Consider the following 57,671-nt stretch of genomic DNA (forward strand, 5'->3'; position numbering starts at 1 on the left):
AAACGCCACCAAGCGACGAATGACTTGGTGATCGATGAAATCACTGTCGAATTGCAAGAAACTTTCATATGTGTCTTTAATATCATTGCGCACAGACTTATCTATTTTAGGACGTGTCTGTTCATACGCTTCTTTTAATTGTACTTTGATACGTTTAAGCACATCATCTGTAATTATATAATCACTAGCTGATGTAATCGCTACTGTATCTTGATTCTCTTCAGAGCGTTGTGATTCGATATCAAATTGCCGGATAGAATCTACTTCTGTATCAAAAAGTTCGATACGCACTGGGTTGCCGATGAGCGGATAAATATCAATAATACCACCACGTAATGAGAACTCACCGATATGTGAGACGGCGGTTTCTCGACGATACCCCATATCGACTAATTTATTAAGAAAGTCATCAACGTCGATATCGTCTCCTACTGATAGTTTCACTTGGTGTGATTGCCAAATATCGACAGGCGTTTGTAATTTTTTCAAACCGTTTAACGGTATGATAAAGAACCCTCGCTGTCCTTCTGCTAAGCCAGTAAGGGTGCGTACACGTTCACTCATCAATTGCGGACTTTGAGTAGAGAATTCCTCAGTCATGATGTCTTGAAGCGGATACTTATAAATTTCATCGTCATTCACGTAGTGTTGAATGTCAGCTTCCAACTTGTCTGCTTGATACAAGTTGTTAGTTATGACTACCATCGGGCGATTAGAAGATAAATACTTTTCAGCCATCATAGTAGCTTTGGCTGCACCTGAAAGTCCTGTTACCAACACATTCTCTTGGCCGAATACGTCACTCAGTTCTTCATATCTTTTATCTTTATTTATATAATCTGTAATTATTGATTTCACGAGACCTCACCATTATATTCATTCATCACATGATCAAATCGAGAACTAGAAATATAATCTTCGACAGCATGTGCAGAATGTTCTATTACTTTGTTCATAGTTTCCATTTCTTGTTTCGAAAATTTTTGTAATACATAATCAGGAACAGACATTCCATTGGTTGGTCGGCCGATGCCGATACGGATACGTTTAAAGTTATCTGTACCCAAATGTTGAATAATTGATTTCATACCGTTATGTCCGCCGGCGCTTCCTTTTTGGCGCAAACGCACTTGGCCTTGCGGTAAATCTAAGTCATCATAAAGTACTAATAAATCTTCGGGGTCAACATTATAATAATCCATTAACGGTCCGACTGCTTCTCCTGACAAATTCATCATCGTCATAGGTTCGATTAAGAGTACTTTTTCTCCGCCTAATCTTTCGATGGTATAAGCGCCGCGGAATTTTTGTTTATCTAATTTAAATTGATTGGAATCTAATACATAATCTATAACTTCAAAGCCGATGTTATGCTTTGTTTGTTCAAATCGTTTACCAATATTGCCTAATCCGACAATACATTTCATGCTTATTTCCTCCATCTCTCGAAATATAGTCGCTTTAATGACCTTGATGCTGCGTCGTATGATTGAGACATCGAGATCTATGTAATATAGTTTCACACCCTATCTTAACACAAAAACCTCTCAGCTTAACGAGTTAAGCATAAGAGGTTCAATATGAGAGATATACCAGGGGAACGCTCATATCTCCATGATATTATACTCTGTGAATATTATTTTGACAGATTCAAGTTCAGTATTATATCTAAGATGTATTTTGTATGCAAAACAATGCTTCACAAGAATATTATATTGCATTTTTTGTTCACTTTCATTTGCTAAAAAATACAATTTTGCGTCATTGTTAGCGTTTCCATCTCATATTTTTGGCTTTTTTGTAATAAGAAACTGGATTTTTCGTAAAAAAATGACCGAGACATTAATTTGTCTCAGCCATCTTCTTTAGTAAAGAATGCAATCGAATAGATTATTCGTCTTCTTTTTTGTCGTCTCCAACTACTTCTGGTTCTGGAGTATCAGCGTCGCCTGATTCAACTTCTTCGATTTCTGCTTCGCTTGGTCCTTGTGTTGGAGGTGTTACAGTAACAACTGTAGATTCTGGGTCGTTTTCAATTTTGAAGTCGCCAGTAATGTTTAAATCTTCAACAGCTAAGCTGTCGCCGATTTCTAAGCCAGAAATTTCTGCTTCAAGATATTCTGGGATATTTTCTGGAGTTGCTGTAACTTCAAGGTTGAATAATGGTTGGTCAACAACGCCGCCTTCTTTAGCGCCTACTGCTTCACCAACTAAGTGTACAGGTACTTCAACAGTACGTTCTTCAGTCATGTTGATAGCTAAGAAGTCAATGTGAGTGATTTGGTTTTTAAGTGGATCGAATTGGTAGTCTGCAACCATTACTTTAATAGTTTTAGAACCTACGCCTAAGTCGATAACACCGTTACGTCCAACTTCACGGATAACTTTGATGAATTCTACTTCATCAACTTTAACTGATACGTTTTTTTGACCGTAACCATACATTACTGCTGGTACTTTACCTGAGTTTCTGATTGCTGTTAAATCAGAACGTCTTTGTTTACCTTGACGGATAATAGACTTTAATGAAGCCATTTCCTTTTTCCACCTTTCGTATTTGAGATTTAATAGCGTCGCTTGTTATAAGCATCAATTTATAAATCTCTCCGCACTTGCCCATCGATATGCTATCGCTTGCAAGTGTTTAATAGGTTCGCGTAATTAAAGTCGCGAACGGAGTTATTATACACATTTTTTCAAATTACGTCAACTACGTAAAAATACTTCAGGAGAAAAAGGTTTGAAAAATCGGCTCATCAAAAAACTGCCGCCCAACTGAGCGACAGCTTTGTTTAAAATATTAGTCGAATAATACGCTGACAGATTCTCTTTCATAAACACGTACAATAGCTTGTGCTAACAATCCTGCAACTGATAATTCAGTTGTATTTTCAGGTTTGCGATCATCATCTAAACGGATTGAATTTGTAACAATCAATTCTTTGATTGCTGAATTTTCGATACGGTCTTTAGCTGGACCAGAAAGTACAGGGTGCGTACAACATGCATAAACTTCTTTCGCTCCTTTATCTTTCAAGGCTTGTGCTGCTAAAGTAATCGTACCTGCTGTATCGATAATATCATCAATAATAATTGCAGTACGTCCGTCGATATCACCGACAATATTCATGACTTCGGCAACATTCGGTTTCGGACGGCGTTTATCGATAATTGCGATAGGTGTTTTTAAAATGTCTGCTAATTTACGAGCGCGTGTTACACCACCATGGTCAGGTGATACTACAACTGTTTCTTCAGGGTTGATATCTGGGTTTTGTTTGAAATATTCAGCTAAAATCGGCACACCCATCAAGTGGTCAATTGGAATATCAAAGAAACCTTGAATTTGTGGTGCGTGAAGATCTAAAGCGATCATACGGTCAGCACCTGCTACTTGAATCAAGTTAGCTACTAATTTAGCAGTAATCGGTTCACGGCTGCGGGCTTTTCTGTCTTGACGTGCATAACCATAATAAGGAACCACAATGTTAATTGTAGCCGCTGAAGCACGTTTACATGCATCAATCATGATAAGTAATTCCATTAAATGTACGTTAACTGGATAAGATGTAGGTTGGATAATAAATACATCACAACCACGGATACTTTCTTCAATGTTGATTTGAATTTCGCCGTCACTGAAACGTTTTACTGAACACTTCCCTAATTCAATACCGACATTATCAGCTACTTCACGTGCAAGCGGCTCATTTCCTTTCAACGAGAAAATCTTTAAAGATGAATTTTTATATTCATTAGCTAACATTTATAGTCCTCCATTTATTTGCATTCATGCGTTGTTCAAGTCGAACTGTTACATTACATCCTATTTAATTTTACTGAATTGATACGCTGACTTCAATACTTGCTACTCTTTATTTTTATTTAAATAACCAGGTTTCGTTGTTTGTCTAGAACGGGCTAAGGCTAAACTGTCATTCGGCACATTGTCTGTAATCGTTGAGCCTGCTGCAATCAGTACGTCATCACCAAGTGTCACAGGGGCTACTAAGTTAGTATTGCAGCCGATAAATGAGTCTTTTCCGATAATCGTTTTGAATTTATTTTTACCATCGTAGTTGACTGTAATGGAGCCGCAGCCGATATTTGTGCGTTCTCCGATTTCTGCATCTCCGATATAGCTGAGATGTGAAACTTTAGCGCCATCTTTAATATCTGCTTTCTTCACTTCCACAAAGTTGCCGACTTTCACTTCGTTGCCTAAATGTGCATTCGGTCTTAATTGTGCAAATGGACCGACTGTTGTATCATCACCGACTGTCGCATCATTTACGACAGATTGTTTAACTGTAGTGCGATTGCCAATCGTACTATTATTGATATCCGAGTATTGGCCGATGACTGTATCTTCTCCGATATGTGTACCTTGTCCAATATGTACCCCTGGTTCGATAACAGTATCCATCCCTATTATAACATCTGAAGCGATATAAGTAGATGCCGGATCAATGATAGTAACGCCATTGCGCATATGATATTCATTGATACGTTCGCGCATTGCTTGCGCTGCTTTGCTTAAAGCCACTCTATCATTCACACCCATAATTTCTTCAAAGTCATCTGTATGGTAAACTTCAGCTTTGCCGCCTTCAGCTAATATCAAAGTTAAAACTTCTGGCAAATAATATTCACCTTGTGCATTGTCATTTTTCACTGCATCTAACAAACGGAATAAAGTTTGATTGTCGAATGCAAAGATTCCTGAACTGGTTTCATCAATTTGCTGTTCTGCTGCTGTAGCATCTTTCTGTTCTACAATTTTAGATAAATGTCCTTCAGCGTCTCTGACAATTCTGCCATATCCAAATGGATTAGGCGCTGTAGCTGACAATACTGTCGCCTCTGCGTCGCTTTCTTCGTGATGCTTTACTAAAGCATTCAAGGTATCTGCTGTGATTAACGGTGTGTCACCGCATACTACTAACGTTGTGCCTTCTTTATCTTTCAATTCTTCAGCTGCCATTTTCACTGCATGTGCTGTGCCTAATTGTTCCTCTTGGAAACCATAAGCTGAACGTTCTCCTAATGTTTCTTTCACACTTTCTGCACCATGGCCGACTATCGTTACAATCTGATCTGTACCTGATTGTGCGACGCTGTCTACCACATGTTCAATCATCGCTTTATCTGCTACTTTGTGCAGCACTTTGTACAATTTCGATTTCATTCTTGTGCCTTTTCCAGCTGCTAATACCACCGCGTATCTCTGCATGACTGCTAACCCTCCAATAATTTTACACTTCTATATTATTATAATTTAACGTGGCTTGTACTTTCAAGACTGAGCCAGAAAGCAATTTTAATGGTTGCCTGCTCTCCAAAGCTTTCTTTTTTAAAAAAAGAATTAAGACAAAAAGGCTCCCGATCCTTTGACCGAGAGCCTCTTCATTTCGTGTATCAATATTATTAAGCTTCTTCTTCACTACTGTCGTCTTCAGAATCTGTTGACGGTTGTGCATTCTTATCCGGAATGACTTCATCAGTTTCTTCGTATACTTTAATCACTGCATCTTGAATTTCTTGTCTCATGTCTGAATTAATTGGATGCGCGATGTCACGGAATTCACCATCTGGTGTGCGTTTACTTGGCATTGCGACGAATAGACCTGAGTTGCCTTCAATTACTCGCAAATCATGGACTACGAATGCATCGTCAAGTGTAATAGACACAAGCGCTTTCATTCTTCCATCTGTTTGTATTTTTCTAAGTCTTACATCTGTCACTTTCATGTAGTGAGCCCCCCTAGTATCTCTCTCTTTTGTCTTTTTAGAAGCTTACAATATTTAATTAAAAATTATTTTCCTTTTATTTGAGCGATTGCTTCTATTTCAATTTTAACGTCTTTCGGCAAACGTGCCACTTCTACGCAGCTTCTCGCTGGTCTGTGTGCATTGAAAAATTGACCGTAGACTTCATTGATATATTGGAAATCATCCATATCTGCAATGAAAATTGTTGTTTTCACTACTGAATCGAAGTCAGCACCTGCTGCTTCTAAAACGTGGCCTATATTATTAAGCACTTGTTTTGTTTGCACTGCTATTTCATTGCTGACTAACTCGCCGAATTCGTTTAATGGAATTTGACCAGAAGTATAAACTAAATCGCCGATAACAACAGCTTGTGAATAAGGTCCTAATGCTTCTGGTGCTTTATTAGTGTGAATTGTGTTCATGTTGTTTATTCGCTCCTTTATGAGAATTTAGATAATACGTTGCCTTGCTCAACTTTGAAATCTTGATTGTATTCATCTACGTCAGAAAGTCTGACCAAGGAAGTATAATCTTCAATCAATCTTTGTTTAACTTCTTTAGATTCTACAAGTACTGATACCCCCTTGACATGCGCTTTAAACTCATTCATCAGATTCATCACACCGTTGATTGAACCACCGGCACGCATGAAATCATCGACGATTAATACATTTGAGTTTTCTTGCAGCGTACGTTTCGAAAGCACCATCGTTTCAATCTTGCGTGAGGAACCTGAAACGTAGTTGATCGATACTGTAGAACCTTCTGTTACTTTATTATCCTTACGAATAACCACTACAGGTAAATTTAATATATTTGCCACTGAATTAGCAAGAGATATACCTTTAGTCGCAATCGTTACGATTGCATCTAACTCCTCATCCATGTAAATTGTGGCTATCAAACGGCCGACTTTATTCAATAATTCCGGATTACCCATGAGATCAGATAAGAAAAGATAGCCTCCTGGCAGCAAGCGTTCTTTTTCTTGCAGCAGTCCGATCACCTCATTGATAACGGCTTCCGCTTCTTCCTTACTCATTGTCGGACGGTATGTCACGCCTCCGCTAGCTCCAGCAGTGGTAATAACTGTCCCAAGTTTCTCTTTTTGCAAGGTTTCGCGAACAATATGAATATCTTCGCTGATTGAAGATTTTGCTTGCTTAAATTTTTTCACGAAGTGTGTTAAAGGTATCAACTTATTAGGGTGGCTCATCAAGTAATGAGTCATATACACAATTCGCTCGCTTCGTTTGTAACGCACAAGAATCCTTCCTTTCTTATCCTAGTAATCTGACTAAATAAACCTCATTGCAGCATCCGTGCACTGCATTATATATATTCTGCGCTTGTTTATAGTGTTTGGCTAAGCTGTAGACGGTCGGACCGCTGCCGCTCATCAAGGCTGCATCTGCTCCGTTGTTCAGCATATTTTGTTTCAACTTGCGGATGTTCGGATGCATATCCATCGAAATCGATTCTAAACAATTTGAGAGCGTAGCACAAATCGTTTCATAATCACTTGTTTCAATCGCCTCGATACATCTTTGCGTATTGTCTTGCTGATTGCATAATTCTCCGACTTGCAGTTCCTGAAAAACGCATGCTGTAGAAATACCGACATTCGGTTTAGCGATGACTACCCACGCTTTAGGCGGCTTCTTTAAGAGCTGCACCTTCTCTCCATGGCCTGTGCAGAGCGCTGTCTTGCTGTAGATGCAAAAAGGAACATCTGAACCGACCTGTGCCCCTAATTCACTTAATTCATCCAGACTGAGGTGCAGATTAAATAAGCGATTCATTGCACGCATTGTCGCAGCGGCATCTGCTGAACCTCCACCAAGTCCCGCAGACACAGGAATTTCTTTTTCTAAAGTAATGGTCACGCCTTCTTGAATATCATAAGTCTGCTGCATCAATAATGCTGCCTGGGACGCCAAGTTCTTAGCATTTTCTGGCACGAAATTATAATCCACTTGCACCACTACACGCTGATCTTGCCGCTTCTCGACGGTAACACGATCATTCAAATCCACTGTGGTCATTACCATCTCAACTTCATGAAACGCATCATCTCGCTTGTAAAGCACATCTAATGTGAGATTAATTTTAGCTGGTGCCTTTTCGTATATCATATTACCGCCCTCCTTTATGTAAAAATCATTTGAGATTGGAATATCTGTGCAGAACGGTTGTCTCTCTTGAGAATCAATTCTTTGCACAGAAAACGATGTGCAAAATATGCATTATCGCTATTATAACACGAACATTGAATGTATTCATAATGGTTAATGTTGCACTATTGAAGAAAATTTGAATGATTTGCCAGGATGGCGGAAGTGAAGCGGGGGAGGTGTTGGCGGAGTGGAGAAGCGAGTGTATGTATAGGGGGGATTGATGGGCAAGGGCGGCGATTAAAGGCGAGAAATGGCGGTGCCGCGAGTTTTATTCCCTAACTGTATAGGCGCAGCGACTCTGCCTCGACACTTTCGACCCTATCTGTATAAGCGTGAGGTGCGTGTCTCGACACTTTGTCCTCCAACTGTATAAGCGACCGGACCAAGCCTCGACACTTTCGCCTCCAACTGTATAAGCGACCGGACCGAGCCTAGACACTTTCTCACACAATTTGCATAACCGACGCCGAACCACCATCCGTACTTCCCTTCTCTCCAAAAATCCGCAACAAAAAAGGAACCCTGCCCACAGGATTCCTTTTTTCAACGAAGCAATAACTGCTTCCAATATTCATTTCAATCTAATCTGACTAGTGTGCAACTGCTTCATGGTGATTATCGTCTACAAAAGAAACTTGTACGTTCTCAGTTAACACATCTGTGTATGTATAGGATACACGTTCAAAGTTGTGTTTGTCTTGGTCTAATTCGACAATGAAAACTGCGGGATAAGTTTCAGCTAAAACTCCGCAACGTTCGATTGTTTTTTTACGACCACCATTTGCTTTAAGTACAATACGGTTTCCTAAATGACCATCAAGTGCATTTTTGATGTCCCAAATTGATTTTGGCATATTGCTCCACCTCGCTACAAATTGTATTATAACACGTTTGCAGCGATTAAGTCAAATAAAATTTAAATTTTAACAATGTAAAAGCGCCATGTCAATATTTTAAAATTCTAATTCCGGGAATTTTTTCAAGTTATTGAACAAATTCGCAAATTCTTTGATAGATAACGTTTCACCGCGGCGTCTCGGATCAATACCGCCGTCTTCTAACCAGTCTTTGATTAAATCTTTTTTCTTTTTCCCATCAAAAAATAAACTTTGATAGTTGTTCGCAATAGTTTTACGACGTTGACTGAAAGCAGCTTTCGTCATCTTGAAGAAGCGGTCTTCGTCATCCACCGCTACTATCGGCTCCGAACGTTTCATCAATTTTACTACAATCGAATCTACATTCGGCGGCGGCATAAAGACAGTTTTCGGCACCGTCAGCACTTTCGATGTTTCTGTATAATACTGTGCAACAATCGATAAAGAACCATAAGCTTTAGTTCCGATTTCAGCATTCAACCGCTCTCCGACTTCTTTTTGCATCATGACCACATAGCCGTCAATCGGCAGCGTCTTCGACATAAGATTCAATAAAATCGGTGTTGTAATATAATATGGAAGATTTGCCACCACCATAATTTTGTCGCAGTCAGACAAATGCGTTTGGACAGCTTCTACGACATCAGCTTTCAAAATATCTTCATTAATAACTGTTACATTGTCATAATCCGACAATGTATCTTCCAATACCGGAATAAGACGTTGGTCAATTTCAAACGCGACCACCTTCTTCGCCTGCTTCGACAACTGTTCCGTCAACGAACCCATACCAGGGCCTACTTCAATAATGCCTGTCTTTTCATCAATATCGCTTGCGTCAATTATCTTTTGAATGATGTTCACATCAATTAAGAAATTCTGTCCCAGACTTTTTTTGAAATCAAATTGATATTTGTCCAGCAAAGCTCTCGTACGCGTCGGTGTTGCTATATCTTTCTTCTTCACTTAACCTTCACTTCCTTCATCTTCATTTAATGCAGCACGCACATCTGCCTCTGTATAACCGAAAGCATTCAACTTCTTGAGCAATTGTTTGCCGTTAGAATGCCCGATATGTAACTTGCGTCCCAATACCTCGCGTTTATGACGCGCATCAGGCCCGACAATCAAACCTAAATCAATCAAAACATCCTTGCTGATTGACTCCATACCTTCTTCAAAAGGAGAAGACACATGCATGAGCGCTTCCCTGATATCTTCAAACGCCGCATGCTCTACCCCGATTTTGCCACGCTTATTTTTAGCTTTCTCACGGTCAATATACGCATGCTTCACACCCGCCACATGTTCGCGAATTGTATTTCGGATTTTGTCACCCGGGAAATCCGGATCGGTCAGCACAATCACACCCCGCGTTGCCTGCGCATTACGGATAACCTCTAACGTTTCTTGATTAATCGCACTGCCATTCGTCTCAATCGTGTCACACTCCACCGCACGTTGCACACGCTCCGTATCATCTCGGCCTTCCACCACGATAAATTCATTGATTTTCATATTCTCGTCACCTTTCACAGTGTTAACTTTAATACTATACCATATCTTCTTTCTTGAAAAATAAAACCTTGGAAAGTTGGAGGACACTTTTTATGACACTTAGCCTTGCGATATTTACTAATAAGCATTGTTGTTATTAAGGTATTTTGCTTTGACTCTTGCAATGAATACTGCTATATTTAAATTAAACAAGGGACAACATGGTCTCAACATGTCATCCCTCTAGGCCCGTTAAAAAGACGGTGGCGATTGTTATTTTTGTCTATAACCATTCAACCAAAGTTGGATGGTTATTTTTTATGATACTTAATCCTTGCGGTGTTCGCTAATAAGGATTAAACCTATAATCGTTAATATGACCATAAGCACGCATCAAAAACATACTAAGATTAGCTATGAAGCATTCCATGACGATGGATTTCTTCATAGCTATTTTTTTATAGTTAGAGAGAGAAGTAGACTGTGCAGCCTCTTGGGTTTTAAATCCGTATTAAAAACGAGTCAGCTTTACTCTCACCTTTTGAAATTCGTTTGTAGTATGTTGGGTTCTTGAAACCGTGTATAGGAAAGAGAAATGAAAAAGGTTAAGTAAAGTTTTCAACTTCTCAAAATTAACATAGGAGGTTTTATCTATTAATTATTTAGGCGTTGATATCAGTAAAAACACCAGTGTGGTGGCACATTACCAAAATGACAAATTCCAAAAGGAATTTACCATTCAAAACAATGAAAACGGTTATAATTTTCTTTTAAAGTATCTGAACCAGATGGATAGTCTGCAAATTGTATTCGAATCAACGGGAATTTATTCAAGAAGCATGAAAAAATTTTGTCGTCTGCATCAATTCGACTATTTTGAGTTGAATCCTTTAGAAGCCAAGTTCAAAACCAGTTCTTTAAGATCGTGGAAAACCGATAAATCCGATGCGCATAAACTCGCTCGAATGGTTCATGATTTACCAGCAACTGAGAGTCCGCAGGCATACGAAGAAATATATTTTGAGTTGCGAGAACGTGTACGCTTTCATCTTCAAATCGAAAGCCAGCAAAACAAGCTCAAAACTGGAATTATCGAGCAGCTGCACCAGACATTTCCTGGTTTGGAAAAACTGTTCAGTAACCGTTATTCAATGATTGCACTTAATATCGCTGAATTGTTTACTCACCCGGATATAGTAGTCGAATTAGACAAAGAGCGCCTTGTAGAAGAAATATTTAATTCTACAGACAAAGCCATGTCCAGAGATAAAGCAGAAAAGCATGCGGTTCAATTAATAAATATTGCTCATGAAAGCTTTCCCAATGTCGACAGACATTCTTTTCTAGTTGAAAAAGCCCGTATATTAATAAAGGATTTAAAATCATCCATGCAAAAACTCAAGGAATTGGCTAAAGCTATGATCGAATTAGCTAAACAAATGGATTGTTTTGAAAGTATTTATTCAATACCTGGTATCGGTGAACTGACAGCGGCTATGATTGTCGGTGAGTTAGGAGATATTACACGGTTTTACTCGCATAAACAAATCAATGCTTTTGTAGGTATTGATGTCAAAAGATATCAATCAGGCAATACCCATTGCAGAGATACAATAAATAAACGAGGAAATAAAAAAGCAAGACAAATTTTCTATTCTATTATCATGAATATTTTAAAGGGAAAGCGCCATTACGATAATCATGTTGCAGATTATTATTATAAATTAAAAGAGCAGCCTTATGGTAAATCTCACAAGACTGCCGTAGTAGCTTGTATAAACAAGCTGTTAAAAACAATTCACTATTTAGTGAATAATCATAAATTATACGACTATCAAATGGCTCCACATTAGCCACTCGTATAATCATATATAGTTTAACACCTTATTCAAAAAAATAAAATTGAACGGTTTAGTTCAGTAATGCATTCTTTAAATATAAACACTTGACTAATCGTAGGAAAGAGGCTGGGACATAATAATGTCTCAGCCATTCTCTTTAAACTGGCAGTAGCTATCTGAATAGAAAATGCGCTTGTTCCAAGCTTTTTTCTATTCTAGTTAGCTTTGCCGGGGCAGAACGACGAAATAATTTTAACCAATGTTATTTCTGTTCTGCTCCCTTCTTTATTTTTCCAAATTAAACAAGCGTTCAGCGTTTTCTGTCGTTTGCTTAGCAACTTCTTCATAGCTGATACCGCGCAACTCTGCAATTTGTTCTGCAACCAGCGTAACACGCATCGGTTCATTACGTTTGCCGCGATAAGGATGTGGTGACAAGTAAGGTGCATCAGTTTCCACTAACAAGCGATCTAACGGCACGTGTTTCGCCACTTCTTTCGGTTGTTTCGCATTCTTGAAAGTAACAGGGCCGCCTAGTGAAATGTAGAAACCAAGCTTGTTGATGACAACATCCGCGATTTCAGGCGAACCGCTGAAACTATGCATAATACCGCCCACTTCTTCAGCATGTTCCTCCATCAAGATGTCCACACAATCTTGCGTCGCTTCACGGTTATGAATCACAATCGGCAAGTTGACACGTTTCGCCAATGCAATCTGCTTACGAAAGACTTCTTTTTGAACATCTTTAGGTGATTTATCCCAGTGATAATCCAAGCCCATTTCGCCAATACCGATAACTTTCGGATGCTTAGCCAAGTCTTCAATCCACTGTTCACGTTCCTCAGTATAATCAATCGCATCGACAGGATGCCAACCAATAATCGCATACAAGAAATCATATTGATCCACCAATTCCATTGCACGCTCAATCGTAGGCGTATCAAAGCCTACCACAAACATGCGGTCGACCCCCGCTTCACGCGCACGGTCAATCACTTCTTGCAAATCCTCATCATATTGTTCGTCGTTTAAATGTACATGTGTATCAATTAACATCGAAATAACTCCTTTCAATTCTCCTTTGAAAAAATTCCGGGAAAGGCGTTTGCCTCCATAAGAGTGCCACACTTCTTACTTACCCGTTTTCCAAGGAACAGATGACATAACAAGACGGCGACGTTTACAGCTGTTGCTGCAGCGCCGCCTCTAATTTATTTAAAGTGTTCTGTTTATTTAATCACTGCACCGTTCGGAATTGCATTCGGCAAGCTGACTAAAGTTAAGACGCCATCTTTTTCAGCAGACAGAATCATACCTTCTGACTTGCGTCCCATTAACTTAGCAGGTTTCAAGTTAGTGACCACTGCTACTTTCTTACCGATAATATCGTCTGGTTCGTAGAATTTAGCGATACCAGAAACGATTTGACGTTGTTCTTCGCCTAAATCGACTTGAATTTTCAAGAGTTTATCGGATTTCTTCACATTTTCAGCATCTGTAATCGTAGCTGCTTTAATTTCAACTTTATCAAAGTCTTTAATCGTAATTTGTGCTTTAGCTGGTGTTGCTTCTTTTTCTTCTTCAGCAGATTCTGCCGGTGCTTCCGCTTTCGGAGCTGAGCCTTGCATAGAATCTTTAATGAATGCTACTTCTTTCTCTGTATCTAAACGAGGGAAAATTGGTTGCGGCTTTTCAGTCACGGAAATCGGTGCTGTAAGTGCGCCGTATTGATTTAAGCTGTCGAATTCAAAGAGTTCTAGGCTATTAATGTTCAATTGCTCAAAGATTTGGCGTGGCGCATGAGTAATGAACGGACGTAACAATACTGTTGCGAAGCGGATATTTTCCACTAAGTGTGCCATCACATTACCAAGCATGGCTCTTTGACTGTCATCTTTAGCGAGTACCCAAGGTGTGGTTTCATCAATATATTTATTAGTACGGCTGATGAATTTCCAGACGGTTGAAAGCGCCACTGAGAACTGCAAGTTTTCCATATTTTCATGGTATTCTTTAACAGTATCTAAAGCGAATTGTTCCATTTCAGCATCTAATTCGTGTTTAGGGCCTTCGTATGCCGGCAATTCACCATCGAAGTATTTATTAATCATCGCAATCGTACGATTCACTAGGTTGCCTAAGTCATTGGCAAGGTCAAAGTTAGTACGGTCTACGAAAGCTTCTGGTGTGAAGACGCCGTCAGAACCGAATGGCAACTCACGCATTAAGTAGTAACGTGTAGCATCTAAGCCATAACGGTCAATCAACACGTTAGGATCTACAACGTTGCCTTTAGATTTACTCATTTTACCGTCTTTCATTAAAATCCAACCGTGTGCAAAGACACGTTTTGGAAGCGGCAAGTCTAATGCCATTAACAAAATCGGCCATACGATAGAGTGGAAACGTACGATTTCTTTCGCCATCAAGTGTAAATCTGCTGGCCAATATTTTTTGAACAGACTATCATCTTCAGATAAATAACCTAAGGCAGAAATATAGTTTACTAAGGCATCAATCCATACATAAACCACGTGTTTAGGATTTGAAGGCACTTGTACGCCCCAATCAAATGTTGTACGAGACACTGCCAAGTCTGTTAAACCAGGTTTGATAAAGTTATTAATCATTTCATTTTTACGAGAAGGAGGTTGAATGAACTCAGGATTCTCATCATAGAATGCTAATAAGCGATCTGCATATTTAGAAATATTGAAGAAGTAACTTTCTTCTTTAACAAGCTCTACTTCATGACCGGAATCAGGACTTTTACCGCCGATAATCTTACCGTTATCGTCATAAACCGGTTCATCTAATTGAGATTCTGTATAGTAAGTTTCGTCTGGTACTGAGTACCAACCTTCATATTCGCCAAGATAAATATCGCCTTGTTCCAGCAAACGTTCGAATACTTTAGCCACAACTTCTTCGTGACGTTTTTCAGTTGTTCTGATGAAATCATCATTTGATATTTCTAATTTTTCCCATAATGATTTGATACCTGAAATCATTTCATCCAGATACTCTAATTCGCTTACGCCTGCTTTATGCGCTTTTTCTTGAATTTTTTGACCATGTTCATCTGTACCTGTCAAATAACGTACATCATAGCCCTGCATGCGTTTGTAGCGCGCAATTACGTCGCCTGCTACAGTTGAATAAGCATGTCCAATGTGTAATTTACCACTCGGGTAATAAATAGGTGTTGTGATATAAAATGTATCTTTCGCCATTCCTTGCTCCTCCTTGTATCTTACTTATTTAATATATCTAAATTTCGTCCTTATTTCAATGCAGAGACCGCTTCCACCTTAGTACTTTAAGTATCTAAGTGACATTTGTCTCGCTCAATCTATGCTTTATTAATTTGAAAAAAATAAGCTGTATTTGTATCTCACATTATTAAGTCATACAGTTTAATTGTAACAATTCTAGAGAGTGGTGCATATGAAAAGGAATAGAATCTTGCGGAAAACCGAAATGATTCTATTCCTCTGAATGTTGGAAAAAATAAACAAGTATTAAAAAAATCATAAAACTATAAAAACATATCTTAACTACGCTGAATAAAAGCTGCGCAGCAGATCCTTCTAAATCAGGAAGAGATGGTAAAATCCACAATATATACCTTGTGAATGGATATAAATTTATAAATACTGGTTTTAATATTGTAAGTACAATTAGAAGAAATGCCATAAGATATAAATATTTAAGGCGCTTAATTTTAGGTACAAGGGCAAAACTTCCAATTAATGTCCCTAAAATCATAGTGCTTATATGTGCATATAAGCCAAGTAACACTTCATTAAGTGAAGCAGCGGGAATAAACTTATTGAATATTAATGGATAAATAAGAGCAATGAATATTAAAGGCAAATTGAGTGCTATAGTAAAAATTAATTTACCGATTACGTATATAGATGCGCGTTTCAGTTGTATAAGTACAATATACTTTTCGTTCAAAAGCTCACTTTTACTATTTTGTATTCCTAACCATACAGCTATCACAAACAGCCCTATACTTGTGAGGGTGTAACTAGATAATGATTCTGCACCACTATAGCTATAAACGAATACGATGAATAGTAAATAGAAGAAATAAGGTATTAAAAATTGTGGTTTGTGCTTAGCTTTATATCGTTGATATTTTAAGAATGCAAGCATGTTTCCACCTCACTTCACTTCAATAATAGTTGAATTTTGCTGTATAAGATAAAACAATATTTTATTAAGATGTGCTGCTTCTATTTGGATAGAGTATCGGTTGTCATAAAGAGTGATCAGCACCCCTTCTTTAAATGTCGGAATAGTTTGCGACTCAAAGATAATTGTTTTATATAAAGGGTTACCGATATCTTGATATTCTTTGTGTTGCGTTTCTATATTATAAGTTTGAAGCATTTGATTAAACGTCACATCTGCCTCATGATTTGTTAAAATAATCGTTTTAGTTTCAGCAAGTTCACTTAACTTATTTGCTAAATAAGATTTTGTATTTTTGTCTAATCCTGAAAACGGCTCGTCGAATATTAGTACATCACAAGGTTTTACCAATGCTTGAAGAATATTAATCTTTTGACGAGTTCCTTTCGAACAATCCTTTACCTTATATAGAAGATAAGGTTTCAAACCTAAATATTGTATTTGCAAAGCCATTTCTTTTAACGTTATTGATTTTTTATTCATCAAATATATAGTATCAATATATTCTTGTACAGTAAGTGAAAGTTCTTCTGGTAAATAATCAGGTGCAAAGCTTAGTGAAGAAATATTTGCTATTCGCGTTCCTAAGGTTGGTTGATAAAGACCCGCAATAAGTTTTAGCAGCACACTTTTCCCAGAACCATTTGAACCAGTGATAATCATAATTGAGCGAAGCGGAATATCCAAGTTGATGTCCTGAAAAATCCATTGCTTTCCAAATCGTTTGCTTACGTTTTTTAATTTTATTGCAAATCTAGACATTATCAGCACTCCTCATTTATTTCTATGTACTTGAAGATGAGCAAGCTATAAATCAATGTACAATTGACTTCTTTCTTTATTTTAAATGATGCATATTATTGTTATTTTGCTCTGTTGCTTGTTAATATTTGTCTTAATCTTTAATTATTCGAATTGCTATATAGAAACAGGACACACATATCTGCTCGTGGAGTAAACATGTGTGTCCGTTCATATGCAACAGTTAATTTACTCGTTTATGCATTCCGTGTTTATCTCTTTTATAATGAAGTTCATGTTTATGACCTTTCAATTCATACTTAACTTCTACATAATCGACATCTTCATTTCCAGAGAAAGGTGTTGTGGCCATGCTGCCGACAAGTTTAGGAGGCAGTTCTACGTCTTCTTTGAAGTGAAGCGGCACGGTCAATTTTTTATCTTTCTTTTCATAAACAACCTGTTTATGATCGATTTCAAATATTTTCACATCTTCTAACTTTCTATCAGCTTTATGCAAATCATTTTTTACCGAACCAGGAAGACGATCTCCTTTCGTACAACCCATTACACTAACCATCAATAAACATAAACTCATCAAACTTATCTTTTTCATAGATTACTCCTTATATTTAAGTTCTTAAATAATGATTGAAAAAAAGATTAACAAAATCAGCGTTCCTAAAGGTCTGAGAGTGATAAACGAAAATCTTCGTCGTCTAATTACTAATATAATATCTATAATGAAATAAATAATAATCATTAAAGAAAGGATCAGTCCTATTGTAAATAAACCACCTGCTAAATCTTCTTTTAAAATAGACGTTAACTTTAATTTAATCGCAACCATACATATTACTGAGATAATTCCTGAAATAACTCCTTTATATTTCTCAGAAGCTAAGTTGATTTGCATACTTTCAATTTCTTCATATTTTTCTTTTGTTAAAGAATGGTTGGGATTAGGTTCCATACTTTCAATTTTCACTTGATACGGACGTGTCCAAAACGACTTAATAGCCAACCATCCGTATACAACAAAGCCTAGAGTGAGCACAAATATGTAATTTTGTAATGAACTAAAACTAGGATTCACAAAGAAGAATGTAATCAAAAAGATTACTGCAGATATACCATAGGCGATCCACTGCAATAACTTGATACCTTCTGCGTACATTACCGAGGTAATATACACGACATAATACAAACCAGCCATTAAAAATAACAATAAATACGTCATTTACTCGCTCCTATATTTCTAAACTTACCTTTATATCAACTCAACTCATCACCTTAAGGATGATTAGTATGTCTAGTTTCATTCGTTAGTTATTCCTCGATTATATAATATTAATATAAACACATGTTACTCTTACTTATAACGAAATCAATTATTAATCATAATCTATTTGTATATTATACGCTTTTTCATAATCTAATTTTGCATTCACATATTCCCAAAAAATTATAATCATAACAGCGTTCGAAATTAATATGCAAAAATTAGTTACGTTTATTATGAAATTGTTATCTTCCGCATTTGGTATTGTTAAAAACTCTATTATTTTTTGAATGTACACACACCATGAAATAATTTGGGTGGATATAATCCAAATAAATTTTTGATTATTTCTATCGCTTCTTGTTTTACCTTTGTAGCAATCTGGATGTCTAAATAATAACAGTATACTGGAGACATTCGCTATATAACTTATTAACATAAAAGTTATACCTATAATCCAGTAATCAAATAATTTATAGCCATTTAATTCTCCTATAATGAAAAATAAATTATATATAACAAAACTAGTGTTATAATAAGCACATATACTAACGCCTGTTGAAATTTTTAAATGTTTCAAAAAAGTTGGATAGTTATCAGGTTTTTTCTTCAAGAATATAGGTATAAATCCTAATAATATAATAATAATTTCAACAATTGAAGAGACCACTAAATAATTAGGTGTATCTCTAAAATCTTTTCCAAGGAAAAAAGGAATACAACTAAACAATAGCATCCCTAAATTTAATCCGCTTAAAACTTGAGGTGCTGGTGTTCTTAGTTTTCTATATATATCTTCGCTCATATAATCACCTTCCATTGAAAATAGACTGCCTAAATTTTTACGGAAATCACTTGCCAATACCTCTCTTATTGAATTCTTAACTATTCCTTTCACCATATTTTTAGTAGTTTTTCATCTATCAGAGTTTCTCAAAAAACTTACCACTTTATTTGCTTTATCTTTAGAAATATCAGTAGTTGATTTTCCATTAAATATTTTAGTCTCTGCAGTCATTCCTATAACTAATCTTGTTGTTACTCTAACCCAGACGCACAAATACCATCCAATTAATGTTCCTAGATTCGTACTAGTACCTGCGGAACCCGCCATATCTCCTAAATCTACAGCTGGTCCCACTAATTTTTTTCATTGTTTTCTCAGTAGTAAAATTATTATCTACTGCAAAAGCCGCTCCAACAGGTGCGGACAGTTTACTATCACGTTTCAGTTCTTTCACTATTTCTCTATTTTTAAAAATTATGTATATGTTAACTAATATTAAAAATTATATGTACATAAATTTCACTATACACTTATTAAGTGGTAGTTATTGTACTCCGTACTTCATTTTTCTATATTAAGTTTTAGAAAATACCATTTAAGATTTATTTGTTAGTAAGCGTTTTCTAATTTATAATATAAAACTTTACATGTTTTGCATAGTTCTTTTACTATTTTTTTACAATCTAATTTTTTATCTTACTCTTTATATCTTAAAATTTTCGAAAAGTAATCTCTTAATAATGGAAACAAATAAATTAATATTATTTTTTTTACTACTCTTTTTAAATTCATTATTTATAAATAACATATCCCTGTTGAACCGCTTGAAGATGCTAAATGAGCTCATTAAATATCGAATTTAAAATAAGTAATAATGATTAATATAAATAAAATCAAAGTAATCTATCATAATTACAACAAAAATCCGGACTATACATAAACTATACTATTCAATAAAACCTTACTTTCCTGAAAATAATTATGCTCAACACAAAGTATAGTTGTTATAGCTTCACTAAAGAAGCCATCAACAAAGCATAAAATTCTGGATATCAAAATAAATTCTTTTGGATTAGTAGAAAATCTATGAAATAAAAAGATTATTATGAAGGTTTTTATACTTTGATTACTGATTAATATAACAATGTCCAAAGATTAATTTATAATCAATGTAAATTTAAAAATACTGCTAACTTTTTCTCTTGTAATAAAAACTATAATATAAAACCTGTCTATGTCTAAAGAAAACTAAGTAAATATATTAGATACAGACAAAGAATAAAATTAAATTAAGCAACTTCTAATTTTACTAAAGCTTTAAAATAGGCCCCACATTACAAAGATTCTTCCTATAAAAAACACTCCTAAAGCTCAACTTTTCAGGTTCAACTTTAGGAATATAGTTTATCCATCAGGATACGATGCGCTTTATTTTAAACTTCCGCTTCTTCCACTTTCATCATATTATTAATCAGACCTGCATAAAACTGCTGCAGTTCAATGCCTGTATGTTTGAAATCTAAAGCATCTAATCCTACGAAATCTAAGTGATCCCAACCTTTCATAACTGGTGTCACTTGCCAAATCCCTTTTTTCAAACCATCAGTAAAGTCTGTAAATGCTTGTCCTGTCGGATAGAGCGATGACACTACAGACACAATACCATCATTAGGACGTACTGTCTTATTCGGCTCGCTGCCGATAATTCGACTCGTGGTATCAAACAGGAAGAATTGTCCAACATCAGGTACATAATTACCTATAAGACCTTCATGGCTTGCTAATCCAGTATAAGTGGTATAAGTAATATTCGGATTTAATGGCGTATTTTTATTCAGTTCTTCAGAACCTTTGGAAGTTAAATCATACATTGCATTATCGTCCGTTTTCCATAATGCGCTCTCTGAGACACGCTTCATATAATCAATATAAGATTCATTCGCGCCTTGTTTGAAGCCCCATTTTTCAAAACCAAAATCAATATTCGCAAGTTTACCGCCACCCATACGTCCAAGTGCATATACGATATCTTTGAAAGCCTGTTGATTGCCGACACGATCTGCTGCAGCTGAACCGTTATGCGGTGTGCCTAGAGTGGAAATTGAAGAAATCATATTATCTTGGCCGCCTTCAAATAGCGGTGAAATATTACCGCCATGCACACGTTGATATTCAATTTCATCTTGATTGCCGAAGCGTAAGAAGTGTTCCATTAAACGAATTGTCTGACCACCCATGCTATGTCCGACTAAATGTACTTTCTGACCTGGCTGCCACTCTTTAAACACACCTTCATAAGTACGGCCATAACGTGCATGTCCATATTTCTCAGCATGTGCCGCTCCATAATCCACAGTGCCGCCTTTAATATAATAATAAAGTTCTACAGCACGATCATAGTTGCTGCTGAAAGCACCGACACTAGCTTCATAAGCTTTATATCCTTTTTCTCTCAATCCATCAACTACACGATATTTGTCGCCACCCCAGTAATTAGGGTATAAATCAGGTTTGATGTCACCTACAAATCCCATGAAGCCATGCACAAATATAACTGGATATTTATTAACCGCTTGGGCTTGTTCAGCTTTTGTTCCACTTACAGCAGATGGAGTTGCAGAGGATTGTTGTTGCGTACGGTTATTTGTATTTGCCGCCTGAGGTGTTGATAACTTCGGTGATTTCTTCTCATTAGGTTGTTTTGTTTCTGTAGGGACTCCCGGCGCGGAAGTTGTAGTTACATGCGGCTTTGTCTGAGGTGTTTCCTTAACAGGAGTCTGTTCCTTATCAACCGCTTCCTTCTTTTTATCAGTCACTGAAACCGAAGAGATATTGTCGGATGAATCGGTTGTTGTCTGAGGTAATATTTCTTTAATAGGTGGTGTTTGGGCAGGCACTTTATTCGCTTGCGTTGATTCATTATTATTTTTTTCTATAGATGGAGCAACTGTACTTTCTTGGTTTTTCGATTCTTTTAAAGCAGCATGTTCAACATTTTGGGTTTTATCCTCTGTAGCCACCGCCTCTTCTCGTGCTCCAGCCTTTTCAACTGGTTTACTTTTTTCAGAGATTTGATTTTGTGCTGGAGTTTCAGCTGCTGGCGAAACTTGGCTTTGCTGTGTAGTTTGGTTCGTTACCCTTTCAGTGGAAGCCGCTTCTTGCTTCTTATCGTTCTGTTGTGTTGCTGGCTGTAATTCATTTTGTGGTTGTTCATCAGTAGATTTTTCCATTGTTCCAGATGACCTGTGATCTTCTTTAAACGATTTCGGGGCAGGATTTATCTTAGGTGCTGGCGCCTCCGCAGTAGAAGTAGAAGCAGGTTCTGGTACCTTTGTCGCAACCTCCTCTTGCGCATTTAACTGAGTTGACGCTTGTTGGTTTGCAGAAGATTGATTATTGTGTGTCGACGATGTAGGCTGCAGCTCAACTTCAGTCTGTGCATGTGGTTGAGACGTCACTCTCTCTCCCATCTCTGCATTTTGCTCTGCCGCATTTGCGCTATTTCCTGCCGTTAAGAAAGCCACTGTCGCTACAAGTGCAGACGCAGCACCCACTGTATATTTACGAATTGCATATCTGTTTCTTGTACTATTATTTCTCTTCATTTTAGATGTCTCCTATCTTCGGTGTCTCTCACTAAAGAAAAATAATTAACGCTATCCCGTTTATTTCAAGAAAAAAACTGCGTATCTATAAAATAGCACAGTTTAATTTCATTTATCTACTTTTATATAAAAAATTAAAAAGACAAAAATATTTTTATCTAAACCATATTAAAACTATCTGATTTGATGATATATATCATATACTTCGCCAGTTTTCATACCTCTGTCTTCTGCTACTTGTTTAATCGCCTTTTTCGGTCTCATCTCTTGGCGTATATAATGGTCGACATGTTCAGGAATATCCAGCTCCTCGAACCATTGCGTTTCAGCAGCCGCTTCTGCACCTTCAATCAAAATAACAAACTCACCTTTCAAAGGCACCTCTCCTTGCTCAACCGCTGCTGCTAAATCCGAAACCGAAGCCGTCTGAATCTGCTCAAATTTTTTCGTCAATTCACGTCCCAAAGTCACAGGGCGTTCCGCATCCACTATTTTAATCGCCTTTAAAGTATCCGCGACACGGTAAGGAGATTCATACACAATCAAAGTTGAACTTTCAAACATTCTTTTTTCCAACACAGCGACTTTTTCTTTATTTTTTCTAGGAAGAAAGCCTAAGAAAGTATAAACGAAAGAAGGAAGTCCACTTGCCATTAATGCCGTCAAACCTGCATTCGGACCAGGGATAGGTACCACTGTGATATCAGCTTCACGCGCACTCACCACTAACTCATATCCAGGATCACTGATTAAGGGTAAGCCGGCATCTGAAACTAACGCAATATCTTGCCCTTCTAATAAAGTGTGCACTAAAGGTTCAGTCTGCTGATCTTTATTGTGTTCATGATACGATTTCAAGGGAACATGAATCTCATAGTGATTACATAACTTCTTCGTTACCCGCGTATCTTCACAAGCAATTAAATCGACTTGTTTCAAAGTATCGACTGCACGGTATGTAATATCCGCTAAGTTTCCGATAGGTGTTCCGACTAAATAAAGTGTGCCTGTCATGAATGAATGCCCCTTTCAATGAGTTGTAGTTTCTGTACTCTAGTGAATGTTTTAATCTGATATTCGCGTTTCATCGCTTCGGATTTCGTTTCATAGGTTTCTTGATACACGAGTGTTACAGGTCGGCGCGTTTTCGTATATTTCGCCCCTTTTCCAGAATTATGCTTTTCAACCCGTGCAGGTATATCATTGGTATACCCTGTATACAGACTACCGTCACGACATCTCACAATATAAATAAAATGTTTAGTCTCCATAATAAATCGCTCTCATTTCCGGTGTATATTCACCATCGTCTTGATACATATAAAAAGGAGGTTGAATCTCTAATCCTGCTTTGCCATCTTTGCGTCCTTCTACAATAATTGCATGTGCGTCCTTATCTTTCTTACTGTAGACCAGCGTCAGGCGTTTAGGCTCTATGCGTGCTGCTCGATAAGCGGAAAGCACGTCCATCAAACGTTCTGCGCGATGGACCATAATTAATCTCCCGCCTTGTTTCAATAAATGGCGTGCCGCTTCCACACAATCTTCTAAAGTACATAATACCTCGTGCCGGGCAATTTTATGTGCTTCCTTTTGATGCTGATGCATCTGCGTAGTTTTGAAATACGGCGGATTGCACGTAACTACCGTATATTGTGAAGGCGTAAAGTTCTGACGTACCTCCTTTAAATCCATTTCATACATATGAATCCGATCCGTTAAGTGATTGTGCAAAATACTGCGCTTTGCCATATCGACAAGTTGCGGTTGTATTTCAATGGCATCAATCGGTTGCTGACCTTTGTAGGATAATAATAAAGGGATTACGCCATTTCCAGAGCACAAGTCCATTACCTTATCATTTTTACGCAAGTGGGTAAAATGTCCCAGCAGCAATGCATCTGTAGAAAAAGAAAAAACTTCATCATTCTGGATAATTTCTAAGTTTTCTTTTAGGAGACAGTCCAAGCGTTCATTATGTCGCAACATGATTCATCTCTACCTTCCTGAGTATGTATAGAGAGCGAGATAGAAACCTTGAAGTAAGTTTCGACATCCCGCTCTTAGAAAGAATAATTCGACTGCATCTTATTATTCTAAATTAGTTATATTATAGAAGAAACGCGCCTCAAATTAGGATTGTTCCTCTAAAGTTTGTAAACAAAACAAGCAATCTTCCCCATGGCGATGCTTGCCGAATAGGTCTCCTTTGCAGATATGGAAACCTTCTTGGTAGAGAATCGCTAAATTTTCTTTACTGCTCACTCGATGTTTCTTATGAGTATGCGTTTCTGTTTCTTCTTTGAATTCTGATGCGCCATTGCGGTCTTCTGTCTCTGATTGGCCATCATGTTCTTCTGAACGGCCGATCAAGCGTTTCAGATGATTATTTTCTACTTCTAATGCTACGTTCTCTTCGACAAGTTCCATAGCAATTGTTTTTAACTCAGCCATTTCTTGATACAAATTTTGAACGTTGCTTTCAAGACGCATGAGTCTTTCCATTAAATCTCTGCGATCCAATGCATTGGGCCTCCTTAATATATCTCTTCTAAATCTTCAACCGAATATTCTAAAGGTTGTTCCAGACCATCCACTTTAACTTGCATTGAAATGTCTAACATATTAAGACCCACGACAATTCCTTTTCCATCGGGCGTTTCAATCTTAGTTCCTACATCCGGCAATTGTTCACGCGCTGCCTCATAATAATCATTTTCATATTTTAAACAGCACATTAAACGACCGCAAGCACCAGAAATCTTAGTTGGATTTAAAGATAAATTTTGGTCTTTCGCCATTTTAATAGAAACCGGTTCAAAGTCTCCTAAAAATGTAGAACAGCATAAAGAGCGTCCGCATGGGCCGATTCCACCTAACAATTTGGCTTCATCGCGCACGCCGATTTGGCGTAATTCAATACGTGTTCTTAAACGTGAGGCTAATATTTTAACCAGTTTTCTAAAATCTATACGGTCATCTGCAGTAAAGTTAAATATCACTTTCGATTGGTCTAATGTATATTCACAATTGACTAAACGCATATCCAGTCCTAATTGTTCAATTGCTTCTTTACAAAATTGCATGGCTGCTTCTGCCTCTGCTTCATTGCAAGCATGCTTTTCTAAATCTTGTTCAGTGGCAACACGGATAATCGGTTTCAGAGGTAAGGTAACATCTTCTGCCTCTACATCTAATGCGCCATCTTTAACCGCTCCGATTTCCACTCCTCGTTTTGATTCTACTACTACTCTGTCACCACAACAAAGTGCAATATTTTGAACGGGTGCGTAATATTCAAGTTTCCCGGCCTTTTGAAATTGTACGCCTATAACCTGTGGCATTTAGTCCACCCCTTTAATTACAATTTGTTCAAATACAAGCATCGGATTCACATTCTGCGTCAGTTTCTTATGTGCTTCCGTTATATGATCATACATATGCGTTAATTGAGCATAACTTAAGTGCTCTGCATAATGTTTAATATCGGTTTCCATTTCCGAAAAAAACAAGTGTCCCGAAGTTTCAGCCTTTTCATGCATGATATCTTGGAAAAAAGCATTCACAGCAGACAGTGTCAGTTGCTGCAGCTTTTTATTTTTAGCTGATTTCATTAAATCAACTAAAGCAATCAGTGCCATTGCTCTATTAGAAAGTAATAGTTGACACCAGTTTACAATATTCTTTCTTAAAGCCGCTAAATCATATTCTTCGTTTAAGTTACGCGCTTCTTCTATTTGTGTTGTATATGTACTGAGCATTTCTGCAATAGGTTTAGAAATCGCTTGTTCTTCCAGACGTTCGATTAATAGCGTTTGAGACATAGGTTTGAAGTAGACATGCTGGCAACGTGAATGAATCGTACTTAAGATTTGTTCTGGCTTAGTAGAAAGCAAAATTGCAATCGTATTCTCTGGAGGTTCTTCTAAAAACTTCAATATACTATTTTCACCTTGCACTGTCAGCTTTTCAAAACCATCAATAATATATACTTTATATAATCCCTCAACTGGAAGCTGATTCATCGCATGCACGAGCGCTTCGATTTTTTCTTTCTTTATATTAGTTTCTTCAGTCGAAACATATCTAAAGTCCGGATGATTCATTTCATCAACTTTCGCTTGGCATATTTCATTGTCATTGCATAAAATCAATTTCGCAAATGCCATTGCAGTTTGTTGCATTGTTTGGCCATCATCGCCTTCAAATAAGTAGGCATGCGAAAGTTTCCCAGATTGATAAGCTTTCGTCAATCTTGATAATTCATCCATTCATTTAACTCCTTTTACGTAATGAAAAGGGGCTGGAACTCGTGTCAATCAAGGATTTGTATCTTACAAAACCCGATTACATACTTGTCCCGACCCCCGCTATTCATAAAAAGTGATGAGATTACAGAGTCATAAACTCCTATCTTCACTTTCTCACTCATTATGTTGAATTATTAAAATCGGTGGAATGCATCAACAGGCATTACAAATACTGTTGCACCGCCGACTTCAACTTCCACTGGATAAGGAATGTATGAGTCTGCGCTACCGCCCATTGGTGTAATAGGTGATACAAGCTGTTCTCTATTACCGCATGTTTTATTAATAACACTTAGTAAATCATCAACTTTATCATCATCTACACCACAAAGGAATGTGGTATTCCCTGCACGTAAAAATCCACCTGTTGTAGCGAGTTTCGTCGCTCGGAAGTTATTTTTTACGAGTTGGTCAGACAATTCTTGACTATCTTGGTCTTGAACAATTGCAATTACCATTTTCATAACTAACACCTCTTTGTAATATTATAGCATATCTGATGGCACAGCTTGTTTAGAATCTTAAGAGAATTCGTCTGTTGTCTTAAAATTTCAGGTTGAATAACCGAACGCCTTTAAGGATAAAAACAGAGTTGAATATAACAAATATTTATCAAATTATACTACGAGTATACGATGGCGTGCAATACCTTATCCATCTGTTTATTGTTTAATCAGGAATTCTTTGATAGCGCTATATGTAGCCTTTACAACTGTTTCTAATTCTTGATTAGCATCAATCACTTTAAAACGATTCGGTTCTTGTGCGATTAAATCTTTGTATCCTTTAATTACCCGTTGATGAAAGGCAATACTCTCATGATCTAAACGATTCATGTTTCTAGCATTACTTTCAATACGTTGACGCCCAGTCTCAGCCGTAATATCTAAATAAATCGTTAAATCAGGGTATAGACCGTTAATCGCAAATTCATTGATAGCCCGTACTTCATCTACACCAATGCCACGTGCAAATCCTTGATAAGCTAGTGAACTGTCAATATAGCGATCACACAGTACGATTTTGCCTGCTTTTAATGCGGGCAATACTTTTTCAACAAGATGTTCCCGGCGAGACGCCGCAAAGAGTAACGCTTCAGTGCGGTCATCTACTGCTTCACCTTCCAATAGAATTTCACGAATTTGTTCAGCTGCCGGAACCCCTCCAGGCTCACGCGTTTTCAATACTTCAAATTCTTTAGCTAAACGTTCTGACACTTGTTGTAAAACAGTGGTTTTCCCTGATCCTTCTGGTCCTTCAAATGTAATAAATGCGGCCATTTTAATTATCCTCAATTCTAATTTTGTTATCTTTTAATCCTTCTACCCTAATTCCTTGAGCTATCCAGTTTTCTACATTTTGGACGACAGTATCAGTTACCTCTTCCCCTTTAAAATAAACTGGGATGCCTGGCGGATAAGGTACCAAATGCTGTCCGAGTCGTTTACCGACAGCTTTTTGTAATTCTACTTCAATCGTACTTTTCAAATGCAATGGTTGATAGTGTCCCATCTCGGTAGGCAAGAGATTCTCCTGGTCTACGTAATTTGATGATGGCATCTCAGGCAACACTATTTGTTTGATGCGTTCTTGCAATAATTCAAATGGAAACGTATCATCTTCATGCCATAACGGCAATACCAATAAGGTTTGATAATCATCAGCTAATTCCACATAAATATCTTGTTCTTCTAACCAGGTTTGGACTTCGTATCCTGAATGTCCCGGGTATTTCAAGGTTAACTTGAGTGGATCCTCCATTTCTCCTACTAAGAATCCTCTACCTCTTAATTCAGCCATTAAAATCTTTCTTTTTTTGAAAAAAAGAGTGCTGTTGTAATTTTGATAAAATGCCTGTGCACGTTCAAGCCCCGCCATTAGCAGATAAGAAGGACTGGATGATTGGAAATAAGTCAAATACTGTTTGACCTGTGCTTGATAAGGTGCATTTTTATGTATGAAAATTACAGAACTCATGGTAAATGCAGGCAATGTTTTATGGTAAGACTGCACTACATAATCTGCTTGATATTCTAATGAAGAAACTGGAAAACCCTCTAATCCAAAATGGGCACCATGCGCTTCATCGACGAGAACTGGAATATGGTGCTTATGACTGGATTGTATAAAACGTTGAACATCAAAAGTTTCTCCATAATAGTTAGGATAGGTCACAATAGCAAGACTATGGTCTGTCATCATATTTTCTGCTTCGGATATATCAGGAGCACGATAGTGCTTAGTTTGCTTACTCATTTCCATTGGCATAATTTGAGCAGCTTGTGTACTTAAATCTAAACCATGAAATACAGATTTATGTACATTGCGACTCATCAATATAGGATCGGCACTTTGTGCAGCAGCTTGAATAACCGATAAAATACCTGAAGTAGTACCATTAACTAAATAATACGCCTCATAATCTGTATGTTTAGTTAATTGCTGCATGCTTTCTTTTAGTACTTCTTCCGGATGATGCAAATCATCAAAATCAGTAATTTCCGTTATATCCATATCTAAGCCTATTTGCTTCAAGTCACCGATAGTCATATTCTTATGACCTGGAACATGAAAGGAAATAGGAGTCTTATCTAAAAATGCTTTCAATTGATGGTTTAATGGCAACTTCATGAGTCTTGCGTCCTTTTCTAAAGATTACTTTCATTCTAACATAGAATAATACACGGGCTAAGAGAAAAAAGTATAAAAAAAAAGAGACCCTAATGGGTCTCGCACTGCCTGGCAACGTCCTACTCTTGCGGAACGTAAGTCCGACTACCATCGGCACTAAAGAGCTTAACTTCTGTGTTCGGCATGGGAACAGGTGTGACCTCTTTGCCATTGTCACCAGACAATAGAATGCTTATACATTCAAAACTAGATAGTAAGTAAAATCAGTTTACCAATCAAAACTTGAAATTGGATTAAGTCTTCGATCGATTAGTATTCGTCAGCTCCACATATCGCTATGCTTCCACCCCGAACCTATTAACCTCATCATCTTTGAGGGATCTTATAACCGAAGTTGGGAAATCTCATCTTGAGGGGGGCTTCATGCTTAGATGCTTTCAGCACTTATCCCATCCATACATAGCTACCCAGCGATGCCGTTGGCACGACAACTGGTACACCAGAGGTATGTCCATCCCGGTCCTCTCGTACTAAGGACAGCTCCTCTCAAATTTCCTGCGCCCACGACGGATAGGGACCGAACTGTCTCACGACGTTCTGAACCCAGCTCGCGTACCGCTTTAATGGGCGAACAGCCCAACCCTTGGGACCGACTACAGCCCCAGGATGCGATGAGCCGACATCGAGGTGCCAAACCTCCCCGTCGATGTGAACTCTTGGGGGAGATAAGCCTGTTATCCCCGGGGTAGCTTTTATCCGTTGAGCGATGGCCCTTCCATGCGGAACCACCGGATCACTAAGTCCGTCTTTCGACCCTGCTCGACTTGTAGGTCTCGCAGTCAAGCTCCCTTATGCCTTTACACTCTATGAATGATTTCCAACCATTCTGAGGGAACCTTTGAGCGCCTCCGTTACACTTTAGGAGGCGACCGCCCCAGTCAAACTGCCCGCCTGACACTGTCTCCCGCCATGATGAATGGCGCGGGTTAGAAATCCAACACAGCTAGGGTAGTATCCCACCAACGCCTCCACGTAAGCTGGCGCTCACGTTTCCAAGGCTCCTACCTATCCTGTACAAGCTGTGCCGAATTTCAATATCAGGCTACAGTAAAGCTCCACGGGGTCTTTCCGTCCTGTCGCGGGTAACCTGCATCTTCACAGGTACTATGATTTCACCGAGTCTCTCGTTGAGACAGTGCCCAAATCGTTACGCCTTTCGTGCGGGTCGGAACTTACCCGACAAGGAATTTCGCTACCTTAGGACCGTTATAGTTACGGCCGCCGTTTACTGGGGCTTCGATTCGTAGCTTCGCAGAAGCTAACCACTCCTCTTAACCTTCCAGCACCGGGCAGGCGTCAGCCCCTATACATCACCTTACGGTTTAGCAGAGACCTGTGTTTTTGATAAACAGTCGCTTGGGCCTATTCACTGCGGCTCTTCAGAGCGTGAACCCTAAAGAGCACCCCTTCTCCCGAAGTTACGGGGTCATTTTGCCGAGTTCCTTAACGAGAGTTCTCTCGCTCACCTTAGAATTCTCATCTTGACTACCTGTGTCGGTTTGCGGTACGGGCGCCAAATCTCTAGCTAGAGGCTTTTCTCGACAGTGTGAAATCAACGACTCGAGGAAAACATGTTTCCTCTCCCCATCACAGCTTGACCTTATGAATGGCGGATTTGCCTACCATTCAGTCTTACTGCTTGGACGTGCACTCCAACAGCACGCTTCGCCTATCCTACTGTGTCCCCCCATCGCTTAAAACGATTATTGGCGGTACAGGAATATCAACCTGTTATCCATCGCCTACGCCTGTCGGCCTCGGCTTAGGACCCGACTAACCCAGAGCGGACGAGCCTTCCTCTGGAAACCTTAGTCAATCGGTGGATGGGATTCTCACCCATCTTTCGCTACTCACACCGGCATTCTCACTTCTAAGCGCTCCACATGTCCTTGCGATCATGCTTCGACGCCCTTAGAACGCTCTCCTACCACTGTCCGAAGGACAGTCCACAGCTTCGGTAATATGTTTAGCCCCGGTACATTTTCGGCGCAGTGTCACTCGACTAGTGAGCTATTACGCACTCTTTAAATGATGGCTGCTTCTAAGCCAACATCCTAGTTGTCTGGGCAATACCACATCCTTTGCCACTTAACATATATTTTGGGACCTTAGCTGGTGGTCTGGGCTGTTTCCCTTTCGAACATGGACCTTATCACCCACGTTCTGACTCCCAAGTTAAATTGATTGGCATTCGGAGTTTGTCTGAATTCGGTAACCCGAGAGGGGCCCCTCGTCCAAACAGTGCTCTACCTCCAACAATCATCACTTGAGGCTAGCCCTAAAGCTATTTCGGAGAGAACCAGCTATCTCCAGGTTCGATTGGAATTTCTCCGCTACCCTCAGTTCATCCGCTCACTTTTCAACGTAAGTCGGTTCGGTCCTCCATTCAGTGTTACCTGAACTTCAACCTGACCAAGGGTAGATCACCTGGTTTCGGGTCTACGACCAAATACTCAACGCCCTGTTCAGACTCGCTTTCGCTGCGGCTCCGCATTCGCTGCTTAACCTTGCATCAGATCGTAACTCGCCGGTTCATTCTACAAAAGGCACGCCATCACCCATTAACGGGCTCTGACTACTTGTAAGCACACGGTTTCAAGTTCTCTTTCACTCCCCTTCCGGGGTACTTTTCACCTTTCCCTCACGGTACTGGTTCACTATCGGTCACTAGAGAGTATTTAGCCTTGGGAGATGGTCCTCCCGGATTCCGACGGAATTTCACGTGCTCCGTCGTACTCAGGATCCACTCAGGAGAGAATTGACTTTCGACTACAGGACTCTTACCTTCTCTGGTTCGACTTTCCAGTGCGATTCGTCTAATCAATTCTTTTGTAACTCCGTGTAGAGTGTCCTACAACCCCAATGAGCAAGCTCATTGGTTTGGGCTCTTCCCGTTTCGCTCGCCGCTACTCAGGGAATCGAGTTTTCTTTCTCTTCCTGCGGGTACTAAGATGTTTCAGTTCTCCGCGTCTGCCTTCGGACATGCTATGTATTCACATGTCGATAACACAACATAACTTGTGTTGGGTTCCCCCATTCGGAAATCTCTGGATCAACGCTTACTTACAGCTACCCAAAGCATATCGTCGTTAGTAACGTCCTTCATCAGCTTCTAGTGCCAAGGCATCCACCGTGCGCCCTTAATAACTTAATCACGTTATTAATTATGTGAGTAATCTTCTTTGCCGTAGGCAAATCGATTACTAGCGATTCATTTAAATGAATAAAGCTTTTAAAACTCTAATTCACTCGGTTTTGCTTGGTAAAATCTATTTTTACTTACTTATCTAGTTTTCAATGTACAATCATGAATACTCGGATGAGCATTCAAAACTGAATACAATATGTCACGTTATTCCGTCAGTTTCTATTGAAACTGTTCCGTATATATCCTTAGAAAGGAGGTGATCCAGCCGCACCTTCCGATACGGCTACCTTGTTACGACTTCACCCCAATCATTCGTCCCACCTTCGACGGCTAGCTCCTAAAAGGTTACTCCACCGGCTTCGGGTGTTACGAACTCTCGTGGTGTGACGGGCGGTGTGTACAAGACCCGGGAACGTATTCACCGTAGCATGCTGATCTACGATTACTAGCGATTCCAGCTTCATGTAGTCGAGTTGCAGACTACAATCCGAACTGAGAACAGCTTTATGGGATTTGCTTGACCTCGCGGTTTCGCTGCCCTTTGTACTGTCCATTGTAGCACGTGTGTAGCCCAAATCATAAGGGGCATGATGATTTGACGTCATCCCCACCTTCCTCCGGTTTGTCACCGGCAGTCAACTTAGAGTGCCCAACTTAATGCTGGCAACTAAGCTTAAGGGTTGCGCTCGTTGCGGGACTTAACCCAACATCTCACGACACGAGCTGACGACAACCATGCACCACCTGTCACTTTGTCCCCCGAAGGGGAAGACTCTATCTCTAGAGCGGTCAAAGGATGTCAAGATTTGGTAAGGTTCTTCGCGTTGCTTCGAATTAAACCACATGCTCCACCGCTTGTGCGGGTCCCCGTCAATTCCTTTGAGTTTCAGCCTTGCGGCCGTACTCCCCAGGCGGAGTGCTTAATGCGTTAGCTGCAGCACTAAGGGGCGGAAACCCCCTAACACTTAGCACTCATCGTTTACGGCGTGGACTACCAGGGTATCTAATCCTGTTTGATCCCCACGCTTTCGCACATCAGCGTCAGTTGCAGACCAGAAAGTCGCCTTCGCCACTGGTGTTCCTCCATATCTCTGCGCATTTCACCGCTACACATGGAATTCCACTTTCCTCTTCTGCACTCAAGTTTTCCAGTTTCCAATGACCCTCCACGGTTGAGCCGTGGGCTTTCACATCAGACTTAAAAAACCGCCTACGCGCGCTTTACGCCCAATAATTCCGGATAACGCTTGCCACCTACGTATTACCGCGGCTGCTGGCACGTAGTTAGCCGTGACTTTCTGATTAGGTACCGTCAAGGTGCGCATAGTTACCTACGCACTTGTTCTTCCCTAATAACAGAGTTTTACGATCCGAAGACCTTCATCACTCACGCGGCGTTGCTCCGTCAGGCTTTCGCCCATTGCGGAAGATTCCCTACTGCTGCCTCCCGTAGGAGTCTGGACCGTGTCTCAGTTCCAGTGTGGCCGATCACCCTCTCAGGTCGGCTACGTATCGTTGCCTTGGTAAGCCGTTACCTCACCAACTAGCTAATACGGCGCGGGTCCATCTATAAGTGACAGCAAAACCGTCTTTCATTGCGGAACCATGCGGTTCCGCATATTATCCGGCATTAGCCCCGGTTTCCCGGAGTTATTCCAGTCTTATAGGTAGGTTACCCACGTGTTACTCACCCGTTCGCCGCTAACGTCAGAGGAGCAAGCTCCTCGTCTGTTCGCTCGACTTGCATGTATTAGGCACGCCGCCAGCGTTCATCCTGAGCCAGGATCAAACTCTCCATAAAAGTTTATGATTTGTTTGACTAGCTCATAAAAAACTAATTTGTTTTAAAACGTCTAAGACGTTTGTTAATTGGAATTAACGTTGACATATTGTCATTCAGTTTTCAATGTTCATTTTTTCTGACTCACAAGAATTAATTATACTCTTTTCAAAACTCAAAGTCAAGAACTTTTTAAAAGTTTTTTAAGATTAATTTTGTGAAGATTTGTTGAAGAGTTTGTTTCGTCCTTTCAACAGTTACTAACTATACAGGGTTTCAAAGTTTTTTGCAACCCATAAAAATTACACTTTATAGCTTTAGAAGCCTTGATACACTTGATTTAACGGACTTTTAACAATGCACTTGTAATAAAGTTTGCTTTATCGCGTTAATGTGAGCGTATTCATTTAATATACCCTCTTTTAACCCTTCAAAAACCAAACTTTAATTTTTTTGAAGAAATTTAAAAAAATAACAGCAAAGTATCAAACTGTGTGTTTTACAGTTGATATACCTTACTGTTAATTGCTTTTACATCTCAGTTCTACCTTCTATAGCACGTGATAATGTGACTTCGTCTGCATATTCTAGATCTCCGCCAACTGATAAACCTTGTGCTAGGCGTGTAACTTTAATTCCTATCGGTTTAACAAGTCTAGAAATATACATTGCTGTAGATTCGCCTTCTAGATTCGGATTCATTGCGAGAATCAACTCTTTTACTTCATCATCTTTTAAGCGTTCGATTAATGAGGGAATATTGATATCTTCTGGTCCTATGCCATCCATTGGCGAAATTGCACCATGCAAGACATGGTATAAGCCTTTATATTCGCGCATCTTTTCCATAGCTATTACATCTTTATCATCTTCAACTACACAGATTACGGAGCGGTCACGCTGTTTATCTTGGCAGATATAACATGGATCTTCTTCTGTAATATGTCCGCACACACTGCAATACGTCAATTCGCGTTTCACATCTACTAAGGCTTTCGCAAATTGTACGACGTCATCTTCTTGCATATCTAATACATGAAAAGCCAGACGTTGTGCCGTCTTTGGCCCAATGCCTGGCAATTTCATGAAACTATCGATAAGTTTCGAAATCGGTTCAGGATAATGCATCAGTTATCACATTCCAGGAATGTTCAAGCCTTTAGTGTGTTTGCCTAAACGTTCTGATGTTAGTTCATCTGCTTTGTTCATCGCTTCGTTTGTAGCTGCTAACACTAAGTCTTGAAGCATTTCAACATCGTCTGGATCAACTGCTTCTTCGTCAATCACTACGTCTACTACTTCTTTATGGCCAGTTACAACAACTTTAACCATACCGCCGCCTGCTGAACCTTCTACTTTTTCATCTTTTAATTTTTCTTGCTCTTCAGCCATTTTCTTTTGCATTTTTTGCATTTGTTTCATCATTTGTTGCATATTTCCGCCACCGCGCATAATATATTTCCTCCTTGATTCTTTGTTTGTAATTTAATGTTCTTAAGTCTGCTGACATGAATTTTCTATTCTTTAGGGTGGTTCTTCTTTCCTAATAATCTTATTTTACTATTATATGGTAGAAACTCGTCCCACGTCATTTCACATCAGTATTGATATAGTGAATTATAACATATCGGCATAGTGTCTTTCGACAATATTAATCCTCATCTGTAAGGTGAACTGTCTCCTCGCCGAACATGTCTTTAGCTTTCTGCACAATATCCACTTCTTTGGACTGCTCTGGTTCGTTAGCGTCCTCTCCTGTTTGATTGCTTCCGCCTCTTTTACGGTTCTTGATATATTCAGAACGTACTTGCAGCCATTGATCCGCTGGCACGCCGACCACCGAAACATTTTTATTAATGATATTACGTACAACTTCTTCTAAACTGCCACGTTTTTCATCATCATCATTCACAATTTCACAATGAATTTCCGCTTCAAATTGCACTAACACGCTTTTTTCGCTTGCAGCTACAGGTATAGAATTCTGTAATAAGCTGACCAAGGCTTTTTGATTGTGATTTTTAGCGTGATCAATGACTTCTTGCCAATGATCTTTCAAGAGTTTGATATCTTCTTTATTCGCATTATCTAGCACTTTAGCAATTTGAGTCATAGAATAAGAGTTCTTGCTTCTGCGACGTCCGCGTGAATTACTTTTTTGCTTAGGCGGAGTATTAGTCGTTGTCACCCCGTGTTGTTTCAATGCATTCAACTCTTGTTCTAAGTGTTCCAAACGTTGCAGCAAGGCACTATTCACATCGTTATTTTGCTGAACAGGTTGGGGTTCAGCCGATGCTTGATGCGCATTAGCAGAATGCATATCAGTGTTCGCTAAAGGCGCGTTACCTTCTTTAATCAACTCAGCCATTTTGACCAACAACACTTCAAAGTGTACATTCTGATTTACACTGAAACGCACAGATACTAATGTATCATTGATTAAATCAATCATTTTATATAGTGTATCTAAATCAAACGCCATCAATGCGTCATATTCTGTTTCTCGCTGTGCTGTTTTATTCATAATGGTATCGCGTACAAAATAAATCAAATCATTAATTAAACGATTCACTTCTTTACCTTCAGCGATAAATTGATGGTAGCGCGCAAATGCATCTTTAACTTGACCGTTGGCTACATCATTCAATAAGGCATTTAATGAAGCTTCATCTACACTGCCAGTCACATTCAAAGCATCTTGCAAGGTTAAATGTTCATCGCCGAATGCAATAGCTTGGTCCATGATACTTAATGCATCACGCATGCCGCCTTCAGAAGCTTTTGCAATGAAAGCAATCGCTTCTTCGTCGTACTCAATATGCTGCGATTCTGCTACGTAACGTAAACGTTCGATAATTTGCTCTAAACCAATAGCTTTAAAATCAAAACGTTGCGCTCTTGAAATAATAGTAGGAGGAATCTTATGAGGCTCTGTAGTCGCCAGAATAAAAATAGCATGTGCCGGCGGTTCTTCTAGGGTTTTCAGCAAGGCATTGAATGCACCTGTTGTCAGCATATGGACCTCATCTATAATGTAGACTTTATATTTTGATTGCGATGGTGCGTATTTCACTTTATCACGGATATTTCTAATTTCGTCGACCCCATTGTTGCTCGCCGCATCGATTTCAATGACATCTGAATTAGAACCTTGCGTAATACTCTTACAAATATCACATTCATTACAGGGTTCTCCGTCTACACTATTAGGGCAATTAATGGCTTTCGCAAAAACCTTCGCAATACTTGTCTTCCCTGTCCCTCTTGGACCGCTGAAGATGTATGCATGCGATTGTTTACCTTTAGCAATAGCATTACGGAGCGTCTTGGTTACATGCTCTTGACCGACCACATCGTCGAAACTTTGAGGACGGTACATTCTATATAAAGCTTGATAGTTCACTTACTTTCGCACCTCCGAATACAAATCATCATTATTATAGCATGCCAAGTTAACTGAACGCGATGATACAATTTATATCTCTTAGATATTCTCTAAAATCAACTTGCCTTGGGGGCAGGTGTCCAAACTCTCCCATAATAATATGATACTGAATTGATTGATATCTTCATTGTCTGGTACTTCTACTGCACACTCTGAAAGGGGATCAAATCCTAAAGACTGAAAATATTCTGGTTCCCCTTCTACTATAATTTCATTGTAGCCCGCTTCTTTAGCCCGGCTCTCTGCGGCTTCAACCAGCGCTTTACCGATGCCGTACTCTCTAAAGTCTTCTTTTACCGAAAGGGATTTAATCATCAGCGGATGTTGCAAGTCTTCTCCGTTCACAATCATTTCTTCCATTAAGAGTATATGACCTACGATTTCATCTTCGTCTGTGCGTGCTATCATTTCGAAGTCTGGGTTGTAGGTCGGAATGCGTCTCAATCTGCGCAGGCTGTCTTCGTAATATTCTCCTTCGAATAAACCTTCGCTGTCTTTCTTATCTTTCAGGTGCGCGATAATCGCGTAGTCGTTCTCTGTCACAGTTCCTAGTAAGATTTGCATAAAATCCCTCCATTGAATTGGGCAAAGTATTAGGTACATTATAACGTAATTTGTAGTTTTCGCTTATGATTAAGGTTCTGACCTTGCATTCTTTCCTCAAACGTCTTAGACTTTTATCAATGAATGTAAATTTTGTAAATTTATTGTTAAAAATGTGGTAAGATATTGAGTAATTACTATTTTGAACTTGAATTCCATATCTGCTGAGGGAGGCGATGTGATTGGTTATCAAAAATAAAGCTTATACTATTTTGGGGATAGTGTTTATGGTGCTGTGCCTAGCAAGTTTCGCCACAATGCATAATGTTTGGATGATTATTCCAGGATTTGTCTGTGGTGTCCTTTTCTTAGCATTCGGCCTGCACTTCAAAGATAGAAAAGAAATGCAAAAAGATAAATTGCGCAAGCATGAATTACAGAGTGAATATCGAATTTAAGAAGCTGAGACATTACTTTGTCCCAGCTTTTTTCATATTTAATATTCCATTTTGCGTTGTTTACGTCCATGCAAGAGATAGTAGAGTCCGATTACTAAAATCAACAATACGGCCATGGCAAAATAAAGGTTGCGATAGCCGAAACTGCCAATGACAATTCCGAGTATTGTCGGTCCTGCTCCCGCTCCTAAGTCAGCAAAGATATAGAATGTTGAAGTTGCCAAGCCTATTTTTTCTGGAGGTGAAGCCTGCAGCGCAATAGTTTGGAAAGATGGAATCAAGGTACCGTAACCAATACCGATGAAAATGGCTGAGATTAAAAGCACCCAGCTTGTATGCGCGACTGCTAATAATGCCAATCCAATTACGAAGATTACCAGCGTAGGATAAACCACTTTATTGGCGCCATAGTTATCGAATACTTTGCCTGTTATCGGACGTACAATAAAGGTACTTAAGGCATAAACGACAAAGAAGAAGCTGGCTGCCGCCGCAAGTCCGATATGTGCTGCGTAGGAATCCAAGAATGCAAGCACGCTAGAGTAAGCAATTCCTACAAACACGATAACAATAGAAATCGGTACTGCTTGTTTTTGGAAAAATTGTGCCAATCCTTTAGGCTGTGCCTCTCTCTGTTCTTCCTTTTTCACAGAAGGTTGTCTGATATTTGAAATAAACAATGCGAGAATTGCTGCTAATACAATACAGATCAAGCAGACAATAAAGTTGCTTTGAAAGTTCAACTTCTGGTTGATTAAGATGCCTAAAAAAGGACCTATTGCGGATGCGACTGTCGTACTGAGCGCGTAGTAACCTATGCCCTCGCCTTTGCGGTCATCCGGAACAATGGTAGAAGAATAAGTTCCTGTAGTGGTAGAGGACATGCCGAATGCGATACCGTGTATCAAACGCACAATCATTAAGACTAGCAAGCTGTGTATTAAGAAATACAAGCCGATTGCTACAAATGAGAAAATCAAACCGAAGAAGAGTGTTTTCTTCAAATTTAAACGATCAATATATTTCCCAGTAAATAAACGTCCAAACAGCATACCAATGATAAATATACCTGCTGCTAGACCGCCCATCGTTTCATTCGCATGAAAAGTATTAATGGTAAATGCAGTAACTGTAACGATTAAAGCGTAATGAATAATATACATGAGGAAGTTAATGATGGTAATGAAAATAAAATCTTTCGTCCATAAATTGCGATACATACATTTCGCGCTCCCTTTAATAATTTCTATTAATTTAATATCTCTAGTATATTGATAAACAATACTAATGTATAATGGAGATTATTAATGAATACATTAGTGTTACTTATGTAATGAAAGGATAAAACAATTGAACTTTATTCAACTGCATCACGTTAAAACAATACATGAGACCGGTTCTATCACCAAAGCCGCTCATCTTCTGCATATTACGCAATCTGCTCTTAGCCAATCGATTTCAAACTTAGAAACAGAATTAGATATTCAACTATTCAAACGTCAAAAAAGCGGGACGACTTTAACAGAGCAAGGTCGCCAAATATTTCCTATTATGATGGATTTAATCGATCAAGAAACCTTGTTATATGATAAGATTCAATCCTTGAACGCTGAAATGGAAGGCTCGCTGTCGATTGCGACAATTCCTAGTTTGTTCATGACGATTGTTCCTGGCGTGCTGTCAGTTTTTAAAAAAGATAACCCTAATATAGAGGTGCATATTGTAGAAGCTGAAAACGATGAGATTAAGCAGCTGGTGGCGGCGGGAGAAGCGGATATCGGCTTGTATTCAATACTGAACGAGGATGACTTGGAGGTGGCAGAAACACAATATACACCATTATTTTCTAGTGCCTTCACTGCAATTGTTCCTAAAGATTCAAAGCTGGCTTATTTAAAAAAATTATCCTTAGAGGATATCAAATCTTTTCCTTTTATCTTGTATGATCGTACTTTTTATAAGAAAAATATTCAGAAGTTCGAAGCGGCCAATGGTCCTATCAACTTGTTATTTTCTACCGATAATGTCGGTGTACTATTCAACTCTGTAGCTGAAGGACTCGGAATCAGTATCTTGTCTGACTTGATGGTACAAAACACACCTTTTTATCAGCGCAATATGATTACTACTGTTCCGATTGGCGCTCCTTTCAATCAAATGATCGAGTTCGGTGTGCTGCACCTGCAACATTCTGATAAGGATAAACTGATTGCAGAATTCAAGAATTATTTAGCGGAAGCTGCGGATAGATTGATATGAGAGCTGAGGAGGGGGCGCTAAGTTTGGCGCTTTCTGGACACTTCTTGAAAATTTGTGTCTAGATTCCGGGGTTTTCTAGACACTTCTCAAAAATTTGTGTCCAGATTCGGGGCTTTTCTGGACACTTCTCAATAACTTGTGTCTAGATTCCGGCACTTTCTAGACACTTCCCGATAACTTGTGTCTAGATTCCGGCCTTTTCTGGACACTTCCCAAAAACTTGTGTCTAGATTCCGGCGCTTTCTAGACACTTCTCGAAAACTTGTGTCCAGATTCGGGCGCTTTCTAGACACTTCTCAATAACTTGTGTCTGGATTCCCTACTAATTCATCATCCCGCCCATAAATCTTCGCATTAAAAAAGGAAATCAAGGGTTGCGCTCCCTCAATTTCCTACTTCGCTTCTATGTATAAAAATGAATATAAAAATACCGCGCAACTTTGCTTCGAATGTGTATCATGAACGTTACCAAAGTCGACAGCTAAATCTCGGCTACCCTACGGCACATATGAGAATCCACTTAATGCTGCTTCCGTCAGGACCTGACATGATTCATGGGTTCATATTGCATAGGACCGAAATCTTCAAACACCTCGTGCTTTGGGCAGACTTCACAAGTACACACCCTAGGCAAAGTATTCAGTCTCGCATAAGCGGATTTCGAGAACAGGGAACCGCTACCTCCCCACCTAGCACGGCAAGATATATCATACTATATTTAAAGGTCGTAATGCAAGCTTTAACGATTTGTAAATTTCGTGAATTTTAAGTTCCCTCTATTAAAAAGAAAGCCTTGAAGAGCTAGCCTCTATTTAAGGTTTCGTTTGCTCGATTTTTTGATAAGCATATTTAGAATAAGCGAAAGGTATTGCCCCGCCAACTAATGCGAATATTAATAAAGCTGTGATATTATTGATTGCTCGGAATAAAGCTAAAATGAGTAATAGGAAGCCTACTACAATAAACAAACGTGAAGTAAATCGATGCGTTCTTTTCCATACCGCTTCACTAGCTTTCGTCCACTGATTTCGAATACCCATATTCTCAGCGTTAACCGGAACAATTTGTAAATAGTTCCCCCATAAAATTAATAAGAAACTAAGAATTAATATTCCTATAAAATGATTCATAATATTGTATCCAAGTGCATGAAAAATCATTAATATACTCAATAGATACATAAAACTTTGCACCATAGGATTCCAAAAAGCCGTATCGAAGCTTACATTACCAAACTTCTTATGATATTTATCACGTTTAGCATTTCTTTTGATTACGCTATAACTCACTATCATGATTAATATTATGACGATAGGTGCAGTAACCTTATTCAAATATAAATCCAGTTGATTCTGGTTATTGTAATGTAACGGTATGGTCCACGGTAAAAACGGCATAAATATTATCCACGTTGCTACCGTTAAAATAATCATAGCTAAGCCGAAATGTTCAAATTTTTTTGTACCAACTTCAACTTCTTTCATTTCAAACCCCTTCCTAATCTTGTTTAAATTGAATAATCCATTTAATCACTTCTTCAAAAACAGATAGGTTCAAGTGATAATACAAATATTTTCCTTTTCGTTCTGAGTAAATTAAATCGTTCAATCTAAGTATTTTAAGGTGCTGTGAAACACTCGCTTGACTCATATCGAAATGCTCGGCAATTTCGCTAGCTGTCAATTTCTGTTCTTTCAACATTTCTAGAATAGATCTTCTAGTCGAATCTGACAGTGCTTTGAAGATATCTCTCATTAAATTTCCTACCTTCATTTAATCATTTAAGAATATACTTAAATGTTATCGATAAAAATTGCCGAAGTCAAATTTGATAAATAATCTGCATTTGTATAATGTAAAAGACCAACTCATGATAAGTTTCACGAATTGGTCTTTGTTTCATCTTCTTGAAAAATCTACGAATCTGAAATCTGTCGCAATATGCTTTGCGACATTATATTGGAATTTTGTCATATCTTTCAAATGTACGACTCCGCGGACGGTTGCTGTGTATGGCGGATTGATCTCGCCGAATGCTTCATATTCTTGTTCTGAAAAAGGTTCGAAAGTAATGGCTTTGCGTGAGTAGCTGATATCTAATCCTAAGTCTTGTTCGATATAATTGTATAAAGAATCAGCTACAATTTCTTTTGTTAAATTCGGCACAACTGCTTCCACCAAATAATCTTCATCAATGATTTTCACGCGCCCGTCGGCTTTACGATAACGTATGAGATGCCAGAGTTGATCTTCGTTACTCAGGTTCAAGGCTTCTCTCACGTTAGGCACCTCTCCAGCGGTTTCTTTTTCCAAAACTTTCACTTCGGTTTCGAGTTCGATGCCTAGTCTTTCTTGTACTTCTTTGAAGCTGGTCAGTTTTGAAAAGGGAAATTCTGTCACGCCTTGATAGATGACGATGGAGCCTTTGCCTCTGATTTTCTGAATCATGCCTTCGCTGACGAGTAAATTCAGGGCTCGGCGTACTGTTTCACGTGAAGCTTTGTAGGTGGTTACTAGGTCGTTTTCGGAGGGAAGTTGTTCTCCGTATTTGATTTCTTCATTTAAAATGCTTGTTTTTAAATCGTCGTAGATTTTAGTGAATTTCTTAGGTTTCGTTAACATTGCGCTCACTCGATTCTTTACTGTAAATTACTGTTCAATCACAATGGCACCGTAGCCTGCGATTTCTCCATTGTTGATAGTGCCGCGTTCTAGAATAACTTCGCCGTTGGTATCTAGGTCTTCTGGTACCATCACGGGTTCTTGGTTGAAGTTTGCAATCACGAGCCATGTTTTCCCGTCGTAGCTGCGTTGATAAATCATGAGATTCGGATCATCCATATATAATGGAAGGATATCGCCGTATGTCACAATATCATGTTCATGACGCAAGCGGATGAGTTCGCGATAGGTTTGCAAAACTGAATGGTCATTTTCGATTTCATCTTCTACATTGATATGTTGATAATTTTCAGGAATATCTATCCACGGTGTGCCGCTTGTAAATCCGGCATGTTCCCCAGCAGTCCACTGCATAGGGGTGCGTGAATTATCACGTGATTTCTGAGCTAGAATCTGCAATATTTCTTGCTCTGGCACGCCTTGAGCTTTCAAATGGTCATAAGCATTCAAGGATTCTACGTCTCGATATTGATGAATATCTGTAAAATGCGGATTGGTCATGCCGATTTCTTCACCTTGATAAATATAAGGTGTACCTTGCAGCATATGCAGGGCTACAGCTAACATCTTCGCGCTCTTCTGACGCATTTCTTCTGTTGAATCATCACCAAAACGAGATACGACACGAGGTTGATCATGGTTGCACCAGAAAATAGCATTCCAACCGTTGCCGTCATGAATGCCGATTTGCCATTCCATTAAAATACGTTTCAACTCAATAAAGTCAAAGTCTGCTTTTGTCCACTTTTCTCCATCTTGGTAATCTACTTTTAAATGGTGGAAATTGAAAACGCTATTCAACTCTTCGCGTTCTGGATTCGTATATTTGATACAGTTATCAATTGTAGTTGAAGACATTTCTCCGACTGTCATTAAATCTTTGCCACCGAAAGTATTGCGGTTCATTTCATGGATAAATTCATGGACGCGCGGACCGTCTGTGTAAAATTCTTTACCGATTTTATCTGAATCACGGAATTCACCTTTTGAAATCAAGTTGATGACGTCGAAGCGGAAACCGTCTACACCGAAATCTATCCAATAATTAATCATGTCATAGAGTGCTTCACGCACTTTAGGGTTGTCCCAGTTCAAATCTGCTTGCGTTACATCGAAGAGATGCAAATAGTATTCATCAGTGGCTTCGTCATATTTCCAAGCATTTCCACCGAACTTAGATTCCCAATTTGTTGGCGGCGCACCCTCTTTCGCAGATTTGCGGAAGAAATAATAATCACGATATGGATTGTCCGGAGCAGAAATGGCTTCTCTAAACCACTCATGCTCAGTGGATGTGTGATTAATCACAATATCCAGCATCACTTTCAAATGATGCTTGTGGGCTTCATCCAGCAAGTGGCGCAAATCTTCTTTCGTGCCAAAATCTTCATTGATACTTAAATAGTCGCTGATATCATAACCATTATCATTCATCGGTGATTGATAGACCGGTGTTAACCAAAGATAATCTACACCTAAATATTCAAGGTAATCCATTTTTTCAATAATTCCATTTAAATCACCTACACCGTTGCCAGTTGTATCATTAAAGGATTTTGGGTAAATTTGATAAACTACAGATTTTTTCCAATCATTCTGTTGCATAATATGACCACCTTTTCCTCTCTCTTTATAGAAAAACAGAACATCTGGAAAGTGATGTTCTGTTTTGCATTCAATCAAATCATTCGCTCATTTATCTCTATTTTAACTGATATTACTGCTTAGTCGACCATCTCTTTCGCTTTATTTTTAGCGAAGTTAGAAAAGACGACTGTTAAGATAGCTGGTACAATCACTGCAATGATGGTACAAATTCCATATACAATCCAATATTCTTTCTGAATGGAAATGATGGCTGGTACACCACCGACACCCACATTTCCTAATACTTTACTTGCGCCGATAATGCTTCCTAATACACATGAAGTCACAATCGCTGCGACGAATGGATATTTCATTGGAATGTTTACCCCGAACATAGCGGGTTCAGTCACGCCGAGCAAGCCAGAAATACCTGAAGTTAAAGCAAGTCCTTCTTCTTTGGCCATTTTACGACGTTTGTATACATACCAAGCGCCGAATGCGGCTGAACCTTGGCAGATATTTGAGATTGCCAAGATTGGCCATAAGTAAGTACCGCCTAATTTGCTTCCCATTAATTGGAAATCGACTGCTAAGAACATGTGATGTAAACCTGTAATTACAAGCGGAGCATAGAACAGTCCGTAGATTGCGCCGCCTAACCAGCCTGCACGGTTAAATAAGAAGGTTACAGCATCTGTAATACCTGTTCCAATCCACAATGCAATCGGTCCGATCACTAAGAAGGCTAAGAATCCTGTTACGAGTAAAGCAACAGGTCCGACTACTAACATCTTAATGGAATCATGGACCACTTTATTCAAGGCCTTTTCAATCTGGGCCAGCACATATGACGCTAATAATACTGGCAAGACTTGTCCTTGGTAGTTCAATTGTTTCACGTCTAAACCGAAGATATGCCAGACTGGTATTTTTGAACCTTGATTCAAATCATATTGCGAAACGAGTTGCGGATGCATCAAGACAAGTCCTAGTACTAAACCTAATACTGGATTTCCGCCGAATACACGCATACTGCTCCAACCAATTAATGCTGGCAAGAAAATGAACGCAGTAGTTGCGATGACGTTCACAATATCCGCGAAATCATGAATCTGCGGGAATTGTTCCGTTAGAGGTTTCGGTCCGAATAAATCTTTCATAGTTAAGAGGTTGTATATCCCCATTAATAGACCGGCCGTTACGATGGCTGGTAAGATTGGAATGAAAATATCACCCAGCAATTTAACGAGACGTTGCAGTGGATTCCCTTTCTTAGCTGCCGCTGCTTTGACTTCATCTTTCGAAGCCCCTTCTTTGCCGATATTATCCATAAATTTCTTGTACACTTCATCAACTGTCCCAGGTCCGATTACAATTTGATATTGATTATCCGCTTTAAATTGTCCTTTAACAAGCGGATTATCACTTAATTTATCCTTATCTACTTTATCGTCGTCCTTCAATACTAAGCGTAATCGTGTCACACAGTGCGTTGCGGTTTCTACGTTTTCAGCGCCTCCGATTGCCTCGACAATCTGTTTGACGTCTTTATCTTTCACAGCCATCCGACTCACTCCCTTTGTTTGATATTTGAGTCTATTGTACTTGTCTATACAAGTTATGTAAAGGCTTTCATTGAAAAATAATAACTGCTTCGCTTAAATCTCTTCTAATTTAACTTAAAAAAAGTGACGGAACTGCTGAATTCCGTCACTTTATATTTCATGCATTTTCTGTTGCCTTACGTTCAATTATTTGTATTAAATTACCGCATGTATCATCGAAAATAGCGAATTTAACACCATTTTCATAATCCATCGGCGCCATCGTAAATCCGACACCTTGCTCTTTAAGTCGTTGATATTCTGCCTGTACATCATCCACATCAAACATCGTACAAGGAATCCCTTCTTCTTTTAGCCCTTCTTGATACGCTTGAGCAACGGGATGATTGTTAGGTTCAAGCAACAACTGCGTGCCCTCTGGATTTTCTGGAGAAACTACAGCTATCCATCTATAATCTCCAGCTGGTACATCTGCTTTCTTTTGAAATCCTAATATTTCTGTGTAAAACTTTAATGCTTGGTCTTGATCGTCTACAAATATACTTGCGACTTTAATTTCCATGGGGCATAACCTCCATTGTGAGTTAGTTCTTTCTTTCCTTATTTTTAAAAAAAGTAAACTAGAAAGACGAGAAATTAAGATAGATTACTGGAACCTTAAAAATACAAATTAAAAAGGCAAGCACTCAATACGAAATTGAATGATTGCCTTTTTATATCTATTAGTCTTGGATTTCATTTATAATAGCGGAGGAAGAGGGATTCGAACCCCCGCGAGCCGTTAAGCTCCTGTCGGTTTTCAAGACCGATCCCTTCAGCCGGACTTGGGTATTCCTCCAATAAGCACAATAAACATCTTATTATACCCCATCATAAAAGTCAATCAATTTTTTAAGTAAATTTTACACAATTCTTGTTGACAAATTCATATTGCAACAAAATAGAGGGACGATTGTCCCTCTATTATTGAATTTTATTAATTTAAAACAAGCTGCCTTTGTAAATATCTGTGCACAGATTTTGCGACTCCGCGCCCTTCTTTAATCGCCCAAACAACTAGACTTTGGCCACGTCTCGCATCACCTGCTGCAAAGATATGCGGTTGATTTGTCGCATAGTCGTTCTCATCTGCTATGATTTTATTTCGCTCTGTGTGTAAGTCGAACGTATTTGGAACAGTATTTTCAGTGCCTGTAAATCCAATCGCTAGTAGGATCAAATCTGCAGGCCAATGCTTTTCAGTATCGTCAATTTTCGTACTGCCATCTGGCATTTTTCTCAAAGTTTGCGTATAAACCCCTCGCACATTACCAATACGGTCTACATCGTAACGCATGGTTTGCGCGCCATAAGCACGCGGTTCGTAACCGAAGCGTTCTTCTGCTTCTTTATGTGCGTAATCCATTTTAAATACAGGCATTGATAACGGCCAATAGGGATTACCTTGAATTTCATAACGCTCAGGCAGCTTTGTACGATAATTGAACTGTACTACTGTTTTGCAATTCTCACGCAAAGCAGTCGCAACACAGTCAGCTCCCGTATCCCCCGAGCCAATTACAATTACATTCTTTCCTTCGGCACTGATTTCGGCATTTTCTGGTTCTAATTCTCCATTTGCAATTTGCGTTTGTTCTGTTAAATAATCCATAGCGAAGTGTATGCCGTATCCCATGCGTCCTTCTAACGGAAGGTCTCTTGCTTGTTGGGAACCTGTACACACTATGATGGCATCAAATTCAGATTCAAGCGTCTCTTTAGAGATATCTTTTCCGACTTCTGTATCCGTTACAAAATGGATACCTGCTTCCTCCATTAATCGAATACGACGACGTACTACATCTTTATCTAATTTCATATTCGGAATGCCGTACATCAACAAACCGCCTGCTTCGTGCGCACGTTCATAAATGGTCACTTCATACCCCTTTGCATTCAATTCGTCAGCTGCAGTCAATCCTGCAGGACCGCTTCCTATAATAGCTACGCGTTGCTCTAAACGCTGTGCAGGTAGTCTCGGTTGAACCCATCCATTTTCAAATGCTTCATCGATGATAGTACGCTCAATTCCTTTAATCGCGACCGGATCACGATTGATATTCATCACACAAGCTTGTTCGCACGGCGCCGGACACACACGCCCTGTGAAATCCGGAAAGTTATTAGTTTCTGCTAAACGTTCGTAGGCTGCTTTATAATCTTGATGAAAGACCAGATCATTCCACTCTGGTATATAATTTCCAATCGGACAGCCTATTGTATCACGTTCAACCTGTTGGCCTGTCTGGCAAAAAGGCGTTCCGCAATCCATACATCTCGCACCCTGCATGCTGGCATCTTCTTTTGAAAAACACTGTTGAAATGCTGCATGACTCGTTAAGCGTTCTGCTAACGAAAGTTCCGGTAGTGCTTGTCTGTCATACTTCATAAATCCTTTAAATTCCCCCATCTGAAAACACTCCTTCCTTTCCGTTAATAAACAACTGAAAATGGTTCTTCTGTTGCTGTCACTTCAGTGCTTGAATCGTAAAATGCATTTAAAACTGCTTTGTCATTGTCTTCTGCTAAACGTTGATGCATTTCCAACTTATGCATCATGAGCTTGTAATCTTTAGGAATTACTTTTACTACACGGTCAGCAATATTATCAAAATCAGCTAAAACAGCTGCTGCCTTCTTACTTCCTGTATACGTAATATGTTCTTCTAACATGTCACGCAAAATTTGAAATTCTTCTGGATGAGATAACATATCGAAATCCAATGTGTCTAAAGCATGGTAAGCTTTAAATTGTTCTACATCATCTGGGAAGATATAGGCTACACCGCCGCTCATCCCTTGACCAAAGTTATCTCCGACGTTACCTAAGACAACTACGCGGCCTCCTGTCATGTATTCCAATCCATGATTACCAATTCCTTCTACAACTGCATGTACACCGCTGTTTCTAATACAGAAACGCTCTCCGGCATAACCGTTGATAAAGGCTTTGCCGCTGGATGCTCCATAGAAACATACATTTCCGGCAATAATATTTTCTTCACGTTCTGTGTTCGGTGCATTAATAATAATCTTACCGCCTGATAAACCTTTACCAACATAATCATTGGCATCACCCGTGTGATGAATCGTTAATCCAGATGGTGTAAATGCACCGATGCTTTGGCCAGCATGGCCAGTAGTTTCAACATAAATCGTATCTTCGGGTAAACCTTCCGCTCCATGTGCTTGAGTAATTAGACTGCCGGCAGTTACACCTACATCACGCTGCTCGTTGCACAAATGATAATGTCCTCTGAATTTCGTTCCAGCCGAAATGGCCGCTTCTGCGTCTGGAATCAATTCAGTTGCATCAAAGCCTTCTGCTAGGTGATGCTGCTGTTCAATTTCTTTAAAACGCGGTCCTGTTTCTTGATGTAAAAGTGGTATCACATTCAGAGAACGCGCTTTTTCATTATGAACCTCTGCTGAAGGTTCTAATAAATCTGAACGGCCAATCAATTCATCTACTGTTCGTAAACCAAGTTCAGCTAATATTTCACGTAATTCATGTGCGATGAAATGCATGAAATTGACCACGTGATCTGCGCGCCCTGTAAACAGTTTACGCAAATCTTCATTTTGTGTCGCCACGCCGACTGGACAAGTATCTTTGTGGCACACACGCATCATAATACAACCGAGCACAACTAAAGGCGCAGTTGCAAAACCGAATTCTTCAGCCCCTAATGCACAAGCATAAGCAACGTCATGTCCTGTTAAGAGCTTGCCATCTGTTTCTAATCTTACACGTGAACGTAAATTATTCATCATGAGAGTTTGATGCGTTTCTGCTAGACCGATTTCCCAAGGCAGTCCAGCATGTTGAATACTCGTTTTAGGTGAAGCGCCCGTTCCGCCGTCAAAACCACTGATAACAATTTTATCAGCGAAAGCTTTTGCCACACCTGCTGCTATTGTTCCGACACCACTTTTAGAAACTAATTTCACTGCAATATTCGCTTTTGGATTCGCATTTTTCAAATCATGAATCAATTGTGCTAAATCCTCAATTGAATAAATATCGTGATGTGGCGGTGGAGAAATCAAACCGATTCCTGGTGTCGATCCTCGAACTTCAGCAATCCACGGATAAACTTTAGAACCTGGCAACTGTCCGCCTTCCCCTGGTTTAGCGCCTTGTGCAACCTTGATTTGAATTTCAGTTGCATGTTGCAAATAATCACTTGTTACTCCAAAGCGTCCAGATGCCACTTGTTTAATTGAACTTGTAAAATTCTCACCTTCAGGTCCCAATAGATAACGTTCTGGTTCCTCGCCGCCTTCACCGCTGTTACTCTTACCTCCGATTTGATTCATCGCTTCAGCCAAAGTAGAGTGCGCTTCTCTCGAAATAGAGCCGTAGCTCATGGCTCCCGTATTGAAACGATGTACAATCGCTTCAATAGGTTCAACCTCATCGATATTGATAGGATTACGAGATTTAAATTTCATCAACTGGCGAATATGATCTGTACGCTGTTCATTGACACTTCGAGAATATTCTTTAAACATCGCGTAATCATTTTCCCGGCAAGCATGTTGCAACAATCGGATGGTTGTCGGATTGAAGGCATGATATTGCCCTTGTTGACGCCATTGGAAAGTACTGCCTGAGTCTAGATGTTTCTCTTCTCGACTTTGACGCGCTTTATTCTCCTTATCAATCAAATCAATGGTTAAACCTGAAAGTTTAGACTGTGTACCTGTGAAATATTTATCAATGACTGCTTGAGATAGACCGACCGCTTCAAAGATTTGAGCCCCTTGATAACTTTGAACGGTTGAAATACCCATTTTCGCCATAACTTTGATGACACCTTCAGCCAACACATCAGTATAAACTTTGACTTGTGATGCAACATCGCCAGATAATTCCCCTTGTCTGACTAATGCTGCAACGGTTTCTTGCGCTAAATACGGTAATACTGCATTAGCGCCATATCCTAATAAACATGCGACATGATGTACTTCGCGGATTTCTCCGCCTTTTGCGACAAGACTGGTCTCTTGACGCAAATCTTCATTTATCAACGCCTGATGCAAATAACTTACCGCCAGTAAAATTGGAATTGCATAGCCTTCTTCATTTTGTAAGCCGCTGTCATCTAAAATTAAAATATCATGTCCCTGTTTTACTGCTTGTACTGCTTTATTTCTCAAATCTTCTAAGGCATCCTCTAAACTTCCGTTATAAAGCGTCGATAAATATTGCGCATTAAAAGGTCCTGCTTCTGCTTCTTCCAATTGTACTTCCGTAAGCACTGGATGCTTCAATTGCAAACGATTCAAGGCTTCTGTATTAGGAAGCAACAAATTGCCTTCTTTTCCTAAGTACGTCAACTCACTCGTCACAATCTTTTCGCGATAGGCGTCAATCGGCGGATTGGTAACTTGCGCAAATAATTGTTTGAAGTAATTAAATAACGACTCTGGGCGCTCATTCAGCACAGCGAGCGGCGCATCGTACCCCATCGCACCAATCGGATCTTTCTTACCTTCCACCAGTTCTTTCATATACTTATGAATTTCTTCACGCGTATAACCGAATTGCTTTTGCAAACGTTGCAACGTCTCTTGATTCCATGCTTCATCTTTAAAAGGAAGATCTAGATTGATATTTACTTTATGATTTTCTAACCATGACTCATAAGGCAATTCGCCTGCAATTTCTTTCTTCAAAATGTGATTATTCACCACTTCATGTTTATCAAAATCAACGAGCAGCAAGCGTCCAGGATTCAAACGTCCTTTAAACGCTACGTCTGCTTCATCGACATCAATCACACCTACTTCAGAAGAAAAGATAATATGGTTATCTTTGGTGATAGTATAGCGTCCAGGTCTTAAGCCGTTACGGTCCGTCAGCGCTCCGATTTTATCTCCATTACAGAACGAAATCATCGTCGGTCCGTCCCACGGTTCCATTAAATAACTGTAATACTCATAAAATGCCCGTACAGAACTCTGATTTGCTTTACTGTATTGCCAAGGTTCAGGTACTAACAACATTGCAGCCTTTTCCGGTTCCATAGCTAAAGATAGAAATTCTAAAGCATTATCTACAATTGAAGAGTCACTGCCGTCCACATCTAAGATCTCATGAACTTTCGCACGGTCATTTTCATCAAATAATGTTTCTATCAACCGCTTTTGACGTGCACGCATCCAATTAATATTTCCGCGAATCGTATTAATTTCGCCATTATGCATCAGCAAACGGTTAGGATGCGCACGTTTCCAACTCGGAAAGGTATTCGTACTAAAACGAGAATGTACTAAACCAAGTTTAGAAATATAATCTGGATGATTTAAATCTATAAACAAACTTTTAATTTGATCTGAGCGCAACCACCCTTTATAGACAATCGTTTTCGTTGATAAGCTCGTAAAATAAAGCTCTAATCCTTGCTCATCACCATAGAATTCAATTTGTTTACGCGCAAGATACAAGCGTTTTTCAGCATCTGCACTGTGATTTAAATCTATAAATATTTGTTGGATATAAGGCATGGTTTCAGCTACATGTGGCGGAACTGCTGACACTTCAACCGGAACATTTCGATAGCCGAGGACTTTCAGCCCTTCACTTTCAAAATAAGCTCGAAATACTGTTTCGTGTGTCGATCCTTCTACAGGAGTATTGGTGAAAAACAATCCTACTGCATACTCACCTTCAGCAGGCAAATCAAAATCAGTATGTTTCTTAAAATAATCAAACGGAATTTCCGTCATTATTCCTGCACCGTCACCTGTCATGCCGTCTGCACCAATCCCCCCACGATGGTCTAAGCGACGTAACATTTCAAGTGATTGAATCACAATATCATGCGATCGTAAATTATCCATATTGGCATAAAAACCAATACCGCAAGCATCATGCTCATTTCGTGAATCATATAAACCTTGGTTCTGTATTTTTTTGCCCATGCTTGCTCCTCCTTTTATATACGTTGTATGAATTTTCAGATTTTTATTGATAACTAATATAATATAGAAGGCGATTCTTCTGTTCAATACGGAAATTAGATGATATTATTCTAATTATTAGAACAATAAGCGGGGTGCAGAATATGGAATTCAAACAACTCAAATACTTTATTGAGGTCGCAAAACGTGAACATTTATCCGAAGCAGCTTTAGAATTAAACATCGCCCAATCCGCAATCAGCAGACAAATTTCGCAATTAGAAGACGAACTGAATGTTTCTCTTTTCAGAAGAGAAGGCAGAAATATTTATTTAACTAAAGCAGGCCAGCGATTTTTGACTGAAGCTGCAAAGATAGTAGAGCAAAGCGAACAAACTTTGAAGATGTTCCGTCAAGAACAAGAGGCTGAGTCTAAACGTATTAAAATGGGTTATGTAGAAAGTTATGTGGCGCAGTTGCTGCCGTTGTTGGTTCAAAAATTTGAAAATGAACATCCAACAACACTGTTGCCATTAATGAAAGACAATGAAACACTGCTGCATATGCTCTTAACAAGAGAAATTGATGTGGCATTTATGGATTTGTCTGCCGACTTAAAGCACCGTAATGACTTAGAAGTTACGCCATTATTTGAAGACGCTTATGCATTATATGTGCCGAAACAAGATCCGTTAGCTTCTGCGACACAACCTCCGCTTAACCAATTAAATCAATGCACACTATTTTCTTTATCTGAAATGCCAGGTGCCTTAATCCAACAAATTGAGCAAACGACCCGAAATTCTATTCACCGTATTTCATCAACACGTTTAGCTGCTTATCTGTTAAAGAAAAATAGAGGATACGTTTTTGCGCCGCAATATGCATTATTAAAAGAAAGCGAAGATTGGGAGCGTTTATCTTTAACGCATACTGAACTCAAACGAACGATTTGTGTAGTGGTACATAAAGATAATCACAAGCCTGAATTAAAGGCGCTGCAAGATGAAATTACTGGTTTATTATCACATACGTCGGTCTATCATTAATCTGTTGACATATTTTCAGAAATACTGCCGGAACGAAAATAACCGCTTCTACAGGTTATTTTCGTTCATCCCCTCTTTTGCTTATCTTCCTTTTCCACACAATCATTGGAATTCTCATTTCATTAAGCGTATAATCGCGTTGTCTATTGAAACTATACAAATTTATGAGGTGTTTTCACATCATGTCATATCAAAATAAATTCAAGCAGCCCTTTACGTGGGTATTGCTTACCTTTATAGTGCTCTTTCTCGGCGCTTTAATTTTCACCATGAATAATGCACGTTTTTATCGCATGCCTATCGGTGAAATTACACAGGTGCAACATTTGAAGACCGAACAAGTTACCGATGAACATCACAACCAAGATACAAAGCATTCTGATAAGCTGACTATCCGCGTGTTGAATGGTAAATTCAAAGGGCAAAGCGGCCATATCAGTAATACGTATTATGCATCACAAGCGGACTCTGAAAAATTCAACCCGCACGACAAAGTGCTCCTGCATATCAATAAACATCCGAGCGACGCCAATATAATTGAGAAGAAGCGCGATACCTTAGTCATTTTCATGACAGGTATTTTTATTTTCATTGTGTTATGGGTCGGGCGTAAAGTAGGTATCCAATCGATACTCTCACTGATCTTCAACACCGCAGCAGTTATCGGCGCAATTGCGATTCATAATGCCTTTCCAGCAACCAGTTTATTCTTACTGATGAGCATTGCTGTTATTCTAGCAACCGCCGTCACCTTGTTACTGGTTACAGGATGGCATTGGCGAACCGCTATCACGATTGTCAGTACGCTTATAGGCACTTTCCTATGTGTCGGTATCGCCGAAATCGTCATACGTTCAACTGGTGGCGCCGGCATTAAATACGAAACCATGAGTTTCCTGACCTTGCCACCTAAAGAAGTCTTCATGGCATCAGTCATCGTCGGTACACTCGGCGCTGTCATGGACGTTGCTATCACCATTGCGAGCGGAATGTATGAAATTTGGCAACGCACACCGAACATCAACATGACACGCTGGGCTTTAGCAGGACGTAACATCGGTCAAGATATCATGGGAACGATGACGAATATTCTGCTCTTTTCATACTTAGCCGGCAGTCTGCCGATGATGTTGATCTACCTCAGAAACGCCAACACGATTACTTATACCATTTCCATGAACTGGTCATTAGAAATTGCGCGTGCTTTAATCGGTGGCATCGGCATCGTATTAACCATTCCGATTACCATCCTGCTCATGCAAGTATGGGCTAAATTGCGAGGTGAACACACATGAGCGCAGTATTAATTTTAGCTTTAATCCTTTTGATTCTGATGATTATTTTCGGAGGCAAGAAAGGTGCCATTTCATACGGCATGCTCTTCTTGAACTTTCTGATGGTACTCATCGCTCTCGTAGCCATCGTCTTGAAATTACCGATTCCGATCGTGGCAATACTCTTCTGTCTCGCAGTTGCCAGCCTCAATTTATTTGGATTAAACGGTTATAACGTCAAGACTCAAGCCGCCTTTATCGGCACCTGTCTGACCACAGCCATCCTATTAGGCGTCATTTACTTCGCAGTCGCAACCGGCCACCTGCAAGGCTTCGCGACAGAACAACAAGACGAAACTTATGTGTATTCCATGAACATCGGCATCAACATGATTCAATTCATGGTCTTTACCACCGTACTCGCCGTCATAGCAGCCGTCGTCGATTTAGCCATCACCATCAGCTCACCCATGTACGAATTGAGCGAAACCAATCCGAATCTCAGTCGCACAGAACTCTTCCAATCCGGAATGCGCGTAGGACGAGAAATCCTGGCAACCTCAGCCAACACCATCTACCTCGCCTATTTCGGAGGACAACTGACACTATTCTTTTGGTTCTTCAAACTCAATTACTCATTCGGACACATCATCAACGCCAAAATATTCACCCAAGAATTCGTGTCCATACTCTTCGGAGGCATCGCAGTCGCACTCAGCATTCCAATTACCGCCTGGATTACCTCCTGGCTCATTCACCGCCATTCTGGCAAAAAAGCCACACAACCGGTATCCGACGAACAAACATAACATACAACCGCCCGCCGCTACCGAACGGCGCATGCACGAGTGTAATCATCGTGCAAAAGAATAAGTAATGTTATAATAGATAGCACTGAAAAAAAATCACACAAGGAGGATTACTTCTACATGGCAAGACAACCAAAATCAAAATTACGCCGTCTTTCTAACGTTTTGAATACAGTAGGATTCGGTATTGAAATTTATAACACTTATATTGTACGTTCTAAGAGCCGCAAATTATCACAAGTCGGCTTAGCAATCAATGTAGTCGGAGGTATCCTTGATTTCTACACAGCCTTGAAATCAGGCCGCTTCTTAACTAAAGTCTTTTCATTCAGCA

50 protein-coding genes, 1 tRNA gene, 3 rRNA genes, 1 other RNA gene and 1 pseudogene (2 of these 56 cut by a window edge) are annotated in these 57,671 nt (G+C 39.3%); 7 read left to right on the plus strand and 49 right to left on the minus strand.

The genetic code is table 11. The annotated features are described in order from the left end of the window. The 13 genes from mfd to rnmV all read right to left on the minus strand — a co-directional run. Positions 1-858, minus strand: the beginning of a protein-coding gene (gene mfd, locus CNQ82_RS00315; RefSeq protein ID WP_123143566.1) for a transcription-repair coupling factor. The gene continues 2,661 nt to the left of window position 1, outside the view; the window shows 858 of its 3,519 coding nt (coding positions 1-858); it begins with the start codon at positions 856-858; its stop codon lies beyond the left edge, outside the window. After that, positions 855-1,427, minus strand: coding sequence for an aminoacyl-tRNA hydrolase (gene pth / locus CNQ82_RS00320; protein WP_095106946.1), 573 nt, complete (start codon positions 1,425-1,427; stop codon positions 855-857). The genes mfd and pth overlap by 4 nt, the downstream gene beginning before the upstream one ends. A 463-nt stretch (positions 1,428-1,890) precedes the next feature. Beyond that, complete coding sequence (locus CNQ82_RS00325) at positions 1,891-2,535, minus strand: 50S ribosomal protein L25/general stress protein Ctc (RefSeq protein ID WP_123143567.1); 645 nt, start codon at positions 2,533-2,535, stop codon at positions 1,891-1,893. 265 nt (positions 2,536-2,800) lie between these two features. Continuing rightward, positions 2,801-3,766, minus strand: a complete 966-nt coding sequence (locus CNQ82_RS00330) for a ribose-phosphate diphosphokinase (protein WP_123143568.1) — start codon at positions 3,764-3,766, stop codon at positions 2,801-2,803. A gap of 102 nt (positions 3,767-3,868) precedes the next feature. Next, positions 3,869-5,233, minus strand: coding sequence for a bifunctional UDP-N-acetylglucosamine diphosphorylase/glucosamine-1-phosphate N-acetyltransferase GlmU (gene glmU / locus CNQ82_RS00335; protein WP_123143569.1), 1,365 nt, complete (start codon positions 5,231-5,233; stop codon positions 3,869-3,871). A gap of 22 nt (positions 5,234-5,255) precedes the next feature. Then, the gene (locus CNQ82_RS00340) at positions 5,256-5,444 is read right to left on the minus strand and encodes a hypothetical protein (RefSeq protein WP_123143570.1); all 189 of its coding nucleotides are present in this window, start codon (positions 5,442-5,444) and stop codon (positions 5,256-5,258) included. Beyond that, positions 5,428-5,751 carry a septation regulator SpoVG gene (gene spoVG / locus CNQ82_RS00345; RefSeq protein WP_123143571.1) on the minus strand — a complete coding sequence of 108 codons (324 nt, stop codon included), beginning with the start codon at positions 5,749-5,751 and terminating at the stop codon, positions 5,428-5,430. The genes CNQ82_RS00340 and spoVG overlap by 17 nt, the downstream gene beginning before the upstream one ends. A 65-nt stretch (positions 5,752-5,816) precedes the next feature. Continuing rightward, positions 5,817-6,197: a RidA family protein gene (locus tag CNQ82_RS00350; RefSeq protein WP_123143572.1), complete on the minus strand. Its 381-nt coding sequence runs from the start codon at positions 6,195-6,197 to the stop codon at positions 5,817-5,819. 17 nt (positions 6,198-6,214) lie between these two features. Continuing rightward, positions 6,215-7,039, minus strand: a complete 825-nt coding sequence (gene purR, locus CNQ82_RS00355) for a pur operon repressor (protein ID WP_095106953.1) — start codon at positions 7,037-7,039, stop codon at positions 6,215-6,217. 16 nt (positions 7,040-7,055) lie between these two features. Further along, the gene (gene ispE / locus CNQ82_RS00360; RefSeq protein ID WP_123143573.1) at positions 7,056-7,910 is read right to left on the minus strand and encodes a 4-(cytidine 5'-diphospho)-2-C-methyl-D-erythritol kinase; all 855 of its coding nucleotides are present in this window, start codon (positions 7,908-7,910) and stop codon (positions 7,056-7,058) included. Positions 7,911-8,542: 632 nt separating this feature from the next. Further along, the gene (gene veg, locus CNQ82_RS00365; protein WP_047132184.1) at positions 8,543-8,806 is read right to left on the minus strand and encodes a biofilm formation stimulator Veg; all 264 of its coding nucleotides are present in this window, start codon (positions 8,804-8,806) and stop codon (positions 8,543-8,545) included. A gap of 99 nt (positions 8,807-8,905) precedes the next feature. Continuing rightward, positions 8,906-9,796, minus strand: coding sequence for a 16S rRNA (adenine(1518)-N(6)/adenine(1519)-N(6))-dimethyltransferase RsmA (gene rsmA / locus CNQ82_RS00370; RefSeq protein WP_123143574.1), 891 nt, complete (start codon positions 9,794-9,796; stop codon positions 8,906-8,908). After that, positions 9,797-10,348 carry a ribonuclease M5 gene (rnmV, locus tag CNQ82_RS00375; protein ID WP_123143575.1) on the minus strand — a complete coding sequence of 184 codons (552 nt, stop codon included), beginning with the start codon at positions 10,346-10,348 and terminating at the stop codon, positions 9,797-9,799. 632 nt (positions 10,349-10,980) lie between these two features. Between rnmV and CNQ82_RS00380 the strand changes: the two genes are divergently transcribed. Continuing rightward, the gene (locus CNQ82_RS00380; RefSeq protein WP_123143576.1) at positions 10,981-12,180 is read left to right on the plus strand and encodes an IS110 family RNA-guided transposase; all 1,200 of its coding nucleotides are present in this window, start codon (positions 10,981-10,983) and stop codon (positions 12,178-12,180) included. A gap of 273 nt (positions 12,181-12,453) precedes the next feature. On the opposite strand, the gene CNQ82_RS00385 is transcribed toward CNQ82_RS00380, so the two are convergent. From CNQ82_RS00385 to CNQ82_RS00505, 25 genes and pseudogenes are all read right to left on the minus strand, one after another. Beyond that, a complete protein-coding gene (locus tag CNQ82_RS00385) occupies positions 12,454-13,227 on the minus strand; it encodes a TatD family hydrolase (protein ID WP_095106959.1) in 774 nt (257 codons plus the stop codon). Positions 13,228-13,400: 173 nt separating this feature from the next. Beyond that, complete coding sequence (gene metG / locus CNQ82_RS00390) at positions 13,401-15,404, minus strand: methionine--tRNA ligase (protein ID WP_123143577.1); 2,004 nt, start codon at positions 15,402-15,404, stop codon at positions 13,401-13,403. A 253-nt stretch (positions 15,405-15,657) separates the two neighbouring features. After that, on the minus strand, positions 15,658-16,335 hold the full coding sequence (locus CNQ82_RS00395; RefSeq protein ID WP_123143578.1) for a hypothetical protein: 678 nt from the start codon (positions 16,333-16,335) through the stop codon (positions 15,658-15,660). Positions 16,336-16,344: 9 nt separating this feature from the next. Further along, a complete protein-coding gene (locus CNQ82_RS00400; RefSeq protein ID WP_123143579.1) occupies positions 16,345-17,136 on the minus strand; it encodes an ATP-binding cassette domain-containing protein in 792 nt (263 codons plus the stop codon). A 223-nt stretch (positions 17,137-17,359) separates the two neighbouring features. Continuing rightward, positions 17,360-17,731, minus strand: coding sequence for a hypothetical protein (locus CNQ82_RS00405; RefSeq protein ID WP_123143580.1), 372 nt, complete (start codon positions 17,729-17,731; stop codon positions 17,360-17,362). A 24-nt stretch (positions 17,732-17,755) separates the two neighbouring features. Further along, the gene (locus CNQ82_RS00410) at positions 17,756-18,355 is read right to left on the minus strand and encodes a DUF5080 family protein (RefSeq protein ID WP_123143581.1); all 600 of its coding nucleotides are present in this window, start codon (positions 18,353-18,355) and stop codon (positions 17,756-17,758) included. Positions 18,356-18,509: 154 nt separating this feature from the next. Further along, positions 18,510-19,298 (minus strand): DUF5079 family protein, encoded by a 789-nt coding sequence (locus tag CNQ82_RS00415; RefSeq protein ID WP_123143582.1) that lies wholly within the window; start codon positions 19,296-19,298, stop codon positions 18,510-18,512. A gap of 15 nt (positions 19,299-19,313) precedes the next feature. Further along, positions 19,314-19,538: a hypothetical protein gene (locus CNQ82_RS00420; protein WP_164711913.1), complete on the minus strand. Its 225-nt coding sequence runs from the start codon at positions 19,536-19,538 to the stop codon at positions 19,314-19,316. Between the two features lie 1,079 nt (positions 19,539-20,617). After that, a complete protein-coding gene (gene lip, locus CNQ82_RS00425; RefSeq protein WP_123143584.1) occupies positions 20,618-22,789 on the minus strand; it encodes a YSIRK-targeted triacylglycerol lipase in 2,172 nt (723 codons plus the stop codon). A gap of 174 nt (positions 22,790-22,963) precedes the next feature. Further along, entirely contained in the window at positions 22,964-23,803 is an 840-nt protein-coding gene (gene rsmI / locus CNQ82_RS00430; protein WP_123143585.1) for a 16S rRNA (cytidine(1402)-2'-O)-methyltransferase, read from the minus strand. Further along, complete coding sequence (locus CNQ82_RS00435) at positions 23,800-24,060, minus strand: GIY-YIG nuclease family protein (RefSeq protein WP_123143586.1); 261 nt, start codon at positions 24,058-24,060, stop codon at positions 23,800-23,802. Before CNQ82_RS00435 ends, rsmI begins: the two co-directional genes overlap by 4 nt. Beyond that, a complete protein-coding gene (locus CNQ82_RS00440; RefSeq protein WP_123143587.1) occupies positions 24,050-24,778 on the minus strand; it encodes a tRNA1(Val) (adenine(37)-N6)-methyltransferase in 729 nt (242 codons plus the stop codon). Before CNQ82_RS00440 ends, CNQ82_RS00435 begins: the two co-directional genes overlap by 11 nt. 144 nt (positions 24,779-24,922) lie before the next feature. Then, positions 24,923-25,312: a DNA replication initiation control protein YabA gene (yabA, locus tag CNQ82_RS00445; RefSeq protein WP_123143588.1), complete on the minus strand. Its 390-nt coding sequence runs from the start codon at positions 25,310-25,312 to the stop codon at positions 24,923-24,925. Between the two features lie 14 nt (positions 25,313-25,326). Beyond that, positions 25,327-26,133, minus strand: coding sequence for a PSP1 domain-containing protein (locus CNQ82_RS00450; RefSeq protein ID WP_095106973.1), 807 nt, complete (start codon positions 26,131-26,133; stop codon positions 25,327-25,329). After that, the gene (locus tag CNQ82_RS00455; protein WP_123143589.1) at positions 26,134-27,060 is read right to left on the minus strand and encodes a DNA polymerase III subunit; all 927 of its coding nucleotides are present in this window, start codon (positions 27,058-27,060) and stop codon (positions 26,134-26,136) included. A gap of 173 nt (positions 27,061-27,233) precedes the next feature. Next, a complete protein-coding gene (locus CNQ82_RS00460) occupies positions 27,234-27,563 on the minus strand; it encodes a cyclic-di-AMP receptor (protein WP_012664152.1) in 330 nt (109 codons plus the stop codon). Positions 27,564-27,761: 198 nt separating this feature from the next. Further along, positions 27,762-28,379 carry a dTMP kinase gene (gene tmk, locus CNQ82_RS00465; RefSeq protein ID WP_123143590.1) on the minus strand — a complete coding sequence of 206 codons (618 nt, stop codon included), beginning with the start codon at positions 28,377-28,379 and terminating at the stop codon, positions 27,762-27,764. Position 28,380: 1 nt separating this feature from the next. Then, positions 28,381-29,730, minus strand: a complete 1,350-nt coding sequence (locus CNQ82_RS00470; protein ID WP_123143591.1) for an aminotransferase class V-fold PLP-dependent enzyme — start codon at positions 29,728-29,730, stop codon at positions 28,381-28,383. A gap of 106 nt (positions 29,731-29,836) precedes the next feature. Next, positions 29,837-29,951, minus strand: a 5S ribosomal RNA gene (gene rrf / locus CNQ82_RS00475). A gap of 68 nt (positions 29,952-30,019) precedes the next feature. Next, a 23S ribosomal RNA gene (locus CNQ82_RS00480) occupies positions 30,020-32,944 on the minus strand. A 243-nt stretch (positions 32,945-33,187) separates the two neighbouring features. Continuing rightward, positions 33,188-34,739: ribosomal RNA gene (locus CNQ82_RS00485) — 16S ribosomal RNA — on the minus strand. Together the 16S, 23S and 5S rRNA genes form the textbook arrangement of a ribosomal RNA operon. 510 nt (positions 34,740-35,249) lie before the next feature. After that, a complete protein-coding gene (gene recR, locus CNQ82_RS00490; protein ID WP_095106981.1) occupies positions 35,250-35,846 on the minus strand; it encodes a recombination mediator RecR in 597 nt (198 codons plus the stop codon). Between the two features lie 6 nt (positions 35,847-35,852). Continuing rightward, entirely contained in the window at positions 35,853-36,170 is a 318-nt protein-coding gene (locus CNQ82_RS00495) for a YbaB/EbfC family nucleoid-associated protein (protein ID WP_012664148.1), read from the minus strand. 265 nt (positions 36,171-36,435) lie between these two features. Further along, positions 36,436-38,097, minus strand: a pseudogene (dnaX, locus tag CNQ82_RS00500) (DNA polymerase III subunit gamma/tau); the annotation flags it as partial. A gap of 105 nt (positions 38,098-38,202) precedes the next feature. Further along, positions 38,203-38,727 (minus strand): GNAT family N-acetyltransferase, encoded by a 525-nt coding sequence (locus CNQ82_RS00505; RefSeq protein WP_123143593.1) that lies wholly within the window; start codon positions 38,725-38,727, stop codon positions 38,203-38,205. A 221-nt stretch (positions 38,728-38,948) separates the two neighbouring features. Between CNQ82_RS00505 and CNQ82_RS00510 the strand changes: the two genes are divergently transcribed. Beyond that, positions 38,949-39,164 (plus strand): hypothetical protein, encoded by a 216-nt coding sequence (locus tag CNQ82_RS00510; protein WP_123143594.1) that lies wholly within the window; start codon positions 38,949-38,951, stop codon positions 39,162-39,164. Positions 39,165-39,202: 38 nt separating this feature from the next. On the opposite strand, the gene CNQ82_RS00515 is transcribed toward CNQ82_RS00510, so the two are convergent. Continuing rightward, positions 39,203-40,384, minus strand: a complete 1,182-nt coding sequence (locus CNQ82_RS00515; RefSeq protein WP_123143595.1) for an MFS transporter — start codon at positions 40,382-40,384, stop codon at positions 39,203-39,205. 130 nt (positions 40,385-40,514) lie between these two features. On the opposite strand from CNQ82_RS00515, the gene CNQ82_RS00520 reads away from it, so the two are divergent. Continuing rightward, positions 40,515-41,423, plus strand: a complete 909-nt coding sequence (locus CNQ82_RS00520) for a LysR family transcriptional regulator (protein WP_123143596.1) — start codon at positions 40,515-40,517, stop codon at positions 41,421-41,423. Between the two features lie 430 nt (positions 41,424-41,853). Here the strand turns inward: CNQ82_RS00520 and ffs are convergent. From ffs to gltB, 10 genes are all read right to left on the minus strand, one after another. Beyond that, an RNA gene (gene ffs, locus CNQ82_RS00525) (signal recognition particle sRNA large type) lies at positions 41,854-42,121 on the minus strand. A 114-nt stretch (positions 42,122-42,235) separates the two neighbouring features. Continuing rightward, entirely contained in the window at positions 42,236-42,907 is a 672-nt protein-coding gene (locus tag CNQ82_RS00530; RefSeq protein ID WP_123143597.1) for an SdpI family protein, read from the minus strand. A 13-nt stretch (positions 42,908-42,920) separates the two neighbouring features. Then, the gene (locus CNQ82_RS00535; RefSeq protein WP_123143598.1) at positions 42,921-43,178 is read right to left on the minus strand and encodes an autorepressor SdpR family transcription factor; all 258 of its coding nucleotides are present in this window, start codon (positions 43,176-43,178) and stop codon (positions 42,921-42,923) included. Between the two features lie 144 nt (positions 43,179-43,322). Continuing rightward, entirely contained in the window at positions 43,323-44,045 is a 723-nt protein-coding gene (treR, locus tag CNQ82_RS00540) for a trehalose operon repressor (protein WP_123143599.1), read from the minus strand. Positions 44,046-44,072: 27 nt separating this feature from the next. Then, complete coding sequence (gene treC, locus CNQ82_RS00545) at positions 44,073-45,710, minus strand: alpha,alpha-phosphotrehalase (protein ID WP_123143600.1); 1,638 nt, start codon at positions 45,708-45,710, stop codon at positions 44,073-44,075. 119 nt (positions 45,711-45,829) lie between these two features. Then, positions 45,830-47,257, minus strand: a complete 1,428-nt coding sequence (treP, locus tag CNQ82_RS00550) for a PTS system trehalose-specific EIIBC component (RefSeq protein WP_123143601.1) — start codon at positions 47,255-47,257, stop codon at positions 45,830-45,832. A gap of 157 nt (positions 47,258-47,414) precedes the next feature. Continuing rightward, entirely contained in the window at positions 47,415-47,819 is a 405-nt protein-coding gene (locus CNQ82_RS00555; RefSeq protein WP_123143602.1) for a VOC family protein, read from the minus strand. Between the two features lie 186 nt (positions 47,820-48,005). Next, a tRNA-Ser gene (locus tag CNQ82_RS00560) sits at positions 48,006-48,095 on the minus strand. A 138-nt stretch (positions 48,096-48,233) separates the two neighbouring features. Next, entirely contained in the window at positions 48,234-49,706 is a 1,473-nt protein-coding gene (locus CNQ82_RS00565; RefSeq protein ID WP_123143603.1) for a glutamate synthase subunit beta, read from the minus strand. 23 nt (positions 49,707-49,729) lie between these two features. After that, the gene (gltB, locus tag CNQ82_RS00570; RefSeq protein ID WP_123143604.1) at positions 49,730-54,226 is read right to left on the minus strand and encodes a glutamate synthase large subunit; all 4,497 of its coding nucleotides are present in this window, start codon (positions 54,224-54,226) and stop codon (positions 49,730-49,732) included. A gap of 143 nt (positions 54,227-54,369) precedes the next feature. Here gltB and gltC point away from each other — a divergent pair, with 143 nt between their 5' ends. The 4 genes from gltC to CNQ82_RS00590 all read left to right on the plus strand — a co-directional run. Then, on the plus strand, positions 54,370-55,254 hold the full coding sequence (gene gltC / locus CNQ82_RS00575) for a glutamate biosynthesis transcriptional regulator GltC (protein ID WP_123143605.1): 885 nt from the start codon (positions 54,370-54,372) through the stop codon (positions 55,252-55,254). 182 nt (positions 55,255-55,436) lie between these two features. After that, positions 55,437-56,549: a YibE/F family protein gene (locus CNQ82_RS00580; protein ID WP_123143606.1), complete on the plus strand. Its 1,113-nt coding sequence runs from the start codon at positions 55,437-55,439 to the stop codon at positions 56,547-56,549. Beyond that, complete coding sequence (locus tag CNQ82_RS00585; RefSeq protein ID WP_123143607.1) at positions 56,546-57,337, plus strand: YibE/F family protein; 792 nt, start codon at positions 56,546-56,548, stop codon at positions 57,335-57,337. Before CNQ82_RS00580 ends, CNQ82_RS00585 begins: the two co-directional genes overlap by 4 nt. 120 nt (positions 57,338-57,457) lie before the next feature. Next, a protein-coding gene (locus tag CNQ82_RS00590) for a hypothetical protein (RefSeq protein WP_123143608.1) crosses the window boundary here: on the plus strand, positions 57,458-57,671 show its 5' portion. 59 nt of this gene lie beyond the right edge of the window; the window shows 214 of its 273 coding nt (coding positions 1-214); it begins with the start codon at positions 57,458-57,460; its stop codon lies off the right edge, out of view.

The organism is Staphylococcus debuckii, from assembly GCF_003718735.1.
In the GTDB taxonomy this organism is placed as follows: Bacteria; Bacillota; Bacilli; order Staphylococcales; family Staphylococcaceae; genus Staphylococcus; species Staphylococcus debuckii.

What these genes read in the sequence shown, in the direction of transcription:
- ispE (WP_123143573.1), bottom strand. Translation starts at nt 7,910, where the DNA reads ATGATATACGAAAAGGCACCAGCTAAAATTAATCTCACATTAGATGTG.
- CNQ82_RS00565 (WP_123143603.1), bottom strand. Translation starts at nt 49,706, where the DNA reads ATGGGGGAATTTAAAGGATTTATGAAGTATGACAGACAAGCACTACCG.
- CNQ82_RS00350 (WP_123143572.1), bottom strand. Translation starts at nt 6,197, where the DNA reads ATGAACACAATTCACACTAATAAAGCACCAGAAGCATTAGGACCTTAT.
- CNQ82_RS00450 (WP_095106973.1), bottom strand. Translation starts at nt 26,133, where the DNA reads ATGCCACAGGTTATAGGCGTACAATTTCAAAAGGCCGGGAAACTTGAA.
- tmk (WP_123143590.1), bottom strand. Translation starts at nt 28,379, where the DNA reads ATGGCCGCATTTATTACATTTGAAGGACCAGAAGGATCAGGGAAAACC.
- pth (WP_095106946.1), bottom strand. Translation starts at nt 1,427, where the DNA reads ATGAAATGTATTGTCGGATTAGGCAATATTGGTAAACGATTTGAACAA.
- rnmV (WP_123143575.1), bottom strand. Translation starts at nt 10,348, where the DNA reads ATGAAAATCAATGAATTTATCGTGGTGGAAGGCCGAGATGATACGGAG.
- CNQ82_RS00495 (WP_012664148.1), bottom strand. Translation starts at nt 36,170, where the DNA reads ATGCGCGGTGGCGGAAATATGCAACAAATGATGAAACAAATGCAAAAA.
- CNQ82_RS00385 (WP_095106959.1), bottom strand. Translation starts at nt 13,227, where the DNA reads ATGTTAATTGATACACATGTACATTTAAACGACGAACAATATGATGAG.
- gltC (WP_123143605.1), top strand. Translation starts at nt 54,370, where the DNA reads ATGGAATTCAAACAACTCAAATACTTTATTGAGGTCGCAAAACGTGAA.
- glmU (WP_123143569.1), bottom strand. Translation starts at nt 5,233, where the DNA reads ATGCAGAGATACGCGGTGGTATTAGCAGCTGGAAAAGGCACAAGAATG.
- CNQ82_RS00455 (WP_123143589.1), bottom strand. Translation starts at nt 27,060, where the DNA reads ATGGATGAATTATCAAGATTGACGAAAGCTTATCAATCTGGGAAACTT.
- CNQ82_RS00410 (WP_123143581.1), bottom strand. Translation starts at nt 18,355, where the DNA reads ATGACGTATTTATTGTTATTTTTAATGGCTGGTTTGTATTATGTCGTG.
- CNQ82_RS00555 (WP_123143602.1), bottom strand. Translation starts at nt 47,819, where the DNA reads ATGGAAATTAAAGTCGCAAGTATATTTGTAGACGATCAAGACCAAGCA.
- CNQ82_RS00400 (WP_123143579.1), bottom strand. Translation starts at nt 17,136, where the DNA reads ATGTCTAGATTTGCAATAAAATTAAAAAACGTAAGCAAACGATTTGGA.
- CNQ82_RS00435 (WP_123143586.1), bottom strand. Translation starts at nt 24,060, where the DNA reads ATGGAGACTAAACATTTTATTTATATTGTGAGATGTCGTGACGGTAGT.
- recR (WP_095106981.1), bottom strand. Translation starts at nt 35,846, where the DNA reads ATGCATTATCCTGAACCGATTTCGAAACTTATCGATAGTTTCATGAAA.
- CNQ82_RS00330 (WP_123143568.1), bottom strand. Translation starts at nt 3,766, where the DNA reads ATGTTAGCTAATGAATATAAAAATTCATCTTTAAAGATTTTCTCGTTG.
- lip (WP_123143584.1), bottom strand. Translation starts at nt 22,789, where the DNA reads ATGAAGAGAAATAATAGTACAAGAAACAGATATGCAATTCGTAAATAT.
- treR (WP_123143599.1), bottom strand. Translation starts at nt 44,045, where the DNA reads ATGTTAACGAAACCTAAGAAATTCACTAAAATCTACGACGATTTAAAA.
- treC (WP_123143600.1), bottom strand. Translation starts at nt 45,710, where the DNA reads ATGCAACAGAATGATTGGAAAAAATCTGTAGTTTATCAAATTTACCCA.
- spoVG (WP_123143571.1), bottom strand. Translation starts at nt 5,751, where the DNA reads ATGAAAGTGACAGATGTAAGACTTAGAAAAATACAAACAGATGGAAGA.
- CNQ82_RS00415 (WP_123143582.1), bottom strand. Translation starts at nt 19,298, where the DNA reads ATGGTGAAAGGAATAGTTAAGAATTCAATAAGAGAGGTATTGGCAAGT.
- CNQ82_RS00405 (WP_123143580.1), bottom strand. Translation starts at nt 17,731, where the DNA reads ATGAAAAAGATAAGTTTGATGAGTTTATGTTTATTGATGGTTAGTGTA.
- CNQ82_RS00440 (WP_123143587.1), bottom strand. Translation starts at nt 24,778, where the DNA reads ATGTTGCGACATAATGAACGCTTGGACTGTCTCCTAAAAGAAAACTTA.
- CNQ82_RS00530 (WP_123143597.1), bottom strand. Translation starts at nt 42,907, where the DNA reads ATGAAAGAAGTTGAAGTTGGTACAAAAAAATTTGAACATTTCGGCTTA.
- treP (WP_123143601.1), bottom strand. Translation starts at nt 47,257, where the DNA reads ATGGCTGTGAAAGATAAAGACGTCAAACAGATTGTCGAGGCAATCGGA.
- CNQ82_RS00395 (WP_123143578.1), bottom strand. Translation starts at nt 16,335, where the DNA reads ATGCTTGCATTCTTAAAATATCAACGATATAAAGCTAAGCACAAACCA.
- CNQ82_RS00585 (WP_123143607.1), top strand. Translation starts at nt 56,546, where the DNA reads ATGAGCGCAGTATTAATTTTAGCTTTAATCCTTTTGATTCTGATGATT.
- CNQ82_RS00325 (WP_123143567.1), bottom strand. Translation starts at nt 2,535, where the DNA reads ATGGCTTCATTAAAGTCTATTATCCGTCAAGGTAAACAAAGACGTTCT.
- CNQ82_RS00470 (WP_123143591.1), bottom strand. Translation starts at nt 29,730, where the DNA reads ATGAAGTTGCCATTAAACCATCAATTGAAAGCATTTTTAGATAAGACT.
- CNQ82_RS00460 (WP_012664152.1), bottom strand. Translation starts at nt 27,563, where the DNA reads ATGAAAATGGTAATTGCAATTGTTCAAGACCAAGATAGTCAAGAATTG.
- CNQ82_RS00535 (WP_123143598.1), bottom strand. Translation starts at nt 43,178, where the DNA reads ATGAGAGATATCTTCAAAGCACTGTCAGATTCGACTAGAAGATCTATT.
- CNQ82_RS00580 (WP_123143606.1), top strand. Translation starts at nt 55,437, where the DNA reads ATGTCATATCAAAATAAATTCAAGCAGCCCTTTACGTGGGTATTGCTT.
- veg (WP_047132184.1), bottom strand. Translation starts at nt 8,806, where the DNA reads ATGCCAAAATCAATTTGGGACATCAAAAATGCACTTGATGGTCATTTA.
- CNQ82_RS00515 (WP_123143595.1), bottom strand. Translation starts at nt 40,384, where the DNA reads ATGTATCGCAATTTATGGACGAAAGATTTTATTTTCATTACCATCATT.
- CNQ82_RS00505 (WP_123143593.1), bottom strand. Translation starts at nt 38,727, where the DNA reads ATGCAAATCTTACTAGGAACTGTGACAGAGAACGACTACGCGATTATC.
- gltB (WP_123143604.1), bottom strand. Translation starts at nt 54,226, where the DNA reads ATGGGCAAAAAAATACAGAACCAAGGTTTATATGATTCACGAAATGAG.
- metG (WP_123143577.1), bottom strand. Translation starts at nt 15,404, where the DNA reads ATGGCGAAAGATACATTTTATATCACAACACCTATTTATTACCCGAGT.
- rsmI (WP_123143585.1), bottom strand. Translation starts at nt 23,803, where the DNA reads ATGACAGGCACACTTTATTTAGTCGGAACACCTATCGGAAACTTAGCG.